This is a genomic window from Microbacterium sp. Gd 4-13, from assembly GCF_003095395.1.
Classification (GTDB): Bacteria; Actinomycetota; Actinomycetes; order Actinomycetales; family Microbacteriaceae; genus Microbacterium.
This window is the reverse complement of sequence record NZ_QEIJ01000008.1, coordinates 1-57,671: the sequence shown is the minus strand read 5'-3', so window position 1 is coordinate 57,671 and position 57,671 is coordinate 1. Positions and strand designations below refer to the sequence as shown.

The window sequence follows — 57,671 nt, the reverse complement described above, 5'->3', positions numbered from 1 at the left end:
CCAGTTCCGCATCGATCCGAAGACGGGCGCGCAGCTGCACGACGCGACCGAGGGCATCAAGTACCTCAGCGGGGCGTTCCTGCGGGTGGAAGGCGAGGGCCTGTCGACCATCTTCGACGCCGAACTCGAGGCGCACCGCAGCAACGCCAGTGGACCGCCGTACACGACCGACACGCGTTTCACGGCGACGGCTTACGCCGCGAAGACGGTCGAATCCAACGGCACGATCATCGACTACCAGGACATCACGTTCACCACAGACGACGGCAGCGAGTACGTCGGCCGGTGGGTGCTCATCCCCTTCGTCGCCGTCGACGGCACAGAGAAGTCGACGTGGCTGCTCGATCAGACCTACTTCCCCGACCAGCCGATCGAGGACTACTAGATCGTCAGTGCGCCGCGTCGGCGGGAGCGCGTCGACGGCCGATGCGGGAGATACCCGTGATGATCGCGACGATGACGAGACCGACGGCGAGACCGAAGACCGCCGACAGGGCGGTGTCGACGATCCACAGCACCACCGCACCCGCGGCCTCGATCGTGTGCGTGATCGCGTGGATCACGTCGTACGGCCCGTGCCAGAAGGTCTCGGCGAGATTCGCGATGAGAAGGTGGCCACCGACCCAGAGCATCGCCACCGTGCCGATGACGCTGATGACGCGGAAGACCGCGGGCATCGCGGCCACGACGCGTGCTCCGGCACGACGGACTCGACGAGTCGGACTCTTCATGAGCCGGAGCCCGATGTCGTCGATCTTCACGAGGAGGGCGACGGCGCCGTAGACGAGGAGCGTCATTCCGAGGCCGATGACGACGAGCGCTCCGAGCGTCATCCACGTACCGAAGCCGGGGTCGAGGCTCGAGAGCGCGATGAGCATGATCTCGGTGCTGAGGATGAGGTCGGTGCGCACCGCGCCGAGCACGAGCTTCTTCTCGTCACGGGGACCGTCGTCGGCGTGGCCGTGTGAGACCCCGAACCACTCGAGCACCTTCTCCGCCCCCTCGAAGCAGAGGAACCCGCCGCCGATGATGAGCAGGAAGGGAAGCACCCACGGCGCGAAGGCCGACAGCAGCAGCGCGATCGGGATGATGATGACGAACTTGTTGATGAGGCTGCCGAGGGCGATCTTCCAGACCACGGGCAACTCGCGCGCCGGCGTGATGCCCTGCACGTACTGCGGCGTCACGGCGGCGTCGTCGATGACCACGCCCGCGGTCTTCGCACTCGCCTTCAGCGCCGCGGTCAGGATGTCATCGACAACGGCGAGCAATCCGACCGACATGTGCGCTTCTCCTCATGCTGCGTCGCACGGACTGTGCGGCTGCTCACCGAGGGTACCGGCCGCCGGGTGATGCGCAGCATCCGGCCTGCCGCACCGCCCCCGCCGCTGCGTCCGGTGAACGAAGAAGGGCACCCACGAGGGGTGCCCTTGTTCGTTCGGTGGCGAGTGAGGGATTCGAACCCCCGAATGCAATGCAGTCTGATTTACAGTCAGATCCCTTTGGCCGCTTGGGTAACTCGCCAGGTGCGCACCCGCCCGGCTTTCTCAGTCGACCGGAGGCGCGAGAAACCATATTACTCTGCCGCGCGACCTGCTCAGAACCACGTCGGCAACCGGGGGTGTGGGTCAGGAGGCGTCGGCGCCGGCGGGCTCCAGCACGCGCTCGACGAACGCCTCGGTGCGGCGGCGGGTGCCGTCGATGCGGCGGTCGACGCTCGCGCGCACCTCGCTCGGGGCGAGCGGCATCGCCAGCCGCACGTTCTCATGGCACGAGAGATCGGCGCAGATGTAGGTGCCGATGCTGTCGCCGGCGACGCCGGCGCGTCCGGCCTTGCGCGCGCTGAACAGCGACACCTGATCGGCGGGCTGCATCGTGTGGCACAGGTTGCACATCGCCGATCTCGCGCGAGACGAGCCCTCCGCACCCCGCAGGACGACGCCGACCGGCTCGCCCTCGTGTTCCATCACGATGTAGCCGCGACCCCGGGTGTGCGGGTCGCGCCACGCGAGGAAATCGAGGTGGTCCCAATCCAGCAGCAGGAAGTCGATGGGCACCGCGGCGACCCGGCGCTCGTCGGTCGTCGCGTTCACGAACGAATCGCGTACTTCTTCTTCGGTCAGGGCTCGCACGGCCACCAGTCTACGAATCCCCTCCGCCACCCGGGCCGGCGCGCCCCCCGCGCCCCCTCCCTCCCCCCTCTTCCCCCCTCCTTCCGCCCTCCGTCCCCCTCTTCCCCCTCCTTCCGCCCGAACTCAGGATCGTTGCCATCGCCACCGCCCTCCCACCCCGGAAAGACGCGGAACGCGACGCACCGCCCCCGCTTCTTCCTGAGTTGTGGCGCGGAGCACGACTCACAGCCCGGGCCACCCCCGGCGCTCGGCCCCACGCCGCGGGCCGCCGCGCCCGCACGGTTCCCTTCCTCCGCCTGCACGAACTCAGGCTCGTTCCCGCCGGCGCCCTCTCCGGGCGCGGATTTCACGGGGATCCGCGCCCGTCCGGGACACAACCATCCTGAGTACGGGCGCAGCGGGGGCCGACAGGCACCGGCGGGCGACGGGCGCAGCGGCGGCCGACAGGCGCCGGCGGCCGGGCCCCGGGCCGCCTCCGGTCGACGAACCGCTCCCGGCACTCGGCTCCACGCCGTGGGCCGGCCCGCCCGCCTCGCCGCCGCGCTTCCGCTCCCCGGCTGCACGAACTCAGGCTCGTTACCGCCGGCGCCCGCCCCAGACCTCGATTTCGCGGGGATCCGCAGCGGTCCGGGGCGCAACCATCCTGAGTACGGGCGCTGCACAGGCGCACAGGGGCACAGGCGCAGGGGCGCACAGGCGCACGGGCGCACGCGGCAGCGAACCGCCGGGCAGCGCGCGCCGAGCGTCGGGCTGGCGCCGAGCGGGCGGCCGTGGCCGGGCGCGAGCGGGCGGCCGGCGCCGGGCGCAGCGCGGGCGCAGCGGGCACGCCGTAGGGTGGGCGGGTGGTCGACGACGCGGATGCCGGGGGCTGGTCCGACGTGGCCGCCGGCTGGTCGGAGTTGTGGGCCGACGCCGCCCGACCGGCGCACGCCGCCATCATCGCCGCGGCCGGAATCGGCCCGGGCGCGCGCGTGCTCGACGTGGGGTGCGGCGGCGGCGAGTTGCTGCTCACCGCGCGCGACGCGGGTGCGCAGGTCACGGGTGTCGACCCCGCGCGCGGCATGCGCGAACTGGCGCGCAGCCGGGGTCTCGACGTGCGCGACGCGGATGCTGCGCACCTCCCGTTCGCCGACGGAACCTTCGACGTGGTCACGGCGGTGAATGCCCTCCACTTCGCCGACGACACGACCGCGGCGCTCCGCGAGTTCGCGCGCGTGCTGGCGCCAGGAGGACGCATCGCCGTCGCGAACTGGGCGGAAGGGGCGCGGAACGACGTCGACGTGATCGAGCGCGCGGTGGCGGAGGCCGACGAATCCGACCCCCTCCCCGACGGACCCCTCCGCCCCGCGGGAGGACTCGCGGCCGCGTTCACTGAGGCCGGCCTCCGCGTCGTCTCCTCCGGCGTGGTCGAGGCGCCGTGGACCGCGCGCGACGATGAGACCCTCGTCCGCGGCATCCTGCTCGGCGAAGACGCCGCGACCCTCGACTTCTTCCGCGCGACGATCGTCGAGGCGGCTGGTCCCTTCCGCACCGCGGACGGCTACCTGCTGCGCAACGCCTTCCGCTGGGCGGTGGGCAAGGTCTGACTGCGAGCGACGGCAGGCTGCTGCATCCGCCGCTCTCGAAGAGCCGCGGCTAAACTCGCTCCATGGCTGATTCCTCTTTCGACATCGTCAGTAAGGTCGACCACCAGGAGGCGGAGAACGCCCTCAACCAGGCCCGCAAAGAGGTCGAGCAGCGCTACGACTTCAAGGGCACCGGCGCCTCCATCGAGTGGAGCGGCGAAGCGGTGCTCATCAAGGCCGGCACCGAGGAGCGCGCGAACGCGGTGCTCGACGTCTTCCAGTCGAAGCTCATCAAGCGCGGTATCTCGCTGAAGAGCCTCGAGAGCGGCGAGCCGACGCCGAGCGGCAAGGAGTACCGCATCACGTCGACGCTGAAGGACGGCATCTCGTCGGAGAACGCGAAGAAGATCGGCAAGATCATTCGCGACGAGGGCCCGAAGGGCGTCAAGTCGCAGATCCAGGGCGACGAGCTGCGCGTGCAGTCCAAGAGCCGCGACGACCTGCAGGAGGTCATCCGCGTGCTGAAGGCCGCCGACCTCGACCTCGACCTGCAGTTCATCAACTACCGCTGAGACAGCCCGCTGAGCCGGCGCTCGGCGCCTACGCCTTCCCGGCGCCCCAGCCTCCGAGCGCCTCGATCGTCTCGCGCAGGGCGAGGCCGTGATCGGTCAGCGCGGAAGCCCGCGTGTTGTGGCGGAGGGGCAGGCGCGTCAGCACGCCGGCCCCCTCCAGCTCACGCGGTCGAATCGGCGTCGGGTTTCATCCAGAACGGCGAGTAGTGGTAGCCGTCCGGGTCGTCGAACTGCCGCTGGTACATGAAGGGGTAGTCGTCGGTATCGCCGACCCAACCCCCGTCAGCGGCGGCACGGTCGACGAGCTCGTCGACCGCCTCGCGGCTGGCGAGATCGAACGAGACCGTGACCTTCGACGGTGTGCCGGGTCCGCCGATCACATCCTCGGTGCCGCCGACGCTCGCGTACATCTCGCGGCTGCCGGCATGACGTACTGCTCGGGCGCGATCGCGAGCACGACACGTTGTCGCCCGACATCTCGGCGTTGAGAGTCCACCCGAGGGCGGTGTAGAAGGCGTTCGACGCTCTCGACCGGGCAGGTGAGCAAGAGGCTCATGCGGCTCACACGTGCACAAGACAAGTGAGCCGTCACGACCCCTGTCGCGTCACGCCGTCTCCGGGTCGTCGCATTCGTAGGCGGAGGCCTTGCGCTCGAGGAACGAGCAGAGCTCCGAGACCGTGGCGAGCTCGCGCGAGAGCCACATCACCGTCTTCGCGTCGAGACGCAGCGGATCTTCGCGCGCGTCGAACACGGTCACCCACCGGTTCGAGCCGACGAACTCCGGCTCGATCGTGGTGACGGTGGTGGCGTTCACCATGCGGATCTCGACGAGACCGGTGTCAGCGCCGTCCTCACCGTCCTGGATGAGCACGACGACGTCGCTGACGAACGGCGCGTGCAGGTCGCTGAACTCGTCGATCCACCCTTGAAGGGTGGGAAGCGTGTGGTACGTGATCGGTTCTCCTGGGGGCACTCGAGATTGTTGATCGCCGCCCAAAAAGCCAGACAACGGCCCCACAATTATTGCAGTCCTTCCGACACTGAACGCGTACGTCTGCGGGTCGGGTTTCTCTGTTCGATCCGCGGAACGACCCGGGGGTGTCGCCGACGCACCCACGGAATGCCCGGTGGAGACCGGATGCGGCGCCAAGCCGACCGATGTCGAACGACCCGTGTTTCGTCCGTCGTCAAGCCGGTGTCGCCGAGTGCGCAGGAACGACAGTCTGAAGGGGTCACCGCCGGCCCGAGGTGCCCGTTCCGGCGGTGACACCACCGCGTCAGCCGCGCGGCAGACGCGCCAGCGTGTGCAGCAACATCCGCGCCGTCGAGTTCGACGGCTTGCGCCACGACTGCCCGCCCACCATGACGACCCGGCCGCGCAGCAGAACCCAGAACGACAGGCGATCGGCGCAACCGGTCGCCACGGGCACCACCTCGAACTTCGGCGCGTCGCCGAGCAGCTCGATCGCGTCGCGACGGGCCGACAGCGCTGTGGCGAAGTTGGCCGTGCGCAGTGCCAGGGTCAGACCGTTCGGTGAGTGCACTCCCCAGAATGCTCCGTCGGGCCGGCGCAGCGGCCCGGGCAAGAGGGGCTCATCGCCATCCATCGGGACCATCGCGAGGGCGGCCGCTCGAACCGCCGTCCGCCCGGCGTAGCGAGCGGCGTCCTGCTGAACGTCGAAGACCTCGACCGGGAGCGGGGCGAGGCTTCGTGCCGGCTCCGGTCTGTCCTCGAGCGGCTCGGAATCGGGGGTCCACAAGGAGCTCATCATCGTCCTCCGGTTGCCAGTCGCCGGCGTCCGCCGTGCGCGAGGGAGTGATCGACCTTCGACGCGGCAACGGTGACCGGCCACCCGCCGGTCACGGGGCACCCGGCGTAGCGGTCTGAGTCGAGGTCGGGGTGGGGGTCGACGGCGTCTCGACGGCCACCGTGACGGTGACGCCCACGCGAAGAACGGTCCCCGCGCCGGGCATCGACCCGGTGACCAGCGACGAGGCGGGCGCGCCGCTGCGGTCGGATGCGGCGACGAACCCCGCGGACTGCAGCGTCGCGGTCGCCGTGGCGAGGGTCATCCCCGCGACCTGGGGCACCACGTTGCTTCCCGAGGCCACCGTCACGTTCACGGCGCCGCCGACGGGTAGGCGTTCGCCCGGCGCGGGCGACTGCGACAGCATCCGGTCGACACTCTCGGCCGATTCGACCCGGGTGACCGCGCCGAGAGCGAGGCCGGCGGCCTGCAGAGCGCCCTCCACCTCCGCCAGCGACCCGTGAAGAATCGGCACCGCGACCTCGGCGGGTGTTTCGACGCGGACGATCTCGGTCGGTTCGACCCGCGGAGCCTCCGGGGGAAGCACCGCCGTCTCGGTCGGCACGGGCGCGGCCGTCGATGCCGTCGGGCTCGCGGACGCACTCGCCGGAGGCTCCGCCGACGACCCCGACGGCGCGGCCGCCGCAGCGACAGCCCAACCGGCGAGCCCGAGGATGACCATCCCGGCCACGACCGCCGCGGCGCCGCTGCCCCCGCGGGGACTGGGCGCGGGAGCGGGAGCGTCGTCGGTACTGCCGAGGTAGGCCAACGACCGATCCGGCGCCGCGCTCGGCAGCACCCGGGTGGCGGGATCGGCGGCGGACACGTCGGCCTCGGTCACGGGCAGAGCGGGTGGGACGGCGCGGCGCACCGCATCGCGGAACTCCGCCGCGTCGCGGAATCGCTGGCCCGGGTTCTTCGCCATCGCGCGCGTGACGACGCGGTCGAACGCGCGCGCCGCCGGTGCGATGACCGAGGGCACGGGCGGCGGCGCCGACAGGTGGGCGTGCAGGGTCGCCTCGGTGCTGTGCCGGACGAACGGCACCCGGCCGGTGAGGGCGAAGTACAGCACCGCCCCCGCCTGGTAGAGGTCGCTCGAGGCCCGCATGGGCAGACCCTGCGCCTGCTCGGGCGACATGTAGGCGGCGTTGCCGACGACCCCCGAAAGAGGCGCCCGCCCCGACGACGCGGCCTGCGGCTCGGTCAAGAGCACGTCGCCGCCGAGAGTCGTCCGACCGCTGAGATCGGCCAGCCCGAAATCGACCAGTCGCACCATGTCCGGCGTGAACGGAGAATCCGCGGGAACCTCTGACGCACCGTGGAGGATCACGTTCTGGGGCGAGACATCACGATGCACGATGCCCCCGGCATGGGCCGCGGCGAGGCCGTCGAGAAGGCCGATCGCCAGCACGGCGGCGTCGTCGGGCGTGAGCGGCCCCGTGGCGTCGACCCACTCGCGAAGAGTGGGCCCCTGGAGCAGGTCGAGCGCGATCCAGGGCATCGTGACTCCGGCCGCGTCGTGGAGGCCGGCGCCGTGCACCCGCACCACGTTGGGGTGCCGGAGCGCCATGACGTGCGCGGCTTCGCGCAGGAACGCGTCACGCGACGACTCGTCGTCGCACAGATGCGGATGCAGCAGCTTCACCGCGACGCGCTCCCCCACCGCAGCACCTGCGTTGGCATCGGCCGTGACGTCGACCGCGGCGAAGACCGACCCGGTACCGCCCACCCCGAGCAGCTCGCCGAGCGCGTAGCGTCCGCCGATCGCTTCGCCGGAGGTGTGCGCGCCCACGCTTATCCGAACCGCCCGTTGACGTAGTCGTAGGTGCGCTCGTCCTGCGGTTCGGTGAACATCGCCTCGGTGTCGCCGTGTTCCACGATCGCCCCGGGCGTGCCCTGCGAAGCGAGGAAGAACGCGCACTGCTGCGACACGCGCTGCGCCTGCTGCATGTTGTGCGTGACGATCACGATCGTCACCTCTTTCTGCAGCTCGCCCATCGTCTCTTCGATGACGCGCGTCGAGGTGGGGTCGAGCGCCGAGCACGGCTCGTCCATCAACAGCACCTTCGGCTTCACCGCGAGCGAGCGGGCGATGCACAGACGCTGCTGCTGGCCGCCCGAAAGGCCGCCGCCCGGCGCGCGCAAGCGGTCTTTGACCTCCTTCCAGAGTCCTGCGCTGGTGAGGGAGCGCTCGACGAGCTCGTCCTTCTCATCACGCGACACGCGCAGCCCCGTGAGCTTGAGGCCCGCGATGACGTTGTCGTAGATCGACATCGCCGGGAAGGGGTTCGGCTTCTGGAACACCATGCCGATGTGTTTCCGGGCGTCCTGCAACTTCTTCTTGCGGTCGTAGATGTCGTCGCCGTCCAGGCGCACCTCGCCGGCGAGCGAGGCCGAGGGCACGAGCTCGTGCATGCGGTTGAGGATGCGCAGGAAGGTCGATTTGCCGCATCCCGACGGTCCGATCAGCGCCGTCACGTGACCGGCGGGCATGTCGAGCGAGACCCGCTCGAGCACCTTGTGCGAACCGAACCACGCCGAGATGTCGCGCGCCTCGAGAGACGAGAGCGGATGCTGCGGGGCCAGGGCATGCTCCCACGCCTGCGCGATCTCGGCGTCGGCCTCGCGCACCGTCTCGGGTGCGGCAGCCGGGAGCATCGTCGCCTGGTCGCGGTCGTCGGTCGCGACCGGGAGCGCGGTGGTGACGTCGTCCATGGGCACGCGCGCGGCGATGAGCTGCGCCTCGGCCGCGACGATCGAGCCGTTCTCCCGGCGGGTGCGCGCCTCGGGGGCGGGGTGGACGGTGGTGATGTCGTCGGGTTCAGTCATTCTTGTCGGCAATCGTTCGAGCGGTCAGAGGAGATTGGGAAGGGCGGTCATCACGAGGTCGCTCGTGATCACGCCGAGTGCCACGAGCACCGGCACACCGACGACCCAGGCGTGCCAGCGCCCCCACGAACGCCAGAGCCACCACACGCCGATGGCGGCGGCGGCGAAGAAGACGAACGAGAAGAACGCCGCGAACCAGCCCTCGTCGTTCTGGCCCATCGCACGCTCGTCGGGCGGGAGCGCGGGGTAGCTCATCACCCGCGAGGGTGTCTGCTGCGCGGTCGAGACGAGCTCGGCGTCGACGTGCAGCACCCCCGAGGGGAAGAGCGCGAGCCCGTCCGCGGTCTGCAGCTCGAGCCGCCCTTCGCCACGGCCGAGCGGCTGCGGCATCGGGTCGCCCGCGCGTCGCAGACTGATCACGCGGAAGGTGTTCGTGCCCTGCCCCGTGGTGACGGTGATCTCGTCGCCGGGGACGAGACGGTTGATCTGGGCGAACGGACCGCCGTAGGCGAGCTGGCGGCCGAGCACGACGGCGGTGCCGGCCTGCCCCGGCATGACGCTGTCACGGCGATGGCCGATGCCCGAGCGCAGCACGTCGGAGTCGGAGCCCTCGAGCACGACCTCGGAGAGTCCGATCGCGGGAGCTTCCAGAAGGGCGACCGGCACACCGACGGCTGTCATCTCGTCCTCGCCGACGAGCTGGCCCACGGGGGTCTCGGCTTTCGCGAGCCCGGTGCGCAGTTCGTCGTAGGCGAGGGTCTGTGCGCGGTGGTGCTGCGCGGCCGAGAGCGCGGCGACGTGGACGACGAACGAGAGCAGCAGCAGCGAGACCGTGAGGACCACCGCCCCCGCCCACCACCGCCCGTCGCGGGGAGCCTTCGGCCGCGGTCCGGGGAGGGGCAGGCGCGACCGAGCCGGCCGGGCCGCGCGCGGTGGGCGGGTCGGCGTCGAGGGGCCGCGCGGAGCGCGAGGAGTCCGCGCCCGGCGGATCACCTCCGTCACCGCGCCGCTCCCCCGCTCGAGCGTCGGGCGCGGCGAACCGTCGTGCCGCGACGGCGGTGCCGTGGTCGCGTGGATCTCTGTGACGGCCGACGCCGTCTGCTCCGCCGTGTCGACGCTCACGCGAGCACCGCCTCGGTCGACGCGGGCGCGCGCATCACGCGCACCGCCCACCAGGTGCCGATCGCAAGGACGATCAGACCGAGGCCGCCGCCCACCCACCACAGCCACACCGGCACGCCCTGTACGCCGGTGGCTCCCGCGGCGTTCGCGACACCGACCAGCAGCTGGGCGGTCGACGTCGACCCGCACCACCCGGTGAACTGCACGGTGTGCGAGCCCGCAAGGGTCTCGGCCGATACCGCGAACTGGGCCACCACCGCTCCGGTCGCGTCCGCCGCGAACGTGCCGACCAGCACCGGCTCGCCGAAGAACACCAGCTGCACCTGCTCCTCGGCACCGAAGCCCGATGCGATCGCGGTGACCGTGTCTCCGGCGGAGTACACCTCCTTGTCGACGGATGCGTCGCCCCCACCCGTCACCGGAGCGGTCGGTACGACCGGCTCCTTCGGCACGCACGCGGCGGGAGCCGGGGCCGCGGGCTCGGTCGCGGGAGCGCCGGCGCCTCCCGCCTGGGCGCCGATGCCACCGGCCGCCCCTCCGGTGGCACCCGTGCCGGCGCTAGCGGCCGGAGGCGCCTGCGGCGGAATCGGCGGGTAAGACATGGGCGGGGCGGGGGTAGGAGCCGGAACCGACACGGCCACATCGCTCGTGGCGGGGGCGTTCGTCGCCGTCGGGGCGGCGACGGCGACGCCGAGACCGCCGGCCCAGCTCACCACGGCGATCAGGGCGACAGCTGCCGCCGCGAGGGGACGCCGGAGGCTCATCGCACGGCCTCGCTCTCGAGTGCGGGCGACGAGTCGTGGCCGTCGGGGTGGCGGGACACGACGGATCTCGCGCGTTCCTCGGCGCGGATCTGCTCTTCGTAGTCGGCGAGATCCTCGGCGAGCAACCGCCGCGACCGGCGACGAACCATCATGACGACGGAGAGGACGACCCCCAGCGCGAGAAGGATCGCCAGCAGCATCCAGGGCACCGCCCACGCCACGGTCGACGCGGTCACAGCCGCGGGGAGCGGGTCGGTCGCGGCTACGCCTCCGGCCGGGATCGGGGTGAGCGTGATCTCACTCGAGAGGAGGAACAGGGGCGCGACGCCCGGCATCTCGGCCTCGACGTGAGCCGTGCCGCCCGGCACGATGTTCTGCACCGCAGGCAGGGTGAACGACCCCAGGGCGATACCGAAGGGACCCACGAGAGCGACCTCGGGCTGTACCGAGATGCGCGTGTTGCCGAGGTTGCTGATGTCGAAACCGGTACGCGCCGTGCCGCCCCCGACGGGGTTCAGCGAGGGTTCGTAGCCCGCGACAGCGCCCTGCACGCCCATGCCGGGCGAGAGCGGGCCGTCGACACGCAGGTAGATGCGCGTGCCGACGCGCTGCTCGACGGCGACGGCGGCGCCTTCCCCCACTGCTGCGTCGGCGACGTACGACGCCACGATGCCGGCGGCGTGGTCGCCCGGCGTGGCGTCGACCGGGACGGTGAGGGTGAACGGGATGTCGGCGCGGGCGCCGGGATCGAGGGTCACCGTGATGCCGACCGTGGCCGCACAGGCGCGCTCGGCGTCGTCGTCGGTATCGGGGCATGCGGCGGAAGCACCGTCGACCGAGGTCCAGGAGCCCGCACGCGTGGAGGTCTCGTCGGCGTTGATGAGGGTGAACGCGGCGGTGTCGTAGTCGGTGACGGCATCGGCGGCGTAGACGCGGAGGGTCGCGGCCACCGGCGAGTAGTTGGTCACGGCGACCCAGTCGCTGACGACGGTGCCGGGTGCCACCTGGTACGAGAGCTCGGAGCGTCCATCGGGCCCGGACGGCGTCGAGGGCTGCACGCCCCATGACATGTCGCCCTCGGCGGCCACGGCGGTGGGGGTCGCGGCGCCGAACAGCGCCGCGGCGATGGCGGCGGCGGCGAGCAGGGCGAGCGCGGAGCGTGATCGAGAGGTCATGCGAGCTTTCATGTCGAGTGTCGGGTCGGAAGAAGAGTGAGGATGCGGGCGACTCCCCCTGGTGCCCGAGCCTGCCGAAGGGCCCGAGGGAGTCGCCCGCGCGGGGTCAGATCAGCGTCAGCGTGAGCGTCGCCTTGTAGCTGCCCGCCGGTGCCGTTGCGGGCACCTTGAGCTCGAGCTCGGCGTTGACGGTGGTCGTCACGTTCTTGTCGGCCGACGCCGCGCCCGACGCGAGGGTCTGGCTGGTCGCCAGGCTCTGTGCCGCACCGCCCGCTTCGCCCGCGCCCGATACCTTCGTGGGGGTCCACGAAAGGGCCGAGGGGGCGATCTTGTCGCTGCCGCTGACGAACTCCGACGACGAGCCGCCGAGCGTCCATGCGCTCTTCGTCGCGTCACGACGGTCATCTTTCACCGTCACGTCGCCGAGCGGCCCCTTCGCCGACCAGACCTGGTTGTCGGCCCGCACGCCGCCGGCGAGCGTGACCGCACCCGGCTTGGTCGAGATGGCGAGGCCGGTGGGGCCGGAGTCCTCGAGAGTGGGAACGTTGACCGTCACGTCGGGAGTCGCGGTGTCGACGGGCGGCACGGCCGGGAGCGTCGTGACGGCGACGGCCGTCGAGGTGGAGGCCTCGTGCGTCGCGTCGCCCGAATAGGTGGCCGTGAAGCTGTAGTCCGTCGCGCCGGTCAGACCCGACACCGAGTAGGTCGCCGCGCCGTTCGTCACCGTCACCGGCTGACCGATCTGCGTGCCGCCCTGTCGGAAGGTGACCGTGCCGGAAGCCGCTGCCGGCGCCACGGTCGCGGTGATCGTCGTAGACGTCTCCGTCGTGCCCGACGCTGCCAGCGTCGTCGTGGTGGCCGTCTTCTCGACGGGCGTGGTGGGCGCCGGGACGACCTTCCACGAGTCAGCGGTCCTGTCGACCTCGAGGTAGGTCACGAAGTACTTCGACGTGCCGATCGGTTGCCCGTTCGGAATGAAGCCGCCGTCGGCGTTGGGCGCGTCGCACGTGATGACCAAGGCATTGATCCCGGTCGGGAAGGTGGTCTCGTCGAGGTTGGTGAAGTCGGCGGCGCGGTTGCCGGTCAGCTTGATGGCGTTGCCCTGCAGACCCCAGGCGGCGGCGTTCATGTTGGTGCGGGCGATGGCGATCTCGGTCTCGACCCCGGTCGGCGACACCATGAAGGTGCGCGACGAGCGCCGGAAGCCCTCCGGGCACCCGGTGCTGATGTCGATCTGCGCGGGCGCGTACTTCACTGCGGCGGTCCCGCCGGATTCGCCGGACCGCGCCTCGGGGCTGAGGGTGAGGGTGTAGGTGCCGCCGGCGATCTCGTTGTCTGTGATCAGTTCGGCGGCCGAGGCGGGCGAGGCGATCGTGATCGCCAGCGCGGCAGCCAGGGAAGCGACGAGGCCCGCCGCGAGTGCGGACCGGACGGAGTGCTTTTTCATGGTGAGGGGTCTTACCTTTCGGGTAGTGGTGCTATTGGACGCGGAGGAGTTGTCCGCGTTGCGAGGAATGGTCTGTGGGTGTCTCGCTCGCCACGCCGTCGTGGTGAGATGCGTGTCTTCAGCCGGGGCCCGGTGGTACCCGCCGCGAGCGGGCGGGTACCACCGGTGAGCGTCACGCGATCGCGTCGTGTGGCGCTCGTGGTTGCGCTCAGTTCACGCGGTAGGAGGTGGTGTCTCCGGGCTCGTACGTGACGCCGTTCACGGTGACGCCACCGGCGAGGTCACCGAACCCGAAGTCGGTGATGACCAGGGCCGAGGAGCTGCCGGGGCGCGTCGCGGTATACGCCTTCGCGGTGTCGCCCTGGAAAGCCGAAGCGAGCTCGGCGTTCGTGGCCAGTTCCGCGTACTCGACGACGGTGAACACCGGGCGAGCGATCGGGAACGCCGTGTTCAGCGCGTCCGAGACCACCGGAGCGATCCCGTTGACCTGCCCGAGCACCGCACCCTCACGACGATCGGAAACCGAGACCCCGTACTCGCTCTGGAGCACCGAGCTGTTGCCCTGAGCGACGTACTGCGCGATCGAGAACGGCACGATCGCGTTGGTCACGGTGGTGGTGATGGTTCCGTCGTGCTCCTGAACCGTGTTCGCGTTGTCGCTCACGATCGATCCGAACGAGCCGCCGACCGTGGTCTGCCAGAACGAGCGGGTGCCCGATCCGGACTGCGGGATGAACGGGACGATCTGCGCACCCGAGGCCTGGTTGCCGACGGTGTAGACGGCATTGGTCGAGGTCTCGAGCGTCGTTGTGGCGTTGCGCGTGTAGATGTTGCGCAGCGTCAGGTCGAGGATGCCGTCACCGTCGGTGTCCTGACCGGTCGACGTTCCCAGCGGGATGTTGCTCGGGGCAGCACCCGCGGGGTTCTTCGCGTAGGTCACCGCGTCGAGCGCCAGCGGGATGTACGAGTAGCGCCCGTTCGGGACGAAGCTCGCGGCACTGGAGGAACGAGCGAACTGCACGTCGGTCGGGCTGAGCGTGACGCCGCCGAAGGCCGTGCTCGTCTTCGCCGCCTTGAGAGCAGCGACACCGTTCCCGGAACCGTTCGGACGGTTGAACGTCGGGCCCGTCGCCTTGGTCTTGATCGTCGCCGAGCCGGTCGCGTTGTACGACCCGAGAGCGAGCGCGGTACCGGCGTTGTCGAGGATCACCGACGACAGACCGTTGTTGAGGTCCTGGGTCGTGTCGGAGCCCACTCCGGCGAGCGCACGGTAGGTCGGCGCACCGCTCGGATCGGCGACGGCGGCACCCGCCGCACCGAAGCTGCCCAGCGCGATCGCGGCAGCCGAAACGGCCGCGACGACACCGAAGCGACGCTTGTTGTTGATTTGCATCTCAGATTCTCCTTGGGATATGGTTTCCCTCTGTTATGCCCATGCGGGCTCTGGCTCCTCACCACTGACTTCCACGTTCTTGGTGAGGGGCCATTTCCGTTCGAGGAGGGTGCTCGAGCGAATTCTGTGGTCCGGTTCAGCGCACGATCGGGCACACATTCCGGATGGTCCTGAGCGACGACGTCATCGGTCCGCAACCCTTCGGCGAAGAAGGAAGGGCGACGCGACCACCCCGACGAGCCCGGCCACGAGCGCGCCGCCGAGCGCCGCGGGCGAGCCGGGCGCGCTCGCGGTCGCAGCTGTCGCCTCGACCGCGAGCGACGAGACGGTCGTCTGCGCGTCCGCACCGGCCGGCTGCCCGGGGTTCGGCACGGCCATCGCACCTGCGGGCGCACCGGCAGCCGGAGCCGCAGCGACACCCCCGGCGGGATCGGCGGGGGGCGGCCCCCCTCGGTCCAGACGCAAGAGTTCACTCACGGTGCGGGTGCGCGCGATCTGCGTGTCGGTCAGCGGAACGAACCCCGCGGGGAGGAGCCCGGGTTGTTCGCCCCGCGCGTTGCCCTCCGTCGTCACGAAGTCGAGCAGCTGTGCCAGCCTCTCGCGAACGTCGGGTTCGGGTGCGCGATCTCCGAGATCGGTGACCCCGTAGAGGGTGAAGGTGAGCGGGTAAGCCCCCTCGGGCAACGCTCCGAGATCGAGCTGTTCCGCGCCCTCCCCGTCTTGCGAGCTGATCGCCTCGGCGGCCGCGCCGAGCGACGCATCGTTGAGAGGAACGAACTGGCGCGCCGTCGCGAGATCGCCCTTTCCGGTCGTCGTCCCGAGAGGGATGGCCAGCTGGGCGCTGTCGAGCTTGTAGTCGGCCGCGGTGGCGGCATCTGCGGGCCCAAGGGTGAACCGGCCGTTGATGTCGGTTTGGGGAACCGCCGGAATGAACGCTCCCTTGTCCTGCGGCGTCAGCACCTTGTTGGGATCCCATTCGTTCGTGTAGCGGGTGTCTCCGCGGAAGATCCGGCCCGCGTTCGCGGCGAAACTGCCGGAATAGGGCAACATCGTCAGCGAGTCCAGCCGCCGCCCTCCCCACGCGGTCGCCTTCGACGGATCCTGCGGCGACACTGTCTGGTCTGCACGGACGATCCCGTCGATCGGGTTCGATGAGAGGTCGGTGCTGAACCCCGACCCGATCGCACGGGGATGCCCGGCCGGGAGGTAGTAGGGGTTTATCGTGTTGCCCCAAGGGTCGGGTTCACCGCGCAAGAAGGCGACCGCGTCGGCGTCGGCCTGGATGTACCGCCACAGCTGCGTGAGCGCGTCGTCGCCGAATGGGCCCACAGCCAGGAAGACACCGGACAACAACTGGAAGCGCGCCTCAGGGTTGAGCGCGAGAAACTCCTGGTCGTCGATCAGCGCGTGGGGCATGGTCGACCACGCCGGCTGTGCGGCCTCCTCGCTACCGGCGATGTTCGCCACATCGGTCTTATACGACTGCGTGAGCATTTTCGCGATTAGCCGAGGTGTGAGCTTGAGGTCGCGGATCTGTCGCCCGCTCGCCGTCGACGCGACGTACGAGATAGACAGTGCCGTATTCGCCATGGGCGCGTAAACCAGACGCGCATCGTCGAGCAAGCCCGCCTGCTCGACACCGACGGAGCTCGACCGGAAGGCGTCGGCGACCACGGTGAGGTCGGCCTGCCCGTTGAGCAGCTGTGCGCGAGCGAGGTCGCTCGAGTTGGTCACCATGCCGTACACGGTGCCGGTGGCGGGGCACAGCCGCTGCTGCCATGACGACATCGCGCCGGAGAGGAACTCGCTGCCGACGACGGTCTGCTCCGCCCCGCCCGCCGCGCACCCCCCACGCAGGTCGCCGAAGTCGAGCGGAACGACGACCCTGTCCGACCAGAACGAGCACGAGGGAATTACCGGGCTCCCGATCTGGAAGAGGGTCTGCTGACCGTAGGGCTTTCCCCCACGGGCCGCGGTCGCGCAATCCCCCTGCGAGCTGGGGCTGAGTTCACCCGAGTGGGTACCGCGGGGAACCACGACCAACCAGCAGCGTTGCCCCGCCCCCTTCTGCGCGATGGGCCTGCCGCACCCGAGATACGGTTGCGAAACGGCTGTCTGCACCTCGAACCCGGTCGTCGTCGCCGAGTTCGACGCGATGCGCACGAAGGGCTTCTCGTTCGCGTTGCTTGCTGCATAGAACTTCGCCGTCCCCGAAGTCCACGACCCATCCACCATCTCCGCCGCAGAGGCGGCACCGGTCGCGGTGCGAAACGGAATCTCGATCTCCGAGTACCCGAATCCCGTGAGATTGCTGTACTGCCCGCGCGTGTTCGCCCCTGTTCCGAGCGCCTTCCTGATGGTCTGATCCGCCCGCGCATCGCCGGAGGTCTGAGACCACGACCCGAACTGGCACGTCTCGGCGAAGTTGGCAGCGAGAGGATCAGGACCCCAGCATTGGAACATCTGGAGGTAGTTGCTCGCGCTCCCCTCCCAGGTCTGTGACGAGGTCGGCGCCATCCCTGTCGCGGTGACCTCGATGACCTCGTCAACGAGACCCTGCGTCTTCGACACCGAGATCTTCAGATCCTTGAAGTCGTCCCAGTGCCCCGAGCCGGCGTCGTTGCCGCTCGCGTCGGTGAGGAGCTTCTCGTGATCGACCTGGAACTTCTGCAGCTCGGGATCGTTGCCCCCGCGCCAGGCGACGGTCACCGCGGAGCTCGCGTCGTCGGCGGCCTCGGCGGAGGATGCCGGAAGCGTGACAAAACCGATGGCCGACACCGACGCCAGCACGGCGCTGATGGCCAAGAGGCGCACACCGATGGCGCGGCGGCCGCGAGAAGTCAGGAAGGGCAGGTTCACGGGTCAGTCCTTCAGCGTGCGGGCGAACCGCGGGTCGGGCGGACGAGGAGGGCCTTTCGAGAGCGCCGCCCCAGCAGGGGCGGCAGCACGGCCGCGAGCAGCAGCCCCATACCCGCACCGGTGACCGCGATGGCGGGGAGCACCCCGGGGTGCGAGACGGCGAGGTCTTGGGGGGTACCCGCGAGCACCGTGCTCGCGGCGACCGAATCGACCACGGCCTCGCCGGTCGCCCCGGGGTCGGCGATGGCCGCGGCATCCACCGCACCTGCCGAGTCCGACGCACCGGCGCCCACCGATCCGCTCGACGCACCGCCTGCCCCCGACTCGCCCGTCTTCGACGCCGCGGTGGAGATCTCGCGAGCGCCTCCCGTGCCCGTGAGGCACTGCGCAACCCCGAATCGATCGCAGTCCTGGGGCATCGGTGCGCGCGTTGCCAGGGCGTTGCCGCGCGGGTCGTTCGGGTCGAGGGTGGGGTTGTTGCAGCTCGCGATCGCGAAGTTGGTCTTGGCGGGGTCTCCTCCGGGCACCTGTGTGATCTGCTGTTGCGCACCGAGCACGAGGTTCACAGGAAGCGGACTGTAGCCCAGCGCTTCGGCCTGCTGCTGTCCCTCGCAGAGGAAGTACGAGCCGAAGTCGGCGAGAGTGAGTCCCTTGTCCTGGGTGAAGTTCGACTCCTCCTTCGTGGGAAGGATGATGTAGCTGTAGCTCGATAGCGGATAGCTCCGCGCGTCGACGTTCGTGTAGACGTTCGTGAGGTCTTGCGTGAGGAAGTTCTGCGAGGTGCTGTCCTCGTTGATGCGCGCCTGCAGCAGCGCGACCGCGACATTCGATGCCGTCGGCTCGGTGTAGAACCCCGCGTCGTTCAACATCTTCACGACGGGGAACTTGGAGTTGAGCGCGTACGAGTACTCGACGAAGGTGATCGAGCCCACGGCGGCAGCCTGCGCGACGTATCCGGCTACCCCGTTGGCACCCGCTTTGGAGACGAATCCGCTGCCCGGGACCGTGGGGTAGTTGCTCGTGATGCCGCAGTGACCGTTGACGAACGGGCGCCCCACCTTGCCGCAGTACGCGTCCCAGAGACCGGTCTGCTCCTGGCGCATCCACGTGCTGAACTGCGCACTGGTGCCCGAGCCGTCCGATCGTACGACGGGCACGATCGGCGTCGCGGGCAGCGAGAGCGAAGGGTTGTCGACGACGATGGCGGGGTCGTTCCAGGTGGTGATGACGCCCGTGAAGATCTTCGCGATGTTCTCCCCGGACAGCCGGAGGTTGGTGACCCGTTTGCCTGCGATCTGCAGGTTGTACATGAAGGCCGTGCCTCCGGCGACGATCGGCATGTACCGGAACCCCCGCGTCGGCGGGGAATCGGCCTCGTTGCTGTTGGCGATCCCGTAGGGGATCTCGCTGACGCCGAAGTCTGCCGTGCCGTTGGCGAAGTCGTTGCGACCCTGCGTAGATCCCGACTCGGAGTACGTGATCTTCCACTGGTAGTTGTTGAAGACGTTGCGGATCCACTGCTGGAGCGCATTCGCCGACCACGTGGAGCCCGAGCCGACGATGTTCGCGTGAATCGAACCGACCGCCTGTGCCGGTGTGAGGGTGCCGAAGACGCCGAGCACGATCAGAACGAGACCGAGGGATGCGGCGACCGCGCGGGCGCGGCTCAGGCGGCGGATCATCGCTCCTCCCCGTTCGTCGGCCGGGTGGAGTCGCCGGACCCTTCGACACGCCCGGGGATCGACCGGACGGGATCGGCACCCGGCGGGTCGACCACGTCAACCGACCGAGGAGCCGCGTCTTTCGAGAGGAAGCGCTGGGCGTCGCGGGCCGAAGCCGCGAGCGCGCGGGCACGTCCGCGGGGCGAGAGCACGCCCGCCCCTCGCCCGCCGATGATGCGGGCGAGCAGGAAGAGCACGAAGACCAGCACCATCAGAACGGCTGCCGCACCGAACCCCCGCGCGATCTGCGTCGCCTCGGGGCTCTTGACGAGGGTGAACGTCGCGAACGGCAACGACACCATCGGGCCCGAGAACGGGTTGAAGTTGTAGAACGTCGTGTACCCGGCGGTGAGCAGCACGGGCGAGGTCTCGCCGATGCCGCGGGCCGTGCCGAGCACGATCGCGGTCGTGAGGCCCGACTTCGACGTCGGCAGCACGACGTGCCAGATCGTCGCCCACTGCGAGGCGCCCGTCGCCAGCGACGCCTCCTTCAACGTCTGCGGCACGAGGCGCAGCACGACGTCGGCGGAGCGGATGATGATCGGCAGGATCATGATCGTGATCGCGAGCGACGCGGCGAAGCCCGACTTGTCGAAGCCGAACATCAGGATGTACGTCGCGTAGATGAACAGGCCGCAGACGATCGAGGGCAACGCCGTCATCGCCTCGCAGACCGTCCGCACGATCCGGGTGAAGGGCGAGGGGAACTCCGCCAGGCACACCGCCGTGAGAAGCCCGAGCGGGATCGCTATGGCGAGCGCGATCGAGATCATGATGAGCGTGCCGACGGCGGCGTGCAGCATCCCGCCGACGTTCAGCGGGTCGAGGGGGCCGGCGAGCGAGAGGTCCTGCACCCAGAAGTTCGGCTGCAGGAAAGCGTCGGAACCCCGGAAGAGGGTGAAGACCACCACGACCGCCAGGGCGAGCATGAGCACGACGGCACCGGAGTGGATGAGCACCGCCACCACGCGGTCGCGGATCGTGATCTTGTCGTCGTCGAAACTGATGAGCACGACGAAGAAGCCGACGAACAGCGCGTAGGCGATCAGGACGAAGGGCAGCGCGCCCTCGAAGGGCAGGATCTGCGTCGACAGCCAGGTGGCTGCCCCGATCGCCGCGACGGCGGCGCCGGCCACCCGGAGGATGTCGTCGCGGCGCACCTTCGAGAGGTTGCGACGCTCCTCTGGGCGCGCCGAGTGCGGGATGCGGCCGCGGCCCGGCACCTGCGTGCGGGTGATGTGGCCCGCGAGCGAGGCGCGTCGGTGCGTACGCCCGCGCGGGTCGCCGGTGACGGTGATCTGGTCTGTCATATCGGTGCTCAACTCGAGGCCCCCGAACGGGAGCGCTGAATGATGAAGCCCGCGACGAAGTTCACGAGCATGGTGATGAGGAACAGCACGAGGCCGGCGGCCATGAGCCCCGAGAGTTCGAACTGGGATGCTTCGCCGTAGCGCAGGGCGATGAGCGACGAGATGGAGTTCGTACCCGTCGACAAGACGTGCCAGTTGATGACGAAGATCGGGCTGATGACGAGGTAGACGGCGATGGTCTCACCGAGCGCGCGGCCGAGCCCGAGCATGGTGCCTCCGATGATGCCGCCGAGCCCGAAGGGGTAGACGACCGTGCGGATCATGCCCCACTTGCTCGACCCGAGCGCCAGCGCCCCCTCGCGTTCGCTGATGGGCGCCTGGCTGAACACCTCCCGCATGATCGACGCGGCGATGGGGGCGACCATCATCGACACGACGAGGCCGGCGAGGAAGGCCGACGCGGTGAAGACCGTCGGCGTAGCCAGCGGGTTGTCGGGGTCGAACTGCGGTACCGAGAAGATCGGGATCCAGCCGAGATGGGTGGAGATCCATTGCGAGACGGGGAGGATGCTGCCCTCCAGCCAGAACATGCCCCACAGCCCGTACACGACCGACGGGATCGCCGCCATCAGATCGACGATGCCGATGAGGAAGCGGCGGATGCCCTCGGGGGCGTACTCGGAGATGTAGGTCGCCGTCGCCAGCGCGAGAGGCACGGCGACCGAGATCGCGATGAGCGCGATCGTGACCGTGCCGAAGAGCACGGCCGCGATGCCGAAGCGCCCGGAGTTGGGCTCCCAGTCCTGCTCGGTGAGGAACGCCGGCCCGGCCGCGGCGATGGCCTCCGCGCCGCGGACGGCGAGGAAGACCCCGACGAGGGTCATGATCGCCAGCACCACGACTCCCCCGCCGTGCGCGCCGACCCGGAAGATGTTGTCGGTCAGTCCGCGAACCTGGGGCAGGCTCCGAGGGCGATCCGTGTCGCCGGGACGCTCCGAGCGCGTCGGCTGCGGGTCGTCACCGTCGACCGGCGCATCGATCCCCAGATCGCGCAGCGCGTCGGCCTCGGCGATCACCCCACCCGTGAGGGGCGTGGCGGGATCGCGGGGAGTTTCTGGCACGGGCGAGTCACCAATCACATTCGAGAAGGAAGGGGTGCGATCCGGAGATTCCGTCGCGACAGCACAAGCATGCTCACCGTCGAGAGCTCGCCCAAGACGCGCCGAGGAAACGGTCAAGGCCGAATTCGAGGCGGTTCGGTGAACGTTTGCGTCGGGGGTAAGGATCGGCGATCAGCACACATATGTGCCGATCTGCGAACCCTTACCCGCGCGATCACCCCGGTTTCCGGGCGCGGCGAAGCGTGCGTTCCGACTCCGGGCCGGCCCTCGCGTGAGCGTCAGTCGGTGCGGGTGGGCGGCGTCAGACCGACGCTCGTGCACACCTCACCGGCCGCGACCCCGCCGAGGAGCGGGAACGCGGCGAGCGAACGGTCGGTGCGCTGGCACAGCACGAACTCGGGCGCGGTCACGTGCTCGACGCCGTCGACGAGCCCGTGCTTCCACAGCTCGCCGCACGCGGAGAGCGCGGCGGCGGTGCGGTCGTCGATGGCATCGGCATTCGAGCGCACGGCCGTCGCGAACGCGGCGTCCGTGTCGACGGCGGCGTAGCAGTCCACCCACCGTTCCTGCACCTCTTGCGGGGCGACCACGATCCACGCGGCGAGCCCGAGCACCGCGACGCCTCCGCCGACGGCGCCGGCGATCACGAACCCGCGACGGCGGCGGCGTCGGGCGTCGATCCGGCGGGAAAGCCAGGTCTGCATCGCGGCGCGACGCTCCGGGCTGAGACGGGGGTCATCGCTCATCGCTCATCACCGAACCGATCGCGGATGCGCGCCCGCACGCGATGCAGGCGCTTGCCGACGGAGGGAACGGAGATCTCGAGCGACGCGGCGGTCTCCTCGTAGCTTCGGCCTTCGACGAGAACGGCCCGGTACACGTGCTGATCGAGAACCGGCATGCCTGCGATCTCGTCCTCCACCTGGGCGAGCAGCTGCTGATCGCGAGCCCGCTGCGCCGTGCGCGTTTCGAGCATGCTAGCCGCTGCATCATCAAGTCCCTCTACCGATGGCCTGCGCTGCAGGCTCCGTTTCTTGTTCGCCACGAGGTTGCGGCACGTGAGCATCAACCACGCCTCCGCCGAGCCTGCGACCATACGCACCTTCGATGCCTTGCGCCACGCCGTCTCGAAAACGTGCTGCGCGACTTCCTGCGCTTCGTCCTCGTCTGCGAGCTCATCGAGTGCGGCAGCGAAGACCACCTCGGCGTGCCGATGGTAGAACTCCCAGAACGCGTGCTCATTGCGACGCGACGAGGCATCGAGCAACTCGCGGTCGCTGCGCCGCTCGGTTTCCCCCATCACGAGGTGAGTGTAGACCGGCGCGGAACGCATCTCGGACGCGGCGCCGCGCCCATGACCGGGGTGACGCTCGGCGGGCGCAGCGGCTCGAAGATCCGGTGATTTCGCACTTCTCTATATGTGCGCGCAGCCCGGTTCCTTACCCTCCGCAGCGAACGTCCATCGAGACGTCATCCGCGGGAGAAAACCTTCAGCAGACGGTCGACCGCCATGACTTTCGAGCGGGAGGTTCGTCGCGGTTGACTGCGGCCGTGACTATCACTCGCCGCATCACCGCCCTCACCGCCATCGCCGTGGGAGCGCTCAGCCTCTTCCCGATCTCGACCGCCCAGGCGGCCGAACCGACCCCGTCGTGCTGGTACAACGTCGACAACGACACGATGGGATGCTTCGACGCCTCCCTCGACCCGCACGAGCAGATCGAACGTGCCACCGGCACACAGCTCGTCGCCGTACCCACCGGGGCGCAGAGCCGTTCCGCGGCGACCGCTGCCGCGAGCGCCGCGACGTATCTGCTCGCGACCGGGTGGGACGCCACCGGACGGACGGGGGCGAGCGTCAGCTATTTCACGACGAATCCGGCGATCTGCACCGGCCTGATCCACAGCTTCCCCAACCTCGGCACGTGGAGCAACCGGTTCGAATCGTTCGAGGCGTACAACGGCTGCGAGGGATACCTCTTCGACGGTGTCAACTACGGCGGCACCGAGTTCGGCCCCCTCACGGTGTCCAACAATCTCGGAACGTTCAGCAACCGCGCCGAGTCGATGAGCATCGAGGGATGACGCGTCAGAGCTCGTTCGCTCGAACCTCGCGCACCTGGCCGTCGATTCGTATCGTGAGGACGGCGTCCGCCGGTGCAACCGGGGCGTTCGCTCGACAGTAGAGCGCACCCGCTTCCCACTGCGCGCCGCTTCCTCCGAGTCCGAACACCCGCACCTTCGCGGTGCCGTTGTCGGGGAGCGCACTCCACGTCCACTCGCCCGTGTCCTCCGAGTAGGCGAGGTCTGCGAGCGTGAAGTCGAGCGAGGGCTCGGGTGCCGCGTGTTCGGTCCACGGACCGCACGCGGCATCCGCGCCCCACGGGGCGCACGCGCGGATGCGGAACGTCACCGTCTCCCCGAAGGCCCCGCCGGTGAGTTCGCGCGGCACGGCCGTTTCGGAGAAGACCCCGGTCGATCCTGTCGCCGCCCCGGCAGCATCCAGCCTCTCCACCTCGTAGCGGGGGGCTTGTCCGGGCGAGACGCGATAGTCCCATCGCGTACCGATCCAGGCCATCTCGCCGCGGAGGTCTCCCACGGCATCGGGCACCGGCGTCGGTCGCACCTCGATCGGCGCCGATGAGACGCACGCGCCGTCGGTGTAGCCGGTCACGACGAAGCGGTAGCCGCCGTCCGGCGGCCTCTCCCCTCCGTAGAGCGTCGACGTGCCGGTGGTCGCGCGCACCTCGCCGCCGGCCACCGTCGCCCGCCCCTGGTCGATCGCGCACGTCCCCGCCTCGTCGCCGGGAGCCAATCGCTGCACGAGGTATCCGAGCACACCCGATCCGGCCGAGGTGAACGGCTGCCACGATACGGCGATCGTGCCCGCGCTCTCGTCCACCGTCGCCTCGACATCGCCGGCGCTCAGCACGGTGGGGCCCTCGGCGGCAAGCGGCCGCGGCTCGGACCGGACCGCAGCATCCGTCACCGTGCTCCCCGCGTCGGGCGCGGGGCGCTGCGGATCGGGCGCGAGGACGTCGCCCGCACGGGGCGGCGACGCCTCGTCGAGTACCCCCGTCTTCGGGCTCGGTCCCGAGAGGTCGACCTCGTCGGAGTCGTGACCGCCCGTCCAGACGAACGGTCGCGAGCCGTCGGGCGTGATCGCCCAGGTGTGACCGGTCGCCGCGTCGTTCGCGATGACCGTGTGCCCGTCGGTGCGAAGTCGCGGGCGCGCTTCGGGAGCGGGTGACCACGGCTCGGCATGACCCACGGTTGCCGGCCGAGCCGTCTGCGCGCACCCGACCGCGAGCGTGTGCGACTCCCACGCGCCGTAGACGCAGTCGCCCAGCCGGAGGGGGCGCACCGGCGACTCCCCGTCGACGCGCACGAGAGACCTCACCCGATCGATGGATGCTTCGACCAGCCCGTCGTCGGCGGCGACCAACGCCACGCTCGTGCCGTCAGCGGACGATGCCGTCGCGGGTGCCGATTCGATGGTCGGCGAGAGCGTCGTCTCGAGGGCGAGCTCGCCCGAATCGCCGGGGAGGTCGACGACACCGTCGTCGGTGATCACGCGTCTCGCCGCGCGGTCGAGCACGCTCCAGCCGCCGGCGCCGACCGAGACCTGCACCGGGTCGGACGCCGACCCTCGGAACGGGGTGAAACCCGCTCGGCGGTGGGCACCGTCGTGGTCGATCTCGTAGAGAGCTCCGTCGCGCGGCGACGCCACGTAGAGCCGACCTTCTTCGCCCACCGCCGCGCTCGCGCCCGTACCGAAAGAGAACGCCGGCGGCGCGTCGGCGTCGAAGCGCCCGACGTCTCCGACGGGCATGATCCAGACGTCGCCGGCACGGGGCGTGAGCACGACCGCGTCCAGGAGGGGGTCGACCGGCTCTCTCTGATCGACCATCGCCAACGTCACCTGCGCATCGCGCGCGGGCAGGCGCACCTCGTCGCTGCGCGTCAGGGCAGCGGCGTCGACGACGGAGGCGACCGAACGCGTCCGGTCGATGACGACAGCGGTGTTCGACGACTGCACGATCTCGACGTCCCCGGCCGCCAGCTCCATCGTGGCGTCGACCGTTCCGGCACGCGGGTCGGCTCGACCGAGCAGACCCGCGCTCTCGTCGACGACCCAGATGCCGGCTGCGGGCTGATGATCGGTCACTCGCGACGGGCGGTCATACGACAGCGCGACGACACCCCCCACGAGCGCGGCGATGGTTCCTATCGCCACCGCCGTGGAAGCCCAACGCCCCACGGCATACCGGTGCTCCACCCAGGCCTCCCCCGCGCCGCGCTTGCGTCCGGTTCGGCGCTGTGCGCACCCCGCGGTCGAGCCGGACGGCGGTACTGTACCTCACCGATGTGACCGGCTGCATGCGTGTCGTCCGGCCCCGTGCACCCTCGGCGCGGACGCGCGGTGAGGCCCTACTTCCAGGCGGTGACGCCGTCGGGATCGGGCGGCAGCAGCGCGGCGACGGGAACCCCGAGCACGCCTGCGAGTGCGACGAGGGTGCGAAGGCGCGGGTTCGCGGGCGTGCCGGGGTTGGACTCGCCCTTCTCGAGCTTGCGGTACGAGAACGCGGCGATCCCGGCGGCGTAGGCGACCTGCTCCTGAGACAGTCCCCGCGTGGCCCGCGCACGCGCGAGCGCGACGCCCAGCGCCGCCGTGTACTGCTCCCAGGCCTGGTTCGGGTCGTCATGCATGCTTCGAGACTGACGCACATTACATGCGTGCATGCACAGGTTTACATGCTGAGAGATGCGTGATCCATCGGAGGATGCTGCGCGCTCAGGCCGCGAGCAGCGTTCCGACGGTCGCCATCGCGACCCACAGACCGTTGTAGACGACGTGGACGAGCACCGCCGGCCAGAGTCGCCCCGTCAGCAGGACGAGCAGGCTCGCGACGAGACCGACGAGTGCGAGCGAGACGACCGCGTCCCAGGAAAGGGGGGCGAGCAGGGCGTGCGCGACGACGAACAACCCTGTCGACACGATCGCCGAGGCGAACATCGCGACCTCGCGTCCGGCCAGCCGTCGCACCGCCGTGTAGACCGCGACGAGAACGAGCCCGCGGAAGAAGAACTCCTCGACGACGGGAGAGATCACGACGTCCGCGAGCAGGTCGTCGAAGAACCACGACGACGGGAGCGAGCCGCCCAGGCTCGGGTAGCTCGGCCAGCCGCCGTCGCCGCCGGCGCGCATCTGCACCCAGCCCTGGGCCAGGCGCAGCATCCCTCCCAGCACGAGGCCGAACAGCAGGTCGACCGGGCGGAACCGCAGCAGCCCGCGGGGCACCGATCGCGCGAAGGCCGCCACGACCACCGCTGCGAACGCGACCCAGAGCACGATCTGGGCGATGAGCGCGGCCGAGGCCCCGCCCATGGTCGCTGTCACCCCGGTCGCCCCGAGCACGCCGATGCCGAGGGCGAGCACCGCCCAACCGACGAATTCCCACCCCCAGCGATGGACGGACGTGCCGCCCTCGCGCCAGGTGCGCCGCGGCCTGGTCGCGTCGTCGCCACGGCGTCGGCGTCGGCGCGATCGCTCGTCGGATCGCTCCGACTCGGCGTCGACATCGTCGAGCGGCTCGTCGATGACGATCCCCGATGCCGGGGTGCTGCTCGGCGCTTCACTAGACTCGCTCATCAGCGCCCACGTTACCGCTCTGCCACCCCGAGCACCGGTCCTGGGCCCACGTACATTCGCGCGCGCCGGGGGGTCGTCATGCTGGATCTGGATCTGAGTTCGTTGTTCCGAGGTGGGGGAAACGCCGAGGCGAGTCCGACCATCGAGATACTCACCGTCTGCACCGGCAACATCTGCCGTTCGCCGCTCGCGGAGCAGATCCTGCGCGCGGCGCTCACCCCGCTCGACGTGGAGGTCTCCAGCGCCGGCACCCACGCGCTCGTCGACAAGCCCATGACCCGCGAGTCGGCGAAGCTCGCCGCAGCCTTCGGGGTGCCCACCGCCGATTCGAAGGCGCATCGCGCCCGCTGGCTGACCGAGCTGCACCTCAAGGGACCGGATCTCGTCCTGGCCATGAGCCGCGAGCACCGCTCGCACGTCGTCGCACTGGCGCCGGCTCGCGTGCGATCTGCCTTCACGGTGCGCGAGTTCGAGCGTCTCGCGAAGAAGGTGGGCGACGCCGAGATCCGCGACGAGGCCGAGGCCGCCGGAGCCGATCCCCACACCCGGGTGCGCGCCGCGCTCGCTCTGCTGCGCGCGCACCGCGACGACGTCGACGCTCCGGTCGACCCCGCCGACGACGACGTGGTCGACCCGTACCGCCGCTCGTGGGACGTCTACCAGCAGTCCGCGACCGAACTCGCCCCCGGCCTGGCCGAGGTCGCCCGCGTGCTGCGCATCGCCCTCGCCTGAGGCCCGCCGCGAGCGCGGCTCAGTAGCGCGGGAGGCACAGCCGGAACGACGCGCCCTCGTCGACGTCTTCGGCGGTCAGCGTGCCGCCGTGCGCCGCGACGATCGGGCGGCTCACGGCGAGCCCGAGACCCGTGCCCGCGACGGCACCCCGCTGCGCGTTGCCGCCGCGGTAGAAGCGGTCGAAGATGCGCTCGAGGTCTTCGCGGTCGATGCGCGAGCCGGAATTGCTCACGTCCAGCCACACGAACGCGTCGTCCTCGCCGCTCGTGATCGAGATGCGGCCGCCCGGGCGGGAGAACTTCACGGCGTTGCCGAGCAGGTTGAGCAGCACCTCCGCGATGCTGCGGGGATCGGCCAGCACCCAGAGTTCGGGCGCGACGTCGAGGATCACCTCCCGATCCTTGAAACCCGGGGCGGCGTCCATCACCTCGAGCGCGTCATCGACGACGCGGCCGAGCGGGAGGCGCTCGCGCACCAGAGGAACCTCGCCGTGCAGGTCGTCCAGGAACGAGGCGGAGAGCGACAGCAGGTGCTCCGCGTTGCGCGAGATGATCTCGACACGGGCGGATGCTGCGACGCCCAGGTCGTCGGCGAGCAGCAGCTCGCTGTAGCCGACGATCGACGTCAGCGGGGTGCGCAGCTCATGGGCGAGCGTCGCGAGGGCGTCTTCACGGGCACGGTTCGAGCGCAGGATCTCGGTGACGTCCTGCACGACGAGGATCGCCCCGGCCGCTCTCCCGTCGGCACGTTCGATGGACCGGCCGTTGGCGACGAGCGCGCGCTGCCCGCCGCGGGGTCCGACCCAGTAGAGGAAGTCGGCGAAGCTCTCACCGCGCGTCATTCTCGCCAGCGGCTGGTCGTCGGGTGGCAGCGGCGTGACTTGATCGGCGGCGAACACGCGTGATCCGGCGACGTCGCCCGCGCCGTGCCGCGCGAGCTCACCGAAGCCGACGATCGCGGTGTTGAATAACACCACCTTGCCCCGCTCATCGAGATAGAGAAGACCGGCATCGACACGCTCGAAGAACGATCTGAGGGCCGCACTCGCGCGCTCGGCGTCGACGACGGCGGCTTCGTTCGCGGCGTGAGCCGCCCGCGCGGCGGTGACGGTCACCGTCGCCGCCCAGACGATCACCCCGACGATGATGAACACGATGGAGGCCGCTGCCCACTGCGCCGCGTGCTGCTCGACGGGTGCCGCCAGCACCGTGACCGCCGACGCCGCGAAAGCCCCGACGATACCGACGACGGCACCGCCGGCCCCGAAGACCACTCCCAGCCAGACGGCGGGGAACACCACGAGCACGCCCACGGTGTCGATGGTGCCCGACAGCGCAGCAGCTAGGACCGCGACACCGACCATGTCGAGGATCGGCATCGTCGCCTGCGCGACGGCCGGCACCCGATGCCAGGGGAGCACCAGCGAGGCGACCGAGACGGCAAGGATGATCGCCGTGCCGATCGCCAGCAACCGAGGACGGGCGACGTCGACGCCCAGGATCAGCACGAGCGCGACGAGCATCACCACCGACACGGCCACCGGAGACTGCATTCGCAGGAACCGTGTCCAGCGTTCTTTCGTTGCCGAGTCGCCTATCCCGTCCGCCATGGTGCTTCCCCCCGGAGCCGCGCGAATCCACGATCGCCCCGGCACGGGCATTCCCGCACACTATCGGACCGACCGACTCCCCCGGAAACAGCGAAACGCCCCGGCCATCGGCGCGGGGCGTTTCGGTGAGAGACGAGCTTTACTTGAAAGCATCCTTGACGTTCTCGCCGGCCTGCTTGACGTTGGCGGACGTCTGGTCGCCCTTGCCCTCGGCCTCGAGGCGCTCGTTGTCGGACGCCTTGCCGGTCGCTTCCTTCGCCTTACCGGCGATGTCCTGGGCGGCGTTCTTGATCTTGTCGTCGAGTCCCATGTGGGCTCCCTCCGTCTTCGATCCGGGTGTCTCCCGAAAGGTGATTCCACCGTACGTGGAGCGGCCTCAGCGCGAGGGATGCTGGCGAAGCGCGCGGTTTTGAGGTAGTGCGCGCCCCTGCCCCGAGGCGCGGGCGCCTGCCCCTCCCCCGGGGCACGGATGCCCGGGGGAGGTTCGGATCAGTGGATCAGACCCCGCTGCGCCGAGAGGCGCCGCTGGTGCTGCCAGTACAGCACCACGCCGAGCGCCAGCGCCAGGCCGGCGACGAGTGCGGCGAGGCCCGGTGCGCCGCCGCCGGTGAAGGGCAGGGCTCCGACCACGGCGGCCGGCGTCTCGCTGGCCGACGGGACAGGCGATGCGGATGCTGGGGGGTCGCCCGCACCGGTTCCTGCCGACTCCGACGGCGACGGCTCGGGTGTCGGCTCGACCGTGGGCTCGGGCTCGGCCACCGGGGTCGGGCTCACCACGTCGGCGAGTGCCGACGAGTCGAACGTCGGCGCGCCGAGGGTCGAGAACCACGTGCGCGCCTGCTCGACATCGCCGGTGAAGGCCCTGCTGAGGATGAGCAGGATGCGGGCCTTCTGAGGCAGCAGGTCGCCGCCGGGGATGATGTTGCCCGAGCCGCCGCTGACCGAACCACTGCCGGTGCGCGTGGTGCTGACGAACCAGACGCCCTGGTCGCGCGCGGCGGCCGTACGGGCCTGGCCCGCGGCACCGGAGATTCCGCCGGCACCCGTTCCTGCGGTGACGACGCCCTTCACGCCCGCGGCCGCCCACGCCGAGATCGACTCGCCGCCGGCCGCCTGCGCGTTGTAGAAGATCTCCACGCGCGGGTAGGCGTCGCGCGAGACGGCGCGCAGGTCGAACGGTGTGAACCAGTCGTTCGTCTCGCAGTCGAGCACGCGGGCGGGCGCACGGTTGATGACCACGTCGGAGCCATCGATCCAGCCGAGCATGCCCGACAGGCGGGTGGCGAAGGTGTCGTTGCGGGTCGAGTTCGTCTTCGTCACGTCGCGGGCGGCGTGCACCTCGTCGTTGAGCGACAGCACGGTGCCGAAGCAGAACGTCTCCTGGCTGGCTGCGAGTCGGATCGACTGCAGCAGGTTGGCAGGGCCGTCGGTGCCGAGCACCATCGAGTCCGACGCCGTGTCACCGGCGGCCCACGGGCGCATCGCGCCGGTGATCACGACGGGCTTCTTGCTCTGCACGGTGAGGTCGAGCCAGTAGGCGAACTCTTCCATCGTGTCGGTGCCGGTGGTCACGACCACGCCGTCGGCGTCTCTCAGGGCATCCTCGACGGCGATCGTGAGGTCGTGGTACTGCGGGAAGGTGTAGCCCCCCGAGCCGGAGTTGCCGAACTGCACGACCTCGACGTCGGCGAAGGCCGAGACTTCGGGCTGCAGCACGGCGACCAGATCGCTCATCGGGTACGTGCCGGCGCGGTAGTTCGTGTAGGTGTCGCGGCCCGCGGCCTTGCCCGCGAGGGTGCCGCCGGTGGCGACGACCACGATCTTGGGCTTGTCGGCGGGTTCGTCCGCCGCTGCCACGGCGACGGGCGCGGTCGCGATCGTGCCGGCGCCGACGAGCGCGGTGGCGATCAGCCCGACGACGAGTCGTCGGGAGAGACGGGATGCTGCGGAGGTGCGATGAGCGGTTGCCACGGATTTCCTCTCGGGGAGCGGGCACGCCGAAGACGCGCCCGTCACGGGTGTGGAGCGAGGAGCGCCCGATCGGAGACCGAGCGAGCCGGGTCTGGTGCCCGGTGTCCTGTCATCGTGGCGGTTGGCCGTTTCCGCCGCTCTCCGCCTGTGTGTCCGCTGTGTAAACCATGGTGCGACAGCATCCGCCCCTGCCCCGAGGCGCGGGCTTTCGGCCCGCGCGCGGGCATGGCCGCGCCCGATGCCCGCGCCTGGGCCGAAAGCCCGCGTCTCGCCGCACACGCACGAATGCCCCGACCGCGGGGTCGGGGCATTCGAGGGAACGCTGGCTTACTTGAAGGTGTCCTTGACGTCTTCGCTGGCCTTCTTCGCGTCGGCCTTCACCTGGTCGGCCTTGCCCTCGGCCTCGAGGCGCTCGTTGTTGGTCGCCTTACCGATGGTTTCCTTCGCCTTGCCGGCGATGTCTTCCGCGGCGTTCTTGATCTTGTCGTCGAGTCCCATGTCGGGCTCCTCTCTTCTGGTGATCCCGGTTTCCCGGTTGTGGCCCGGTTCCCCCGGGTGGTGGTCCCGGTGGTCCGGGGTGGTGGGTCAGGCCAACTCTCGGTGCTCCGTCGCGAGGCGCGCTCGGAGTCCCGTTCGAATCGACACGTAGGTGGGTATGTCCTCGCCGGTGAGCACGGCGAGGTTGGAGGCGAGTCGGTCGACCTCCACGGCGATCGCTCGCGGCGATGTGTTCCGCTGCGGAGTGACCGAGATGTGCAGCACCGTCTCCTTCTTCACCTCGGCGGCGGTGACCTTCGCGCTGACCACATCGCTGCGCGAGGCGAGCGAGTGGGTCAGGGCGTCGGAGGCGAACGAGTCCTTCACCACGACGCGGCCGAGGGTGTTCTCGTCCATCGACGACTGCAGCACTGACCGGCTGCGTCCGCCGCCGAGGCGGGAGAGCACGACGATCAGCAACACGATGACGATGACGACGGCCGCGAGGGCTCCGACCGTGACCCACGAGACATCGCCGGCACCGAGGGGACTCGCCTGCGCGGCGGCCACGAGCCCCGACTCGACCTGCTCGGCGGTGCTGCGCCACACGTCGCCCACCACCGGTGTCGCGGCAGCGGCGACCATCGCGGCGCCGACGGCGAGGAAGACGAGTCCGATCAGGAAGAGCAGAATGCGGTTGAGCGCACGATTCGTCTGGTTCATCGGCTGAACTCCTGCTCCTTGGGTGCGGCGATCTTCACGACGGTCTTCACCGGGGGCGTCAAGCGGTACCCCGCCATCTCCTCGTCGGCGATGAGTCGCACGCGGGCGGCGTCGATCGGCAGGCCGGCGTCGGGGGTGACGACGACGTCGACGACGCGGTGGGCGACGCCGACCGTGATGCGGTCGCGCGGGATGCCCGCTTCGTCGCTGATGCGCTGGGCGAGAGAGGCCGCGAGCACGCCGTTGTCGACGATGACGGCGCGGTCTCCGATGTCCATGCGGTGCTTCGAGAGCCGCCCCGGGGTCAGGGACAGCACGAGGAACACGAGTCCGACGACGGCGACGATCAGTCCGATGCCGATCACGGTGCCCGACGGCTGGAGGCCGGGCACCTCGGCCAGCTGCGCGAGCGCATCGGCCGGCGCGATCAGCAGCGCGGGCTGCGACAGGAGGTCGAGCACGATCTCGAGGCCGACGTAGATCAGCGCGAGGATCACGAGCACCACGGCGACGGCCATGGCGACCGTGCGCGGCGAGTGCGTCTCGCGTCGGGCGACGCGAGCGAGGACGCGATCGCTCATCGGACTCTCCTTCTGGTGGGGATGACCGCCCCGGTGACGGTGACGTCGACGCGGGTCACGGCGCGACCGGTGAGGTCGGCGACGGTGCGGCGGAGGTTCTGCTGGATGCTGCGGATGCGCTCCATCACGGTCGCACCCGCGTGCACGGATTCGGTGTCATCGAGGTCGGGGATCGGAAGCGGAGCGGACACCCGCAGGGCGAGGCCACCCGCAGCCGATCCGATCTCGACGGATACCTGGTCGCGGCCGACGCCGAACGCCAGCGCACTGGCCTGCTCGGTGACGGCGCGCAGCGCCCGGTCGGCAACGGTGATGCGGCCGGGCAGCGCCGTCGAGGCGGCGGCCGAAGCATCCGTCTCGCTCTGTCCCGCGGCGGCGGATCCGCTGCCGCCGCGGGACACCGTTGCGATGCTCATGACGTCCGTCGTCCGGAGAAGGCGTTCGCCAATCCGCGTACGTCGAGCTTGCCCGAGGCGACGCGTCCGAGGAGTGCGCCGATGCCCATGAACAGGGCGACGAGCAGGAATCCCCAGAACCCGAACACGAGGGCGGCGAAGGCGAGCACGGCGCCGATCAGGGCGCCGGAGATCGTGGCGCTCATGCGACGCGCGACTCGTTCTGGTCGTCGTCGTCGTTGTCGTCACCGGGGAGGTGCACGTCGTTGACGTCGACGTTCACTTCGACGACCTCGAGGCCGGCGAGGCGCGTGATGGCGGAGGCGACGGCGGTGCGCACGTTCGCGGCGACCTGGTGGATCGGCTGCGGGTACTCCACGACGATGGTGAGGTCTGCGGCGGCCTGGGTCTCGCCGACCTCGACCTTGACGCCCTGCGTGAGGTCGGTCTGGTTGATGGCGTCGCGGATGGCGCCGAAGGCGCGGGCTCCGCCGCCGCCGAGGGCGAACACACCGGGAACCTCGCGCGCAGCGATGCCGGCGATCTTCGCCACGACGCTCTCGGCGATGCGGGTGGTGCCGCCCGATTCGGTCGAGACCTCGCCCGGGGTGGTGCCGACGCGGTCGACGCGGCTCACCGTGGCGGGGGTGACGGAGGTGGTGTTCTTCTCTTCAGTAGCCATGCGATTTTCTCCTAGCTGTTTCGAGTAATGGACGCAACCACTGCCAGCCGACTTCGCTGCGCGTTAGCGTCGCTCGTCAATAGGAGGCACGGCGGTCCTCATTCGTCACAAAAAAGTTCGGCGGAGTTTTCATGGCACGACGTTCGGGGGGTTCGGCCTCCTCGCTGAGCGGGTTGTCCGACCGCATCCTGGTCGAACGTGCCAGCGACGGCGACGAGCTGGCGTTCGGTGAGATCGTGCGTCGGCACAGCGGGATCATGCGTGCCTACACCTCCCGCATCGTGGGCTCGCTGTCGGAGGCCGACGACGTCGTGCAAGAGGCGTTCTCGACCGCCTGGAAGCAGCTGCCGACGCTGCGCGACGGCTCGGCCGTCAAGGCGTGGCTGATGAAGATCGCCAGCCGGGAGGCGTTCGCGCTGATCCGCCGCAGGGGAACGGATGCTGCGCTCGACGACGGGATCGACGTGCCCACCCGGGAGTCGACGAACCCCGAAGCCATCGCGGTGCACAACGCTAGACTCGCGGCACTCTCGAAAGCGCTCGCGACTCTTCCGGAGGCCCAACGCACCTCCTGGCTGCTGAGAGAGGTCGGGGGTTTCAGCTACGACGAGATCGCTGAACAGACGTCTCTTCCTGTCAGCACCGTTCGAGGAAACCTGTCCCGTGCGCGGGCGAGCATCATGATCCAGATGGAGGGATGGCGATGAACGAAGCCCACCCCGTCGCGCTGGAATGCGGCAAGACCGTCGATGAGTTGAGCGACTATCTCGCCGCGGACCGACTGCCCTACGACCCCGACATCGAGAACTGCCCGGAGTGCTTGAACGCGCTCGACGCCCTGGAGCGGGTCGGCATGCTCTCGCGCAGCCTTCTCGAGCGCGAGGCGAGCGAGCTCCCCCCTCCCCCGGCGAACTGGTTCGACCGGATCATGGACGTCGTGCGCTCGGAGATGCGCGTCGGTCGAAGCCTTCCCGTGCAGCATCCCGACCCCCGGGTGCAGATCACGATCACCGAGGGCGCCGTGCGCGCGCTGGTGCGATCGGTCGGAGACGAGATCGAGGGCCTGTACATCGGACGCGTCGACCTCGACGGCGACGCCGAGGTGCCCGGTGCCCCCGTCGAGGTGAACATCACGGGAACGATCGGGTGGGATCGGTCGGTGCTCGACGCGACCTCGCTGCTGCGCGCCGCCGTGTACGACGCGCTCGCGCAGCACACCGACCTGAACGTCGTCGCGGTGAACGTGACGATCGAAGACGTGCACGGCTTCGCGAACACGGAGGACGAGTCATGAGCGCGCTCGAGAGCAACCGGATCACCGAGGTCATCCTCGGCGTCGAAGGAGTGGTCGACGCGTTCCCGCCGCCCTCGATTCCCCGCTTGATCGCCGCGGCGACGGGCGATGTGGAACGGGCCATCGTTGCGACGAACGACGGACTCCGCGTCGACGCGCGCATCGCGACGAAGCTCGACGCCCGCAGCGCCGACAGTGCGCGCGCGGTGGCCGACGCGCTGCTCGCCGCGCACCCGGCGCCCGACGGGGAGATCCGCATCCAGATCGCGCGCATCCGCTGAGCCCCCGCTCCGTGACGGACAAAGCGCCCCGTCACCGAATGGAAACACCCGGTGTGGCAGGATGATCCCGTACTGAACCCCGGAAAGGTGCCATGGAGCTCAGCGACTACATTCGCATCCTGCGTAAGAACTGGCTCGTGATCGTGGTCACCACCCTGGTGGGCGTCGCGGTTGCTGCCGGATTCTCTCTTACGCGCACGCCCCAGTTCGAGGCGACGAGCGGCGTGTTCGTCTCGACCGAGGGCGGATCGACGATCACCGAGCTGCAGCAGGGCTCCAACTTCACCCAGGCGCGCATCGCGACCTACGTCGAGCTGGTGGAAGAGCCGTTCGTGCTCAACCCCGTCATCACCGAGCTCGGCCTCAACATGAACGCCGACGGGCTCGCCGGTCGCGTCACCGCGTCTTCCGGGCTCGATTCGACGATCGTGCAGATCACGGTGACCGACGCCGACCCGGCCAGGGCGGCCCTCATCGCGAACGCCCTCGGAGCGAGCCTGGCGAACGCCGTCGAGACGCTCGAGACCCGCGACGGGCAGGAGGTGAGCCCGGTCAAGCTCACCCGCGTGCGCGACGCGCAGGCCCCGCGCACCCCGGTCAGCCCGAACGTGCCGCTGAACCTCGCGCTCGGCGGTCTCGTCGGCCTCGCGCTCGGCGTCGGCATCGCGGTGCTCCGCGCCGTGCTCGACAACAAGGTGCGCAACCCCCGCGACATCGAGAACCTCACCGATCGGCCGCTCATCGGCGCGATCCCCTTCGACCCCAAGGCGAAGGAACGGCCCCTCATCCTCGAGGCCGACCCGCACAACCAGCGGTCGGAAGCCTTCCGTGCGCTGCGCACCAACCTGCAGTTCCTCGAGATGGACGGCGGCAACATCTTCGTCGTCACCTCCAGCCTCCCCAGCGAGGGCAAGTCGACCACCACCATCAACCTCGCCGTCGCCCTCGCCGACGCCGGCAAGCGCGTGGCGCTGCTCGACACCGACCTGCGCAAGCCGAAGATCGCCGAGTACCTCAACATCGAGGGTGGCGCGGGCCTCACCGACGTGCTGATCGGCCGCGCACGCGTCGCCGACGTGATGCTCCCCTGGGGCAAGCGTCCGCTCTACGTGCTGCCGGCCGGCAAGGTGCCGCCGAACCCGAGCGAGCTGCTGGGCTCGAAGCAGATGGGTCAGCTGCTCGAGGCCCTCGGCAACGAGTTCGACGTCGTCCTCTGCGACGCGCCGCCGCTGCTTCCGGTGACGGATGCTGCGGTCCTGTCGAAGTTCACCGCCGGGGCCCTCCTCATCGTCGCGGCGGGCAAGACCACGACCCACCAGCTCAGCGGTGCGCTCGACGCGCTCGAAACGGTCGGATCGAAGGTCGGCGGCGTCGTGCTGACGATGCTCCCCACGCGCGGCCCCGATTCCTACGGCTATGGCTACGGGTACGGCTACGGCGGATACGGCTCCTACGGCACCTACGGCGCCCCCGCCGAGAAGCCCACCCGGCGCGGTCGCAAGACCGCGGCGGCAGAGTCGTCCGACGACCAGCTGCTGCCCTGACGCGGAGCACGATGGCCCGCAGACGACGGCTCGACCCCGTCCCCGCGAAATGGATCGCGGGGACGCTGGTCGCCCTGCTGATCGTGGCGACGATCGTGCTGGTGGTTCTCGCCCTGCGGAGCGTGCAACCGACAACGGCCACCGACGCGACCACGACCGATCAGGACTACTCCTTCGAGGTCGACCCGACCACTTCGGCGAGCCCGACCGCGGCGGCCCCGTCGCCGTCGCCCTCGTCGTCTGCGAGCGCCGCCTACCCCGCAGCCGAGGCGCGGTTCTTCGCCGTCGGCTCGGAGGGGTGGTGGCGCGCCACCGCCGGTGACTGCGGCACCACCGCCCCGCTCGTCGAGCACTCCGCCGACGGGGGCCGCACATGGCAGGACGTCACCCCCGCCTACCGCGGGATCGGTCAGGTCGCCTCGCTCGACGTCTTCGCGGGTTCGGAGGCCGAGATGGTCGCCGCCATGGGCGCCACCTGCGAGGTGCAGGCCCTCCGCACCTTCACGCAGGGCGAGTTCTGGCAGCCCTACCCCGAGGTGCTCGCCGCATCGCGCTACCTCGACCTCGCCGATCGGGCCGTCGTCGTGCTTCCCGGCGACGATGTCGCCGCCCCGTGCGCCGAGCCGCGGTCGTTCCGCGCCGCCGGCGACGTGGTCGCGGTGGAGTGCGCCGGCACCGTGTCGGTTCTCGGCTCCGACCGCGCGTGGCAGGCGCTCGGGGCGACGGACGCTGTCGCGCTGTCGATCGACGGCGGCACCGTGGTGACGGCCTCCCCCGCCGACGACTGCGCCGGCGTCGCCGTGACGCGGTGGTCGGGCGCCGGGTTCGACACCGCCACCCCGCTCGGCTGCGCCCCCGCGGCCGACCCCGCCGGCCCGCTCGCTCTCGCCGTGTCCGGCGGACGCGCCCTCGTCTGGTCGGGCGACGCGGTCGTCGCCGCCGAGTAGATCCCCCGCCCCGCGCGGCGCACCGCCCGCGACACCGCTGTCGCTCTCGTCAGGATGGAACCGGCCCGTCCATAGGGACCGCCGATAGAGTCACGGCGGCAGGAACGGTGACGAAAGGAATGTCGGATGCTGCGCACGCCGACGATGAATGCGAATCAGGCCGGAGTGCTCGTGCTCCGATGGTGCCGAGCGCGACCCGTGACGTTGCTGATCACGGCGGCGATCGTGGTGCTCAGTCTCACCGGTTTCATCCTGACCCCCTCGGGGTGGGGGTGGCAGGTCCTCAACGCGGAGGAACCCGGGGTCGTCTTCCAGCGCCACTGGTGGGGAACCGTGACATCGCTGTTCGCCGTCGCCGACATCGCCGCGCTGATCGCGATCGTCCCGGTGCTCCTGATCGTGCTGGGTGCCGCAGAGAAGACGATGGGAAGCATCCGCACTCTCGTCGCCTACGTCGTGGGCGGGGTGGCCGCGTCGTTCCTGGGGTTGGGGGTCGGCGTCGTCGAAGACCGGTACCTCGGCTTCCTCCCGTTGAACACCCCCGCCGTCGACACCCTCTCGCCCCTGGCCGCGGTGATCTGCACGGCGATGGCGGCGAGTTCGTTCGCCGGTGCCCTGTGGCGGCGGCGCACGCGCCTGCTGGCCTCGCTCACGGCGGTCACGCTGTTCCTTTACGAGGGTGCCGCGAACGACCTGTTCTCGATCCTCGCCCTGCCCATCGGACTCGGGCTCGGCTTCGCCCTCGGCGGGCGCCGGTCCGGCTTCCGGATCGTGCGGAGTTCGCACCACGAGACGCGGGTGCTGTTGGCGGCGCTGACGTTCGTGACCTCCGTCGGCCCGGTGATCGCCACGTTCTCTGAGACCGGCGCCGGCCTGCTGTCGATCTACGGCTTCCTCTCCGACGACCCGGTGACCCTCATCGACGGTCAGACGTGCGCCTACGGGTCGACGGCCGCGCCGTGCCCTGACACGTACGACGTGTTCCGCGAGCTGCAACCCGCGTCGGGGTTCATCGCGCTCCTGCCGATCCTCGTCGCCGTGCTGGCTGCCTGGGGCATCCTGAAGGGGCGCCGTGCCGCGCTCTGGATCGCCGTGGTGTTCAACGGCATCGTGTTCGCGGGCATGCTCTACGTCTTCTCGGTCATCCAGCCCGAGACGGTGGCGGCGATCGCGCAACTGCGCGACACCGAATCGCAGCAGTACGTGGCGCAGACGCTCTCGAGCAGCCTCATCGGTGCGCTCGTGCCGTTGATCGTGGCGATCGTGCTCGTCGTGTTCCGCCGCGACGTGCGGGCGTCGTCGACTCCCGCAGCGCTGCGCACCTTCGGTGTCACCGTCGGTGTCGCGGCCGCCGCCAACCTGCTGCTGGCGTTCGTGGGCGGCCTGGCCGCTGCCGACGGGTACACGCCGAACCTCGACGTCGGCAAGGTGCTCGTGGGGCTGCCGCTGCGGCTGCTGCCGCCGACGCTGCTGCCCTCCGACATCCTCACGTTCGTGCCCTCGAGCGGGTGGGCGCAAGCCTTCTGGTACCTCCCGCCATTGCTGTTCTGGCTGGCGGCGGCCATCGCGACAGCGCGGCTCGTGCTCGATCCGGGTACGGTCAGCGGCGCGTCCGATCGCTCGCGCGCCCGCCTGACGCTGGAACGAGGAGGCGGCGACACCCTGTCGTTCATGACCACGTGGGAGGGGAACGCCTACTGGTTCTCGCCCGACATCGATGCGGCGATCGCCTACCGGGTGCACGGCTCGGTGGCGCTGACCCTCGGCGGGGCGTTCGGCCCCGATGCGCGCCGGCCCGAGGTGGTGACCGGGTTCGTGGAGTTCTGCGGCGACAACGGGTGGACGCCCGTCTTCTACAGCGTCGAGGAGGGCGACGACTCGCCCTACGCCCACCTCGGATGGCAGCGCATGCCGGTCGCCGAAGAGGCGCTGCTCGACCCGGCGACCTGGAACACCGCGGGCAAGAAGCGGCAAGACATCCGCACCGCGACGAACCGCGCCGCCCGTGAGGGCGTCACCGCGACCTGGACGAGCTGGCACGACCTGACGATCGCCGAGCACGCCCAGATCCGCGAGATCTCAGAGGCCTGGGTCGCCGACAAGAGCCTCCCCGAGATGGAGTTCACCCTCGGCGGGGTCGACCAGCTCAACGATCCCGCGGTGCGGCTGATGCTCGCCCGGAACGAAGAGGGCCGCATCCAGGCGGTCACGAGCTGGCTGCCCCTGTTCGACGGGGGCGCGGTCCGCGGCTACACCTTGGACTTCATGCGCCGGCGCGCCGACTCGATGAACGGCATCATGGAGTTCGTCATCGGCGCGGCCGCCGACCACATGAAGGCGGAGGGCCTCGAACGGCTCAGCCTCTCGGGGTCGCCGCTGGCATCGCGACCGGGAGACGACGGCGAGCGCGCGGCCATCACACGGGTGCTCGACCGGTTCGGCGAGCTGCTCGAGCCCGCCTACGGCTTCCGCTCACTGCTGAACTTCAAGCGAAAGTTCCAGCCCGAGTTCGTCACGCTCTGGGCGGTGTACCCCGAGGCCACCGTTCTTCCCGCGCTCGCGGTGGCCCTCGCCCGCTCCTATCTGCCGCACCTCACGCTCGCGCAGGCAGCGCGCATGGCCGGCACGCTGCGCGAGCCTCGCGAGGCCGTCTCCGCGAAATAGCCGCCGGTCCCTGAGCCCGCCGAAGGCCCCTGAGCCCGTCGAAGGCCCCTGCCCGTCGAAGGCCCCTGCCCGTCGAAGGTCCCTGAGCCCGTCGAAGGTCCCTGAGCCCGTCGAAGGTCCCTGAGCCCGCCGAAGGCCCCTGAGCCCGTCGAAGGTCCCTGAGCCTGTCGAAGGGCCGCCCACCTACCGGTTCAGGCCCCAGTGGTCGGCGATGAGCGGGAGCCCGACCGAGAACACGTAGCTCCACGCCGCCGCGTCGTGGGCGTTGCCCTCCGACTCGACGTACGTCGCCGTCATCCCCGCGGCCTGCGCGGCGGCGTACAGGGCCTTCACCCCGGGGAGGAACGCCGAGTCGGCGCTGCCCACGCCGAACACGGCGAACATGTCGGTGTACGGCGCCTTCGACGCCATGATCGCGGCGGGGTAGGCGGCGGCGTACCTCGCCGCGTCGCCCCCGAAGCCCTTCTCGATGGTCGTGGCGGGGTCTCCCAACGTGGGAAACTCCTCTCCCGAGGCGTCGAGGATCGCGCTGAAGAGCTCCGGATGCTGCGCGCCGAGCTGAATCGAACAGGTGCCGCCCTGTGACAGTCCCCCCACGCCCCACCCGCCGGGCGAGGGGAGTACGGGCAGGTGCGCGGTGATCCAGTTCGGCACGTCGACGGTGATGTACGTCGCCGAGTTGCCGAGCGGCGAGTCGACGCACATCGGATTCGCGTCGGAGTTGCCCAGCTGATCGGGTGAGACGACGATCGGGGCGAGCCCCTGGTGCGCCGCGGCGTAGGCGTCGAGCGTCTCGCGCAGGCGCCCGACGGTGAACACCTCGTCGGTCGAGCCCGGCTGCCCCGACATCATGATGAGCACCGGCAGCAGGGGCGCGTTCTCGGTCAACGCGGCGGGCGGCAGGTAGACGGTCGCGTCGCGCGCGGGGAAGCCCGACACCGTCGCGGGGATGACCACCGACGCCATGCTCCCCTGGACGGGCATGCCGGCCGGGGCGGTCCATTCGGCGATGGTCGGGCGATTGGTCGATCCGATGTGCAGATCGGGCAGCACGTCCCCGGCGTAGGCGCTCAGTCCGAGAGCGCTGCGGATCGTCGGGTACTTGCCGAACGCGATGTTGACCCCCATCCCCGCGGTGGCGACGAACAGCACGACAGCCAGCGGCACGGCCACGACCCGCTTCCAGCTCGCGCGCCAGAGCGAGGCGAGGGCGACGGCGGTCCCGGCGAAGGCCAGCGCGATCCATGAGCGCGACGCGAAGGTGAGATCGACGCCGAAAGCGTTCATCTGATCCGCGATCAGCCAGGTCAGCGCGGCGCCGATGAGGCCTCCGGCGAGGGCCGACCCGACGGCGGTCACGACCCAGGTGCCGCGTCTCCATCTCGTGCTCGGACGCACGAGCACGAAGAGAGCGGCGACGATGCCTGCGACGACGATGACGGCGATGACAGCCGGTCCGGAAAGGATGCCGATGTCGAGCAGTGCGTTCACGCGTACCTCGGTTCAGACGGATCTTCTAGCATGCTCTCCTCGGCTATGAGGTCGCTGAAACGCCGGCGTGGGCGTGTCGTCGATGCACGCTCCCGCCGTGCGCACCGTCGCGAGCGGAGGAGATCTCACGGGCGGAGGTGGGATCGCCGGCTCTCCGTCCTCCGCTCGCGAGATCTCCTCCACCGGTGAGGCACACACGGCGGCGAAGGAGCGACTCAGCGGTTGAGGAAGCTCAGGAGCGCGGTGTTGAACTGCTCGGCGTGGCTGACGTTGAGGCCGTGGGGCGCGCCCTCGACGACGACGAGTTCGCTGCCGACGATCGCCTCGTGGGTGCGCTTTCCCGAGCCCTCGAAGGGCACGGTGCCGTCGCTGTCGCCGTGGATGACGAGCGCCGGCACGGTGACGTGGGGCAGATCGTCACGGAAGTCGGTGGTGGCGAACGCTTCCATCGACTTCAGCGCCGCGTGGTGGTCGGCCTGGTTGGCGAGCCGCTCGGCGTCGGCCTGCTGCGCGTCGCTCACCCTCAGCGTGCCGTCGACCGAGAAGAAGGCGGTCGTGAACTGGTGGTAGAAGCTCTTCTCATCCTCGCGCAGCCCCTTCTCCATGCCGGCGGCGGTCTCGTCGTCGAGAGGACCCTCGGGGTTGTCGGCGCTCTTCTTCAGGTACGGCGGCACGGCGGCGGCGAACACGACGCTCTTCACGCGATCGGTACCGTGCTTCGTGACGTAGCGGGCGACTTCGCCGCCGCCCATCGAGAAGCCCACGAGCGTGACGTCGCGCAGGTCGAGGGCCGCCAGGACGGCCGCGAGGTCATCGGCGAACGTGTCGTAGTCGTAGCCGGTGCGGGGCTTGTCGCTGCGCCCGAAGCCGCGGCGGTCGTACGTGATGACGCGGTAGCCGGCCTTCTCGAGGGCCGGAACCTGCTCCGACCACGACTCACCCGAGAGGGGCCAGCCGTGGATCAGCACGACCGGGCGACCCGATCCGCCGGTGTCGTCGACGTGCAGGTTGATGTCGGTCAGCAGTCCGTGGTGTGCGGTGATCTCTGTCATGCCCGACATGGTGCGCCGCGAACCTTGCCTCGAGCCGAGCGTTGACGAATTGCGGACGACCGGGTACATGCGACGGATGCTACGTCCCGGGGCGCGCCGGACGCTTCGACAGGCTCAGCGGCCGGCCTGGAGGCGGTCCCTGAGCTCGTCGAAGGGTCCGCGGGCCTAGTCGGCGGACGCCAGCATCCGGTCTGCGGTGCGCAGCGACATCGCCATGATGGTCGGCGCCGGGTTCGCGGCCAGGGAGCTCGGGAAGACCGAGTTGTCGCTGATCCAGAGGTTCGGGATGTCGTGCGACCGACCGTCGGCATCGACCACGCCGTCGCCCGGGTCGCTCGACATGCGGCACGTGCCCACGGTGTGCGCGGTACGGGTCAGCACGATGGTCTCGCTCGCCCCAGCGGCGCGCATGATGCTCTCCATCGTGCGGGTGGCGTGAGCATCGAGCGCTTTCTCGTTCGCACCGGCGGTGAAGTCGATTCGTGCGCGCGGGATGCCCCACTCGTCGAGTTCGTCGACGAGTTCGAGCCGGTTGTCCTCCGTCGGCAGGCACTCCCCGTTCATGCCGATGCCGGCGTAGAAGCGCGCATCGAGGGCCCGTTCGACGAGCTCACGGCCCCACATCCCACCCCCGCGCGCGAGGGTGGTCGCGTACGTGAGCGGCATGACTCCGAGGCTCTGCAGAAGGTAGCCGCCGGCGAAATCGGCATCCGCGGGTCTCAGCATGTCTTCGCTGATGAGCGACGACGGGTAACCGCGGTACGCGCGCACGGCCTCGTCGAAACGCCCCCAGACCTGAGTCGCCCCGTGGGCGAGGAAGTTTCGCCCGACCTGGCCGCTCGAATTCGCGAGCCCGGTGTGCAGCAGCAGGCGCGGGGTCTCGATTCCTCCCGCGGCGAGCACGAGGGCGCGGCAGCGCTGGCGCCGTTCGACGCCGTCTCGGCGGTAGACGACGGCTTCCACGTGACCACGAGCGTCGAGCTCGATGCCGTGCACCATCGACTCCGCGCGGATCTCGGCGCCGAGCGCGATCGCGGCGGGCAGGTACGTCGTCGCCATGGTGGCCTTCGCGCTGAATCGACAGCCCTGATGACACGCGCCGCACGACTGGCAGGAGCCGCGCTCACCGAGGTACGGCTGCAGCCGGGCGCGCGTGAGCACGGCGGCCGGGGCGTCGGCGGTGCGGATGCCGAGGGCGTCGGCTCCGCGCGCGACGATGTCGGCCGAGCCGTTGCGGGCCGGGGCCTTGTACGCGTAGGCGCGGTCGGAGTCCCACGGGTAGGGCACGGGCCCCGAGACGCCGATGTCTCCCTCGACGCGGACGACGTAGCGCAACAGCTCTTCCGGGTCGAGCGGCCAGTCGCGCCCCTCGCCCGTCTCGCTGCGCAGGCGCAGGTCGCGCCGGTCGGGGCGGGGCGCGAAGGCGCCCCAGTGCAGGGTCGAGCCGCCCACCCCGATGCCGCTGTTGTTCGCACCGAACGCGGTGGGGTCTGCTCCCCCGCTCAGCCGCTCCGACATCCAGTTGATGCGCACCGCCTCGGTCTCGTCGGTCGTGAAGTCATCGAGGTCGAAGTTGCGGCCCGCCTCGAAGGCGACCGCGCTCAGGCCGCGACGGGCCATTTCGGCGAGAAGCGGGGCGCCGCCGGCTCCCGTTCCGACGACGACGACGTCGACGATCTCGTCATCGGCGTAGGCGCGCATGTTCTCGAGGTTCACGCGTTCACCCCCGCCGGCTCCCACGCGTCTCGCGTTCCGCTCCCGAGTTCGCCGAACCCGCGCAGCGGCAGCACGGTGCCGCCCGTGGCGAACCCGTCGAATCCCGCCTTCGCCGCGGTGGCGGGGTGAGCGAGCCACTGCCGCACGAGATCGACCCGCACGTCTTCCAGCCAGGCTGCCAGCTGCGCGGCGGAGAACGGCCCGCCCGCCTCGAGCTCACCCTCGATCGCGGCGCGGAGGGTCTCCTCCCCCGCCCAGCGGTCGGCGAGCGCCGTGAGCCCGGTGCGGTAGGCCTCGGGGTCGGGCGGCAGCGCTGCGTTCCGCCACCCGTCGCCCTCGCCGCGCGAGAGCTGGGCATCGACGCGAGCGGCCAGGTCGATCGCCGGGCCGTCCTGCGGCACCACGAGGTCGGCGATCTCGCGCAGCAGCGTCAGCTGCGCCGCATCCATCACCCGCGGGGCGTACTCGACGTCGTCGGGCAGAGAGCGCCGAGACAGGATGCTGCGCACCTCGACATCGACGCGATCCGAGGCGATCAAGCGAGCCCATTCCTCGGGCACCGCCGGGGCCGGCGCGATCTCGCGCGCGACGAAGTCGGCGAGCTGCCCGGCCCGGGCTCGGGGGAAGGTGCGCGAGACCGCCCGCACATCTTCGGACACTCCTCGCTCGCGCGGGCTCCCGGTGCCCGTTTCGACCTCATCCACCCGGTTCGTCCGAGGTTGTGCGCCCGCGAGAACGCACGTCGGCAGGTCGAACACCTCGGCTCCGAGGTCGCCCTCGGGCTCCGCCAGCACCACCCCGACAAGCCCGAACACGGGCGCCTCGCCGCTGAGCAGCCGCTCCACGACCGCGGCGACGACCGCGGCCTCCGCTCCCGCACCGGCGACCACGAAGCGTCGGCCGTCATAGGACGCCAGCTGCGCGATGACGTGATCGAGATCTGCGCGTTCGACCGGGCGCACGTCGAGTTCGCCGTCGGTCGACCCCGCGCGCTCCGCGAAGCCCGGCAGGGCGCAGACGACGACGGGCGCACGCGTGTTCGAAACCACCATGACCTCAACACTCGGGCACCGCGCCAGTTTTCGGGGCGGCTTGCGTTCGGCCCCGGCATCCCTCTACGCGTCTCCCGCGCAGCATCCGCCGCCATCCCCTGAGATGCCAAGACACCCGGAGCGCGCGCCCCACCCATCCGGGTGTCGTGGCATCTCGACCGGCGATACGCGGGGACTACGGCGTGACCATGCCGCCGTTGACGTTGAGCGTCTCGCCCGAGACGTAGCTCGACTCGGCCGACGCGAGGAACACGAACGCGGGTGCGATCTCGGCGGGCTGCCCGGCGCGCTGGTAGGTGCTCTCGTCGTCGAAGGCCTTCATCTGCTCGTCCGAGACGCCGCCGCTGACCTGCAGAGCCGACCAGGTCGGGCCGGGCGCGACGATGTTCACGCGGATGCCGCGGGGTGCCAGTTGCTGCGCGAGACCCTTCGACAGGTTGTTCACGGCGGCCTTGGTCGCCGCGTAGTCGAGCCGGTCGGGCGCGGGCTTGTACGCCTCCAGCGACGCGGTGTTGATGATGCTCGCACCGGCCGGCAGGTGCGCGAGCGCGGCCTTGGTGATCCAGAAGTTGGCGAACACGTTCGTGCGGAAGGTCTCTTCGAACTGCTCGTCGCTGAGGTCTTCCACGCGGTCGACGGCCACCTGCTTGCCGGCATTATTCACGAGGATGTCGAGTCCGCCGAGCGCTTCGACGGCCTCGGCGACGAGCGCACGGCAGGCCGCCGCATCCGAGATGTCGGTTGCGATCGACACGCCGGTGCGTCCGGCCTCGCGCACGAGCTCGAGCACGTGGTCGGCGTCGGCCTGCTCGTCGGGCAGGTGCACGATCGCGACGTCGGCGCCCTCGCGCGCGAACGCGATCGCCACGGCACCGCCGATGCCGGAGTCGCCGCCCGTGATGAGGGCCTTCCGGCCGGTGAGGCGACCGCTTCCGCGGTACGACGTCTCGCCGAGGTCGGGCACGGGGGTCATCTCGCCCTGCACGCCCGGCTCGCTCTGGTGCTGCACGGGCGGCTCGACGCGGGCGTAGCGGGTGACGGGGTTGTCGAAGGTGTACTGATCAGCCATGCCCGGAACGTTAGGCGCTCACCCCGCCCACCGGCACCACCCTTGCGCTCAGCGGCGCGTGGTGCCAGTGGGCGGGGTCTGGCCGGCGTTCTTCGCCTGGCGCGAGCGCCAGAGCTTGCGCGCGATCGGGTACAGCACGGGGGCGAAGCGGAGCAGGAAGCGGAACATGCGTGACTCATCTCTCGGGGGAAGCCCTCACCGTAGGTCGCGACGATCCGGGTGACCCCGGGCTTGCGCTCGACCCTTCCCCGGCGTATGCCGCGAGACCGGATGCTGCGCAGCCGCGGCCGCCACGCCGCATCCGCCCCCGGCGTTCCCGGCACAGGAGAAGGCGCGCAGGCAGGATGCTGCGCCGCGCATCGTCCTACGCCGGCGCCTCCTCCTACGCCCGCCCCGCCCCGAGACGCCGAAGGGCCGACCCCGCACGGCGGCAGGATCGGCCCGAACGTGGTGACGTGTCAGCCGCGCACAGAGGGGCCGACCCCGCCAGGACGGCGAGGTCGGCCCCTCTGCGGTTTCTGCCTCAGACGCGCGGCAGCTGCGGGGGCTGCGGCGGACGCTGGGGCTGGCTGCGGGTGGCAGCCTGCGCCTGGTGTGCGGCCTGCGAGGCCTGGTCGGCGACCGAGGGAGCCTTCTGCGCTTCCTGCTGGATCTTCGGCGCTTCTTCTTCCGCCTTGGTCAGCAGAGCTTCCCATCGCTGCTGCATGGGCTTGATGAGGCCTCCACCCGCGCCGACGATGATGACTCCGGCGATGATCGCGAGAACCGCGATGAGAATCGGCGTCGTGACGGTCGTGGCCACCTCGACCTGGTTCAGCGCGGCAGTGATGCCGAGGAACAGGATGAAGATCGCGACGATGTTGCCGAGGATCTTTCCGTACGACAGCCCACCGAGGGTGTTCTGGATGAGCGCCTTGGCACCGGCCGCGATGGCCGCGGCGATCACGACGATGATGATCGCGACGATGATCTTCGGCAGGAAGGCGATGATTCCCTCGAGGAGGTCGCTGACCGGGTTGGGCCCGAAGACTCCGAAGGCGAACTGCAACACGAACAGCACGAGCGCGTAGTAGACGATCTTGGCGACGATGTCGGAGGCGTCGAGCTTCGACTTCGCGAGGGCCTTCTTGATGCCGCCGCGTTCGACGAGCCGGTCGAATCCGACCTTCTCCAGCAGTTTCTCGAGGCCCTTGGAGATCAGCTTCGCGACGACGAGGCCGACGACGAGGATGAGCAGGAACAGCAGAGCCAGCGGCACGAACGCGATGACGGCCGCAAGCCCCCCTTCCAGCGCTTGAGGAAAGTTCATGATTGTCCCTTCAGGACGAAGATGCGAAAACTTACAGCGTAAGTCTCTCCCTTCGGCGGATAGCCCACTCTCGGTAGACAGCGGTGCGCAAACGCGATAATGGGACGACCGCGAAGGAGGCGACTCGGTGGCACGTCAGACGAAGAAGCCGGGGCGCCCCTCGGAGCCGAAGCTGCGTCGCGACCTGATCCTCGCGACCGCGCTGGGCCAGATCGATCGCACGGGTGCCCAGGGGCTGTCGATGAGATCGCTCGCGCAAGAGCTCGGCGTCGAGGCGATGTCTCTTTATCGCTACGTGCACGGGCGGGAGGATCTGCTCGAGGGCGTCGTCGCGTTGCTGATGGCCGACCTCAGCGCGAACCTCGTCGGCGAGGTGACCGACCACTGGCAGGGGTTCTTGCAGACGGTCGCGCACCAGGTGCGCCGCATCGCGATCGAGCACCCGATGGCGTTTCCCCTCGTCGCCACCCGCCACCCCGCGGCCCCCTGGCTGCGCCCGCCGCTGCGCAGCGTCGAGATCGTGAACTCGTTCCTCAGCACGCTGATCGGGCACGGTTTCACCGACCAGCAGGCCGTCGACGCCTACCGATCGTTCAGCAGTTTCCTTCTCGGCCAGCTGCTTCTCGAATCGGCCGTACGCGGAGCCGAGACGGGACCCGTCGAAGAGCCGCTCGACGAGGGAGACGCGACGATTCCCGAGGGCGACGGCGAGATGAACCTGTCCCAGGCCCCGGAGGTGAGCCGACTGCGGGTGCTGCTCAGCGAAGACCGCAGCGACGAGGAGTTCGAGGTCTCGCTCGAGAACCTGCTCGACCGTCTGAGTCGAGACCTCTCGCAGTGACGCACCCACGCGAAACGGGGCCCATCGCGGTGATGAGCCCCGTTTCGCGGTGACGCCGCGTCGTCGTCAGTCGGCGGAGCGTCGGCGACGACGAACGACCAGCAGTGCCCCGCCGCCGAGAAGCAGCATCGCGCCGAGGGCGAAGACCCACGGGGCGATCTGCCCGCCGGTGACGGCGAGGGGCGTGAGCACGCGGTGCGCTGTCTCGCTCGCCGGAGGGGTGATCGTGACGCCGCCCGGGGGCGTGGCCGTAGCCACGGCGACGTTCTTCAGCGTCTGGCCGGCGGCGTCGGCCTTCACGGTGACCGAGTAGGTCACGGTGACGGTCTCGCCCTCCGCGAGCGATCCGGTCCATGCGAGCTGCGTGCCCGTGCGCACCGGGGCGGCGACCGTGCGGTCTCCGACCGTGGCCACGACGTCGTCGGTGAATGCGGCGTGCGACAGCACCTGCCCGAGGTCGTCGGTGATGACGACCTCGTCGAGCGCGGTCTCGCCGGTGTTCGTGCCGGTGAGGGTGTAGGTCACGACGCTACCGGTGGCGACGACCGCACCGGATCCCGGGTTCGACGACTTCTCGAACGCGAAACCGGGCGTGCCGACGGGGTGCTCGGTGCTCGTCGGAGGCGGCGTGATGACAACCCCTCCCGGGGGCACCGCGACGCCGTCGACCACGTTCGTGATCGTCGTGCCGCCCGCGTCGCCGTTCACCGTCACCGAGTAGCTGATCGTGACCCGCTCGCCGACGGCCAGCGGCCCGCGCCACGAGAGCGTGTCGCCGTCGACCGCGGGGGCCTCGACCGCCGATCCTCCCACCGATGCGACCGCGTCGTCGTTGTAGGCGGCGTTCGCACGCACGGCCGAGAGGTCATCGCTGATCACCACCGGGTCGAGCGCGGTCTCGCCGGTGTTGATGCCGGTCACCGTGTAGGTGATGACGCTGCCCGGGTCGACGCGGGTGCCCGACGCGGGGTCGGCGGTCTTGACGAGCGCGAAACCGGGTTCCTTGACCGGATGCTGCGTGGTCGCCGGCGGCGTCTCGATCGGCGGCACGCCGCCCGGAGGCGTGGCCGAGCCGGTCGCGATGTTCTCGAGCACCGCTCCCCCGGCGTCGGCATCGACCGTCACCGAGTAGGTGACCGTCACGGTCCGCCCCACGGCGAGCGCACCCGTCCACGACAGCCGTCCTTCGGCGACGGAGGGAGCCGTGCTCGCCGAGCCGTCGATGGTCGCGGTCGCATCGTCGTTGTACTCCGCGTGGTCGAGCACGCCCGACAGGTCGTCGACGATCGTCACCGGGTCGAGCGCGGTCTCACCCGTGTTGACGCCGGTCACCGTGTAGGTGATGACGCTGCCGGGGTCGACGGCGGTGCCGGTCGCGGGGTCGGCGCTCTTCGACACCGAGAACCCGGGCAGGTTCACGGGGGTCTTCGTCGTGCTGGGTGGCGGGGTGATCTCCTCGCCTCCGGGGGGCGTGGCCGTCGCGCGGGCCGAGTTCGCCAGAACGGTGCCCGCAGCATCCGGCCCCACCGTCACCGTGTAGCGGACGGTGACGGCCTGGCCGACCTCGAGAGAACCGGTCCACGTGAGCTCGTCGCCGGCGACCGCGGGCGCGACGGCGGGCTCTCCGTTGATCGTCGCGACGGCATCGTCGTTGTACGACGAGTGCGCGAGCACGCCCGAGAGGTCGTCGACGATGTCGACGGGATCGAGCGCCGTCTCACCGGTGTTGGTGCCCGTGAGGGTGTAGGTGAGCACCTGGCCGGGGTCGACCGCGGTACCGGATGCCGGGTCGACCGTCTTCGCGAACGTGAAGCCGGGCTGGTTGACCGGGTGCTCGGTGGTCACGGTCGGCGGCACGACCGGAACGCCGGGCGTCGTCGGACTGTCGGGGTCGCTCGGGTCTTCGGGCATGAGCGGGGTCGCTTCGCCCGACACCGAGTTGTCGATGAGTTCGCCGCCCGCGTCGGACGCAACGGTCACCGAGTAGGTGATCACCACGGCGGCGCCCGGTGCGAGCGTTCCGTTCCAGGTGAGGGTGTTGCCCGTCACCACTGCGTCGCCACGGTCGGCCGAGACGTCACCGTTGTAGGCCGCGTTCGCGAGCACGCCCGACAGGTCGTCGGTGAGGTCGACGGGCTCGAGCGTCGTGTCGCCCGTGTTCGTGCCGGTCACCGTGTAGCGGATCACGCTGCCGGGGTCGACGCGCGTGCCGCTGGCGGGGTCGGCCGACTTGGCGATCTCGAAACCGGGGTTCACGACCGGGTGCTCGGTGGTTGCCGGAGGCGGCGTGACGGGCTCACCCGGGGTGGTCGGGCTGTCGGGATCCGTCGGGTCTTCGGGAATGAGCGGCGTGCCCTCTCCCTCGACGGTGTTGCGCAGCAGCACGCCGGTCGCATCGTCGTTCACGGTCACCGTGTAGGTGATGACGACCTCGCCGCCGGGGGCGAGGGTGCCACGCCAGGTGAGCGTGTTCCCGTCTGCGAGAACCTCGCCGACCGTCGCCGAGACGTCGTCGTTGTACCGAGCGCTCTCCAGAACGGCCGACAGGTCGTCGCTGATCGACGCGGGCTCGAGCACGGTGTTGCCCGTGTTCGTGCCCGTCACGGTGTACGTGATCGTGTCGCCGGCCCGCGCGGCGGTGCCCGAGGCGGGGTCGGCCGACTTGACGATCTCGAAGCCGTTGTCGACGACGGGATGCTGCGTCTCGGCCGGCGGCGGAGTGAGGGGCGTGCCCGGGGTCGTCGGGCTCTCGGGGTCGGTCGGGTCGACGGGGATCCGCGGCGTGGCGTCACCGGTCACGGTGTTGCGCAGCAGCGCGGTGCGGACCCCCTCGTCCACCGTCACCGAGTAGGTGATGGTCACCGACGCACCCGGCGGGAGAGATCCGTTCCAGGTGAGCTCGTCGCCCGCGATGCTCGCGTTCCCGCGATCGGCCGCGACGTCGTCGTTGTAGCGGGTGTTGTCGAGCACCGCCGAGAGGTCGTCGGCGATCTCGACGGGGTCGAGCAGGGTGTCACCGGTGTTGGTCGCGACGATCGTGTAGGCGATCGTGTCGCCGGCCTCCACGGCCGTTCCCGAGGCCGGGTCGGCCGTCTTGCTGATCGTGAAGCCCGATCCGATGACCGGATGCTGCGTCGTGACCGTCGGCGGCACGATCGGCTCGCCGGGGATCGGCGGACCACTCGGGTCTTCCGGGTTCGGGGTGGTGGGGGTGCCCGATCCCGTGGCCGAGTTGTCGAGCACCTGGCCCGAGGCGTCGTCGGCGACGGTCGCGGAGTAGGTGATGGTGATGATGTCACCGGGCTGCAGCGCGCCGGTCCACGTCAGGTCGTCCTGTGCGACGGCGGCGGCGCCCGAGGTCACCTCGACACCGTTGATGGCGGTGACGATGTCGTCGTTGTACTCGGCGTGTGCGAAGACGCCCGACAGGTCGTCGGTGATCGTCGCGGGGTCGAGCACGGTGGCGCCCGTGTTCGTGCCGGTCACCGTGTATTCGATGGTCTGCCCGGGCTCGACGACGGTGCCGGATGCGGGGTCGGCGGTCTTGGCGATCTCGAAGCCGGCGACGGGGTTCTCTGTCGTCACGACGGGAGGGGTGACCGGCGGGAACGGACCGGGAGGGGTACCCGAGGCGGTCACGCTGTTGGCGATCTTCTCGCCCGCGACGCCCTCGTTGACGATGACCGAATAGGTGATCGTCACGATCTGGCCGGGTTCGAGCGCCCCGGTCCAGGCGAGGTCGTCGCCGGTGATCGTCGCGGCGTCGGTCGAGACGGGGGTGCCGTCGATCGCGGTCGCCACGTCGTCCTGGTACTCGGCGTGCGCTCGCACATCCGAGAGGTCGTCCGCGACGGTGACGGGGTCGAGCACCGTGTTGCCGGTGTTCTCCGCCTCTACCGTGTAGGTGATCTTCTGACCTGCGGCGACAGGCGTGCCGCCGGCCGGGTCGGAGGTCTTACGCAGCGCCATGTCGGGCGTCAGGCGGTCGTTGACGAACGTGCACACCACCTCGGTGCCGAGGTCGCCCGCGGGCTGCACGACCCGGTCGCCCGAGAGCACCGTGACGGGAAGCGTCGTGCCGTCGGAGTTCTGCTGCACACAGCTCAGCGACGATGCGTATCGGTCGAGATCCGTGGTGCCGGCGGCGGATTCGGACAGGGTGAAGGTGTCGCCCTGGTTGGTGAAGATGGGTCCGGCGTATTCGGCCTGCACGCCCGTCGCGGTGCCGGTGGTGGTGGTGCTCGTGCGCGGCACGAGATACCCGCTCGGCGCGTCGACGGTGAGGGCGAACTGGTCGGTGGGCGCGTGCCGTCCTCCCGGTAGGTCCTTCTTCAGCGTGAGCGTGTTCGGGAACGTGCAGCTCGCCATGTCGGTCGGCGCGAAGCTGCCGAGGCTGGTGGTGTTGACCGTCACGCCTCGCCCGAGATCGACCTCGATGATGCGATTGCCGCCCCCGCTGACCGAGACGAAGATGTGGCCCAGGTTGCCGAACGCGATGCCGTTGCCCTGGATCCCCGCGCCCATGTCGTGCACCTGCTTGGCACTGATCGTGGCCGTGCTCGGGGTGAGGGTGAGCGGCAGATCTGCGGAGTAGATGTAGCTGTCTGCGACGATGACGAGCTGGCCCGAGGCGCTGAACGCCATGTCGCCGTTCAGACCGAAGGCACCGCTGCCGGCCGAGGGGCGCAACGTACCGACCTGCACGAAGGTCTGCGGCGAGACGCTCTCGTTCCACGCGTAGATGTTGATGGCGTTGTCGATGGTGCCGCTGGCGAAGTAGTAGACGCCGGTGGCCGGGTGCACGGCGCCGCGCAGCACGGAGGAGTTCAGGGTGAAGTTCGTGCGCGTCGTCGTGTCGGTGGCGCGGTCGTGCTTCGCCAGGGTCTTGTTCGCCGAGGAGTTCGTCACGGTGTAGGCGTACCGGCCTCCCGCCGACACCCCGAGGCCGTTGTCGGAGTGACCGGAGCCGAAGCTCGTGCCGCCGAGGGTGCCGCCGTTCGTGGTGACATCGAACTCGCGCACCTCCGTCGAGCTCTGCACGAACACCGATCCGGGGGTGCAGGAGAACGGGTCGGCGGCGACGGCGGGCGCCGCCGTGACCGCTCCTGCGACGACGAGCGACGAGGCGACGACGGCGGCGCTGGCCAGCAGGCCGACGGCCTTCCTCCACACGCTGGGTCGCCGATCACCGGTCGAGCGGTGCGGATTCGCGAGGACGCGATGGCGCTTTTGGGCGCGACGAATTGACACGTGGCTACTCCCCAGATCGTCGACGAGGAGCACGCGGGCGCGCGAAATCGAGAATCGCCGCGCGACGTGGCCTCAGCCGGAGTGACTCAGCGCACGCCTCCGCGGTGTGCGCGTCTACTTCGGCTACCGTACCTGTTTACATGCGGTTCACGCAACGCGAACCCGGCGCAACCCTCTCGTCCGGCAATCTGCGCATCACCGGCGTAGGCGAAGACACGCAGGCAGGACGATCCTCCGCGAATCGTCCTACGTCGGCGCCATCTCCTACGCTCGCGACGCAGCGCGCACGCGAAACCAGAGGCTCAACTCACGCACGGCCCGCAGCGTGGCGGTGGCATCGTCGCCCACCTCGAGGTCGTCGAAGGTGTCGCGAAACGCCGGCGGCTTCTGTTCCCGTGGCTCCGAGATCGGCTCGTACCCCATCGTCCACGCGGCGAACTGGCGCTCGGTGATGGGCTCTTCGAACAGCATCCGCATCTTCGTGTGCCGCGGGTCGCGGCCGATTCTCTCGACCACCTCACGCACCGCCGACTCGGGGCCTTCGAGGACCTGCACGAACCGGCCGCCGCGGTACAGCAGCATCCCGGTGAGAGCGTGGCGCTCGTTGTTCGCTCGGCTTTGCCGAAGCAGGGCGAGCAGCCTTTCGTCGTCGAAAGGTTCGACGGCGCTGCTCGAGTAGAGGATCGACAGCAACCCTGCGGTCATCGCCGGCGCGACCGCTCGGAGGCCTCCACCTCGGTCAGGGCCTCCATCGCCGCCGTCAAATCGGCGAAGAGCCCCACCTCTCGGGAGTAGAGGTCGCACGCCAGCCAGCGGCCGTCGCGCTGCCGATCGATGTAGCCGAGGAATTCTCCGCCCCTGCTGCCGACGTGAAAGCCGTCCTCCACGCGCGCCCAGACGGCCCCCGCTTCGGGACGATCGACCTCCACCGTGTTCACTCGCTTCTCCGATGCTCGAGACCCTCCGCTGAGGAGTCGTTTCCGAACATAATCGCGACATCCGACACCGAACGGGGCATACCGATCGAACGGGAGTGTGTGCTACGGGGGTCACGAACGGATGCTGCGTCGGCAGCGCTGATCGAGTTCGAGCCCAGCGGGCGACTCCGCCTCAGCCCCGCTCGAGCCGCGCCAGCACGTGCTCGGGGGCCATGCCGTAGTTGTAGGCGTCGACGCGGTCGGCCCCGGCAGCGATTGCGGCGGCCTCCTTCTCGCGCCAGTGCGAGGCCGAGGTCGTGTCGGGGTGGCCGGGGCGCAGGATCACGCGCAGTTCGCACCCGCCGATCGCCGCCCGCACCGACGCGACGTCGTCGTGCAGTCGCGCAGGGTCTTGCGCGTATCCGAGCACGGCGTAGGCGTCCACCGCAGAGGCGACGGCTGCCGGATCGATCGCGAGCCGCCAGGCCTGGTCGGCGGCGGGCGCGCCCTGCGGGCGTCCGTCGTCGTAGCCGAGCACGGCCCCCGTCAGGTCCATGAACGCGAGCCGCTGCCCGCGGGAGCGCACGATGGCCGCGACCTCGCCGGCGAGTTCTGTCACCGCCCGCTCGCGGGCGGCGAGGAACCCGAGAAGGTCGTCTCCGATCGCGTCGACGAGGGCGTCTCGCGTGGCCGGGAGCGCCGCGGCACCCGCCCACGCCGCATCCACTCGCTCCCTGCAGCGCGCCGCGAGCGACGCGGTATCGACGTCGCCCGCACGGTCGATGCACGCCTCGCAGAAACAGAGGCTCATCAGGGTCTCGTCGCCCGCGCTCACCGGAGCGAAGCTGCGTTCGTGGTGGTGGCCGTGGCCGAAGGTCTGCTGGCTCAGGGCCTCCGCGACGACGTCGAGCCCGCGCGACGAGACGTCGTCGGCGAGCGCCCGCGCGTAGGCGCGGGCGAGGGGTGCCGCGGGGCAGAGGTTCGACAGGATCCGGTCGCCGAAGCAGTTCTCCGTCGCCGCAGACGGATGCTGCTCGCCGAGACCGGTGTTGTGCAGGAACACCGTCCACGACTCGACGGCGGGCCGGTCGGGCGCGGCGAGCAGCTCGGCCACCGCCGCCCTCTCTTGCGCGGACTGCACGGACGGTCGCATCGGCGAGTTCGCCCACTTCTCGCTGTCGGGTTCGAAGAACACTCCGTCGCGCCGATACCTCAGTCGCGGCCCCCTCGGATGGGGCAGCACGTCACGGGCCTGATGGTAGGCGAGAGCCACGGCGAGCGTGTCGAATCCGCCGGCCCGGGCGTCGTCGATCACGCGGGCGACACCGTCGTCGACGAGGTCGCTGGGAAAGGTGTAGAGGCTGGCGGAGCGGGTCTGCGGCGGCATCGTGCTGTCTCCTCGGCGTGTAAACGTTATGTTTCCGTACTTGACGGGTTGACCGGTCAAGTGCGAGTGTATGGCCACGCTCCACCCTCGCACCCACCCGACATCACCAACCCGAAGGGCAGCATGAACACCTTTACCGGCTCTTCGCAGTTGAGGGTGTAGTCGGGGTTAGCGCGCCGTCGGCCGGATAGGGTCGAGGTCTTCCAGGATGGAAG

51 protein-coding genes, 1 tRNA gene and 2 pseudogenes (1 of these 54 running past the window's edge) are annotated in these 57,671 nt (G+C 70.1%); 12 read left to right on the top strand and 42 right to left on the bottom strand.

The window, feature by feature from the left end; genetic code table 11:
• On the top strand, positions 1-385 hold the 3' portion of the coding sequence (locus DEA06_RS13880) for a hypothetical protein (protein ID WP_116648601.1). The gene continues 368 nt to the left of window position 1, outside the view; only the last 385 of its 753 coding nucleotides appear in the window; the start codon falls outside the window, past its left edge; it ends in the stop codon at positions 383-385.
• A gap of 4 nt (positions 386-389) precedes the next feature.
• On the opposite strand, the gene DEA06_RS13875 is transcribed toward DEA06_RS13880, so the two are convergent.
• From DEA06_RS13875 to DEA06_RS13865, 3 genes are all read right to left on the bottom strand, one after another.
• Entirely contained in the window at positions 390-1,283 is an 894-nt protein-coding gene (locus DEA06_RS13875) for a DUF808 domain-containing protein (protein WP_116648600.1), read from the bottom strand.
• 159 nt (positions 1,284-1,442) lie between these two features.
• Positions 1,443-1,524: transfer RNA gene (locus tag DEA06_RS13870), tRNA-Tyr, on the bottom strand.
• 104 nt (positions 1,525-1,628) lie between these two features.
• On the bottom strand, positions 1,629-2,132 hold the full coding sequence (locus DEA06_RS13865) for an FBP domain-containing protein (protein WP_116648678.1): 504 nt from the start codon (positions 2,130-2,132) through the stop codon (positions 1,629-1,631).
• A gap of 842 nt (positions 2,133-2,974) precedes the next feature.
• Here DEA06_RS13865 and DEA06_RS13860 point away from each other — a divergent pair.
• Together DEA06_RS13860 and DEA06_RS13855 are read left to right on the top strand one after the other, a co-directional pair.
• On the top strand, positions 2,975-3,718 hold the full coding sequence (locus tag DEA06_RS13860; protein WP_116648599.1) for a class I SAM-dependent methyltransferase: 744 nt from the start codon (positions 2,975-2,977) through the stop codon (positions 3,716-3,718).
• Positions 3,719-3,780: 62 nt separating this feature from the next.
• The gene (locus DEA06_RS13855; RefSeq protein ID WP_116648598.1) at positions 3,781-4,269 is read left to right on the top strand and encodes a YajQ family cyclic di-GMP-binding protein; all 489 of its coding nucleotides are present in this window, start codon (positions 3,781-3,783) and stop codon (positions 4,267-4,269) included.
• A 28-nt stretch (positions 4,270-4,297) separates the two neighbouring features.
• On the opposite strand, the pseudogene DEA06_RS13850 reads toward DEA06_RS13855, so the two are convergent.
• The 17 genes and pseudogenes from DEA06_RS13850 to DEA06_RS13770 form a co-directional block, all read right to left on the bottom strand.
• Positions 4,298-4,441: pseudogene (locus DEA06_RS13850) on the bottom strand (transcriptional regulator); the annotation flags it as partial.
• A pseudogene (locus tag DEA06_RS13845) lies at positions 4,431-4,825 on the bottom strand (hypothetical protein). The pseudogenes DEA06_RS13850 and DEA06_RS13845, both read right to left, overlap by 11 nt.
• A gap of 49 nt (positions 4,826-4,874) precedes the next feature.
• Positions 4,875-5,243, bottom strand: coding sequence for a hypothetical protein (locus tag DEA06_RS13840; protein ID WP_116648597.1), 369 nt, complete (start codon positions 5,241-5,243; stop codon positions 4,875-4,877).
• Positions 5,244-5,547: 304 nt separating this feature from the next.
• The gene (locus tag DEA06_RS13835) at positions 5,548-6,039 is read right to left on the bottom strand and encodes a hypothetical protein (RefSeq protein WP_116648596.1); all 492 of its coding nucleotides are present in this window, start codon (positions 6,037-6,039) and stop codon (positions 5,548-5,550) included.
• Between the two features lie 91 nt (positions 6,040-6,130).
• On the bottom strand, positions 6,131-7,870 hold the full coding sequence (locus tag DEA06_RS13830) for a protein kinase (RefSeq protein WP_165818018.1): 1,740 nt from the start codon (positions 7,868-7,870) through the stop codon (positions 6,131-6,133).
• A gap of 2 nt (positions 7,871-7,872) precedes the next feature.
• Positions 7,873-8,736: a phosphate ABC transporter ATP-binding protein PstB gene (gene pstB, locus DEA06_RS13825; protein ID WP_116648677.1), complete on the bottom strand. Its 864-nt coding sequence runs from the start codon at positions 8,734-8,736 to the stop codon at positions 7,873-7,875.
• 195 nt (positions 8,737-8,931) lie between these two features.
• Positions 8,932-10,029: a class E sortase gene (locus DEA06_RS13820; RefSeq protein ID WP_133241783.1), complete on the bottom strand. Its 1,098-nt coding sequence runs from the start codon at positions 10,027-10,029 to the stop codon at positions 8,932-8,934.
• Positions 10,026-10,793 (bottom strand): hypothetical protein, encoded by a 768-nt coding sequence (locus tag DEA06_RS13815; protein ID WP_116648593.1) that lies wholly within the window; start codon positions 10,791-10,793, stop codon positions 10,026-10,028. The genes DEA06_RS13820 and DEA06_RS13815 overlap by 4 nt, the downstream gene beginning before the upstream one ends.
• Positions 10,790-11,968, bottom strand: coding sequence for a DUF916 domain-containing protein (locus tag DEA06_RS13810; RefSeq protein WP_116648592.1), 1,179 nt, complete (start codon positions 11,966-11,968; stop codon positions 10,790-10,792). The genes DEA06_RS13815 and DEA06_RS13810 overlap by 4 nt, the downstream gene beginning before the upstream one ends.
• 106 nt (positions 11,969-12,074) lie before the next feature.
• Entirely contained in the window at positions 12,075-13,415 is a 1,341-nt protein-coding gene (locus DEA06_RS13805; protein WP_116648591.1) for an Ig-like domain-containing protein, read from the bottom strand.
• A 208-nt stretch (positions 13,416-13,623) separates the two neighbouring features.
• Positions 13,624-14,808, bottom strand: a complete 1,185-nt coding sequence (locus DEA06_RS13800) for a hypothetical protein (RefSeq protein ID WP_116648590.1) — start codon at positions 14,806-14,808, stop codon at positions 13,624-13,626.
• Between the two features lie 183 nt (positions 14,809-14,991).
• Positions 14,992-17,667 (bottom strand): hypothetical protein, encoded by a 2,676-nt coding sequence (locus DEA06_RS13795; RefSeq protein ID WP_116648589.1) that lies wholly within the window; start codon positions 17,665-17,667, stop codon positions 14,992-14,994.
• A gap of 11 nt (positions 17,668-17,678) precedes the next feature.
• On the bottom strand, positions 17,679-19,349 hold the full coding sequence (locus DEA06_RS13790; protein ID WP_205781290.1) for a phosphate ABC transporter substrate-binding protein PstS: 1,671 nt from the start codon (positions 19,347-19,349) through the stop codon (positions 17,679-17,681).
• The gene (gene pstA / locus DEA06_RS13785) at positions 19,346-20,698 is read right to left on the bottom strand and encodes a phosphate ABC transporter permease PstA (RefSeq protein ID WP_116648588.1); all 1,353 of its coding nucleotides are present in this window, start codon (positions 20,696-20,698) and stop codon (positions 19,346-19,348) included. The genes DEA06_RS13790 and pstA overlap by 4 nt, the downstream gene beginning before the upstream one ends.
• Before the next feature lie 8 nt (positions 20,699-20,706).
• Positions 20,707-21,819, bottom strand: coding sequence for a phosphate ABC transporter permease subunit PstC (pstC, locus tag DEA06_RS13780; protein WP_240606961.1), 1,113 nt, complete (start codon positions 21,817-21,819; stop codon positions 20,707-20,709).
• A 278-nt stretch (positions 21,820-22,097) separates the two neighbouring features.
• Positions 22,098-22,565: a hypothetical protein gene (locus DEA06_RS13775; protein WP_116648587.1), complete on the bottom strand. Its 468-nt coding sequence runs from the start codon at positions 22,563-22,565 to the stop codon at positions 22,098-22,100.
• On the bottom strand, positions 22,562-23,119 hold the full coding sequence (locus DEA06_RS13770) for a sigma-70 family RNA polymerase sigma factor (RefSeq protein WP_240606966.1): 558 nt from the start codon (positions 23,117-23,119) through the stop codon (positions 22,562-22,564). The genes DEA06_RS13775 and DEA06_RS13770 overlap by 4 nt, the downstream gene beginning before the upstream one ends.
• A 251-nt stretch (positions 23,120-23,370) precedes the next feature.
• Here DEA06_RS13770 and DEA06_RS13765 point away from each other — a divergent pair, with 251 nt between their 5' ends.
• Positions 23,371-23,904, top strand: coding sequence for a hypothetical protein (locus DEA06_RS13765; protein ID WP_116648585.1), 534 nt, complete (start codon positions 23,371-23,373; stop codon positions 23,902-23,904).
• Between the two features lie 4 nt (positions 23,905-23,908).
• Here the strand turns inward: DEA06_RS13765 and DEA06_RS13760 are convergent, their stop codons facing one another.
• The 3 genes from DEA06_RS13760 to DEA06_RS13750 form a co-directional block, all read right to left on the bottom strand.
• Positions 23,909-26,098: a hypothetical protein gene (locus tag DEA06_RS13760; protein WP_133241782.1), complete on the bottom strand. Its 2,190-nt coding sequence runs from the start codon at positions 26,096-26,098 to the stop codon at positions 23,909-23,911.
• A gap of 152 nt (positions 26,099-26,250) precedes the next feature.
• Complete coding sequence (locus DEA06_RS13755) at positions 26,251-26,529, bottom strand: helix-turn-helix transcriptional regulator (protein ID WP_116648583.1); 279 nt, start codon at positions 26,527-26,529, stop codon at positions 26,251-26,253.
• Positions 26,530-26,614: 85 nt separating this feature from the next.
• Positions 26,615-27,472 carry a type II CAAX endopeptidase family protein gene (locus tag DEA06_RS13750; protein ID WP_116648582.1) on the bottom strand — a complete coding sequence of 286 codons (858 nt, stop codon included), beginning with the start codon at positions 27,470-27,472 and terminating at the stop codon, positions 26,615-26,617.
• A gap of 78 nt (positions 27,473-27,550) precedes the next feature.
• Between DEA06_RS13750 and DEA06_RS13745 the strand changes: the two genes are divergently transcribed.
• A complete protein-coding gene (locus tag DEA06_RS13745; protein ID WP_116648581.1) occupies positions 27,551-28,204 on the top strand; it encodes a low molecular weight phosphatase family protein in 654 nt (217 codons plus the stop codon).
• A gap of 19 nt (positions 28,205-28,223) precedes the next feature.
• Here DEA06_RS13745 and DEA06_RS13740 read toward each other — a convergent pair whose 3' ends face one another.
• The 9 genes from DEA06_RS13740 to DEA06_RS13700 form a co-directional block, all read right to left on the bottom strand.
• Positions 28,224-29,756 (bottom strand): PAS domain-containing sensor histidine kinase, encoded by a 1,533-nt coding sequence (locus DEA06_RS13740; RefSeq protein ID WP_165818016.1) that lies wholly within the window; start codon positions 29,754-29,756, stop codon positions 28,224-28,226.
• 196 nt (positions 29,757-29,952) lie between these two features.
• Positions 29,953-30,123, bottom strand: coding sequence for a CsbD family protein (locus tag DEA06_RS13735; protein WP_116648579.1), 171 nt, complete (start codon positions 30,121-30,123; stop codon positions 29,953-29,955).
• A 179-nt stretch (positions 30,124-30,302) separates the two neighbouring features.
• Entirely contained in the window at positions 30,303-31,784 is a 1,482-nt protein-coding gene (locus tag DEA06_RS13730; RefSeq protein ID WP_205781289.1) for an asparaginase domain-containing protein, read from the bottom strand.
• A 327-nt stretch (positions 31,785-32,111) separates the two neighbouring features.
• The gene (locus DEA06_RS13725; RefSeq protein ID WP_116648578.1) at positions 32,112-32,282 is read right to left on the bottom strand and encodes a CsbD family protein; all 171 of its coding nucleotides are present in this window, start codon (positions 32,280-32,282) and stop codon (positions 32,112-32,114) included.
• 87 nt (positions 32,283-32,369) lie between these two features.
• On the bottom strand, positions 32,370-32,984 hold the full coding sequence (locus DEA06_RS13720) for a hypothetical protein (protein ID WP_116648577.1): 615 nt from the start codon (positions 32,982-32,984) through the stop codon (positions 32,370-32,372).
• A complete protein-coding gene (locus DEA06_RS13715) occupies positions 32,981-33,565 on the bottom strand; it encodes a DNA/RNA endonuclease G (protein ID WP_116648576.1) in 585 nt (194 codons plus the stop codon). The genes DEA06_RS13720 and DEA06_RS13715 overlap by 4 nt, the downstream gene beginning before the upstream one ends.
• On the bottom strand, positions 33,562-33,981 hold the full coding sequence (locus DEA06_RS13710) for an NTP pyrophosphohydrolase (protein WP_116648575.1): 420 nt from the start codon (positions 33,979-33,981) through the stop codon (positions 33,562-33,564). The genes DEA06_RS13715 and DEA06_RS13710 overlap by 4 nt, the downstream gene beginning before the upstream one ends.
• Positions 33,978-34,166 (bottom strand): DUF2273 domain-containing protein, encoded by a 189-nt coding sequence (locus tag DEA06_RS13705; RefSeq protein ID WP_116648574.1) that lies wholly within the window; start codon positions 34,164-34,166, stop codon positions 33,978-33,980. Before DEA06_RS13705 ends, DEA06_RS13710 begins: the two co-directional genes overlap by 4 nt.
• Complete coding sequence (locus DEA06_RS13700) at positions 34,163-34,642, bottom strand: Asp23/Gls24 family envelope stress response protein (protein ID WP_116648573.1); 480 nt, start codon at positions 34,640-34,642, stop codon at positions 34,163-34,165. Before DEA06_RS13700 ends, DEA06_RS13705 begins: the two co-directional genes overlap by 4 nt.
• A 131-nt stretch (positions 34,643-34,773) precedes the next feature.
• Here DEA06_RS13700 and DEA06_RS13695 point away from each other — a divergent pair, with 131 nt between their 5' ends.
• The 6 genes from DEA06_RS13695 (at position 34,774) to DEA06_RS13670 (ending at position 41,372) form a co-directional block, all read left to right on the top strand.
• The gene (locus tag DEA06_RS13695) at positions 34,774-35,349 is read left to right on the top strand and encodes an RNA polymerase sigma factor (RefSeq protein WP_116648572.1); all 576 of its coding nucleotides are present in this window, start codon (positions 34,774-34,776) and stop codon (positions 35,347-35,349) included.
• A complete protein-coding gene (locus DEA06_RS13690) occupies positions 35,346-35,936 on the top strand; it encodes an Asp23/Gls24 family envelope stress response protein (RefSeq protein ID WP_240606960.1) in 591 nt (196 codons plus the stop codon). Before DEA06_RS13695 ends, DEA06_RS13690 begins: the two co-directional genes overlap by 4 nt.
• Positions 35,933-36,217, top strand: a complete 285-nt coding sequence (locus DEA06_RS13685; protein WP_116648570.1) for a hypothetical protein — start codon at positions 35,933-35,935, stop codon at positions 36,215-36,217. Before DEA06_RS13690 ends, DEA06_RS13685 begins: the two co-directional genes overlap by 4 nt.
• A 92-nt stretch (positions 36,218-36,309) precedes the next feature.
• On the top strand, positions 36,310-37,761 hold the full coding sequence (locus tag DEA06_RS13680; RefSeq protein WP_116648569.1) for a polysaccharide biosynthesis tyrosine autokinase: 1,452 nt from the start codon (positions 36,310-36,312) through the stop codon (positions 37,759-37,761).
• 11 nt (positions 37,762-37,772) lie between these two features.
• Positions 37,773-38,708, top strand: coding sequence for a hypothetical protein (locus tag DEA06_RS16615; protein ID WP_165818015.1), 936 nt, complete (start codon positions 37,773-37,775; stop codon positions 38,706-38,708).
• 126 nt (positions 38,709-38,834) lie between these two features.
• Positions 38,835-41,372: a rhomboid family intramembrane serine protease gene (locus DEA06_RS13670; protein ID WP_116648568.1), complete on the top strand. Its 2,538-nt coding sequence runs from the start codon at positions 38,835-38,837 to the stop codon at positions 41,370-41,372.
• 183 nt (positions 41,373-41,555) lie between these two features.
• On the opposite strand, the gene DEA06_RS13665 is transcribed toward DEA06_RS13670, so the two are convergent.
• The 6 genes from DEA06_RS13665 to DEA06_RS13640 all read right to left on the bottom strand — a co-directional run bounded on the left by DEA06_RS13665 (position 41,556) and on the right by DEA06_RS13640 (position 49,061).
• A complete protein-coding gene (locus DEA06_RS13665) occupies positions 41,556-42,863 on the bottom strand; it encodes an alpha/beta hydrolase-fold protein (RefSeq protein WP_116648567.1) in 1,308 nt (435 codons plus the stop codon).
• A gap of 215 nt (positions 42,864-43,078) precedes the next feature.
• On the bottom strand, positions 43,079-43,915 hold the full coding sequence (locus tag DEA06_RS13660) for an alpha/beta hydrolase (protein ID WP_116648674.1): 837 nt from the start codon (positions 43,913-43,915) through the stop codon (positions 43,079-43,081).
• 165 nt (positions 43,916-44,080) lie between these two features.
• Positions 44,081-45,631, bottom strand: coding sequence for a GMC family oxidoreductase (locus DEA06_RS13655; protein WP_240606959.1), 1,551 nt, complete (start codon positions 45,629-45,631; stop codon positions 44,081-44,083).
• Entirely contained in the window at positions 45,628-46,683 is a 1,056-nt protein-coding gene (locus DEA06_RS13650; RefSeq protein ID WP_116648566.1) for a hypothetical protein, read from the bottom strand. The genes DEA06_RS13655 and DEA06_RS13650 overlap by 4 nt, the downstream gene beginning before the upstream one ends.
• 175 nt (positions 46,684-46,858) lie before the next feature.
• Positions 46,859-47,752 carry an SDR family oxidoreductase gene (locus DEA06_RS13645; RefSeq protein WP_116648565.1) on the bottom strand — a complete coding sequence of 298 codons (894 nt, stop codon included), beginning with the start codon at positions 47,750-47,752 and terminating at the stop codon, positions 46,859-46,861.
• A 523-nt stretch (positions 47,753-48,275) separates the two neighbouring features.
• Positions 48,276-49,061, bottom strand: a complete 786-nt coding sequence (locus DEA06_RS13640; protein WP_116648564.1) for a hypothetical protein — start codon at positions 49,059-49,061, stop codon at positions 48,276-48,278.
• Positions 49,062-49,188: 127 nt separating this feature from the next.
• Between DEA06_RS13640 and DEA06_RS13635 the strand changes: the two genes are divergently transcribed.
• Positions 49,189-49,902 carry a TetR/AcrR family transcriptional regulator C-terminal domain-containing protein gene (locus DEA06_RS13635; RefSeq protein WP_116648563.1) on the top strand — a complete coding sequence of 238 codons (714 nt, stop codon included), beginning with the start codon at positions 49,189-49,191 and terminating at the stop codon, positions 49,900-49,902.
• A gap of 66 nt (positions 49,903-49,968) precedes the next feature.
• Here DEA06_RS13635 and DEA06_RS13630 read toward each other — a convergent pair whose 3' ends face one another.
• The 4 genes from DEA06_RS13630 to DEA06_RS13615 form a co-directional block, all read right to left on the bottom strand.
• Positions 49,969-55,074: an isopeptide-forming domain-containing fimbrial protein gene (locus DEA06_RS13630; protein ID WP_240606958.1), complete on the bottom strand. Its 5,106-nt coding sequence runs from the start codon at positions 55,072-55,074 to the stop codon at positions 49,969-49,971.
• Positions 55,075-55,416: 342 nt separating this feature from the next.
• Entirely contained in the window at positions 55,417-55,857 is a 441-nt protein-coding gene (locus tag DEA06_RS13625; protein WP_116648562.1) for a BLUF domain-containing protein, read from the bottom strand.
• Positions 55,854-56,090, bottom strand: a complete 237-nt coding sequence (locus tag DEA06_RS13620) for a hypothetical protein (RefSeq protein WP_240606957.1) — start codon at positions 56,088-56,090, stop codon at positions 55,854-55,856. Before DEA06_RS13620 ends, DEA06_RS13625 begins: the two co-directional genes overlap by 4 nt.
• A 172-nt stretch (positions 56,091-56,262) precedes the next feature.
• Entirely contained in the window at positions 56,263-57,456 is a 1,194-nt protein-coding gene (locus tag DEA06_RS13615; protein ID WP_116648561.1) for a hypothetical protein, read from the bottom strand.
• Positions 57,457-57,671: the final 215 nt, after the last annotated feature.

Coding starts and splice junctions, on each gene's coding strand:
- DEA06_RS13875 (WP_116648600.1), bottom strand. CDS start 1,283: ATGTCGGTCGGATTGCTCGCCGTTGTCGATGACATCCTGACCGCGGCG.
- DEA06_RS13855 (WP_116648598.1), top strand. CDS start 3,781: ATGGCTGATTCCTCTTTCGACATCGTCAGTAAGGTCGACCACCAGGAG.
- DEA06_RS13835 (WP_116648596.1), bottom strand. CDS start 6,039: ATGAGCTCCTTGTGGACCCCCGATTCCGAGCCGCTCGAGGACAGACCG.
- pstB (WP_116648677.1), bottom strand. CDS start 8,736: ATGCTCCCGGCTGCCGCACCCGAGACGGTGCGCGAGGCCGACGCCGAG.
- DEA06_RS13815 (WP_116648593.1), bottom strand. CDS start 10,793: ATGAGCCTCCGGCGTCCCCTCGCGGCGGCAGCTGTCGCCCTGATCGCC.
- DEA06_RS13810 (WP_116648592.1), bottom strand. CDS start 11,968: ATGACCTCTCGATCACGCTCCGCGCTCGCCCTGCTCGCCGCCGCCGCC.
- DEA06_RS13805 (WP_116648591.1), bottom strand. CDS start 13,415: ATGAAAAAGCACTCCGTCCGGTCCGCACTCGCGGCGGGCCTCGTCGCT.
- DEA06_RS13800 (WP_116648590.1), bottom strand. CDS start 14,808: ATGCAAATCAACAACAAGCGTCGCTTCGGTGTCGTCGCGGCCGTTTCG.
- DEA06_RS13790 (WP_205781290.1), bottom strand. CDS start 19,349: ATGATCCGCCGCCTGAGCCGCGCCCGCGCGGTCGCCGCATCCCTCGGT.
- pstA (WP_116648588.1), bottom strand. CDS start 20,698: ATGACAGACCAGATCACCGTCACCGGCGACCCGCGCGGGCGTACGCAC.
- DEA06_RS13775 (WP_116648587.1), bottom strand. CDS start 22,565: ATGAGCGATGACCCCCGTCTCAGCCCGGAGCGTCGCGCCGCGATGCAG.
- DEA06_RS13770 (WP_240606966.1), bottom strand. CDS start 23,119: ATGGGGGAAACCGAGCGGCGCAGCGACCGCGAGTTGCTCGATGCCTCG.
- DEA06_RS13755 (WP_116648583.1), bottom strand. CDS start 26,529: ATGCATGACGACCCGAACCAGGCCTGGGAGCAGTACACGGCGGCGCTG.
- DEA06_RS13750 (WP_116648582.1), bottom strand. CDS start 27,472: ATGAGCGAGTCTAGTGAAGCGCCGAGCAGCACCCCGGCATCGGGGATC.
- DEA06_RS13745 (WP_116648581.1), top strand. CDS start 27,551: ATGCTGGATCTGGATCTGAGTTCGTTGTTCCGAGGTGGGGGAAACGCC.
- DEA06_RS13740 (WP_165818016.1), bottom strand. CDS start 29,756: ATGCAGTCTCCGGTGGCCGTGTCGGTGGTGATGCTCGTCGCGCTCGTG.
- DEA06_RS13735 (WP_116648579.1), bottom strand. CDS start 30,123: ATGGGACTCGACGACAAGATCAAGAACGCCGCCCAGGACATCGCCGGT.
- DEA06_RS13725 (WP_116648578.1), bottom strand. CDS start 32,282: ATGGGACTCGACGACAAGATCAAGAACGCCGCGGAAGACATCGCCGGC.
- DEA06_RS13720 (WP_116648577.1), bottom strand. CDS start 32,984: ATGAACCAGACGAATCGTGCGCTCAACCGCATTCTGCTCTTCCTGATC.
- DEA06_RS13715 (WP_116648576.1), bottom strand. CDS start 33,565: ATGAGCGATCGCGTCCTCGCTCGCGTCGCCCGACGCGAGACGCACTCG.
- DEA06_RS13710 (WP_116648575.1), bottom strand. CDS start 33,981: ATGAGCATCGCAACGGTGTCCCGCGGCGGCAGCGGATCCGCCGCCGCG.
- DEA06_RS13705 (WP_116648574.1), bottom strand. CDS start 34,166: ATGAGCGCCACGATCTCCGGCGCCCTGATCGGCGCCGTGCTCGCCTTC.
- DEA06_RS13700 (WP_116648573.1), bottom strand. CDS start 34,642: ATGGCTACTGAAGAGAAGAACACCACCTCCGTCACCCCCGCCACGGTG.
- DEA06_RS13695 (WP_116648572.1), top strand. CDS start 34,774: ATGGCACGACGTTCGGGGGGTTCGGCCTCCTCGCTGAGCGGGTTGTCC.
- DEA06_RS13690 (WP_240606960.1), top strand. CDS start 35,346: ATGAACGAAGCCCACCCCGTCGCGCTGGAATGCGGCAAGACCGTCGAT.
- DEA06_RS13685 (WP_116648570.1), top strand. CDS start 35,933: ATGAGCGCGCTCGAGAGCAACCGGATCACCGAGGTCATCCTCGGCGTC.
- DEA06_RS13680 (WP_116648569.1), top strand. CDS start 36,310: ATGGAGCTCAGCGACTACATTCGCATCCTGCGTAAGAACTGGCTCGTG.
- DEA06_RS16615 (WP_165818015.1), top strand. CDS start 37,773: ATGGCCCGCAGACGACGGCTCGACCCCGTCCCCGCGAAATGGATCGCG.
- DEA06_RS13670 (WP_116648568.1), top strand. CDS start 38,835: ATGCTGCGCACGCCGACGATGAATGCGAATCAGGCCGGAGTGCTCGTG.
- DEA06_RS13660 (WP_116648674.1), bottom strand. CDS start 43,915: ATGACAGAGATCACCGCACACCACGGACTGCTGACCGACATCAACCTG.
- DEA06_RS13650 (WP_116648566.1), bottom strand. CDS start 46,683: ATGGTGGTTTCGAACACGCGTGCGCCCGTCGTCGTCTGCGCCCTGCCG.
- DEA06_RS13645 (WP_116648565.1), bottom strand. CDS start 47,752: ATGGCTGATCAGTACACCTTCGACAACCCCGTCACCCGCTACGCCCGC.
- DEA06_RS13640 (WP_116648564.1), bottom strand. CDS start 49,061: ATGAACTTTCCTCAAGCGCTGGAAGGGGGGCTTGCGGCCGTCATCGCG.
- DEA06_RS13625 (WP_116648562.1), bottom strand. CDS start 55,857: ATGACCGCAGGGTTGCTGTCGATCCTCTACTCGAGCAGCGCCGTCGAA.
- DEA06_RS13615 (WP_116648561.1), bottom strand. CDS start 57,456: ATGCCGCCGCAGACCCGCTCCGCCAGCCTCTACACCTTTCCCAGCGAC.